Source organism: Flavobacterium sp. IB48 (assembly GCF_016405855.1).
GTDB classification, from domain to species: Bacteria; Bacteroidota; Bacteroidia; order Flavobacteriales; family Flavobacteriaceae; genus Flavobacterium; species Flavobacterium ginsengisoli.
In genome coordinates this window covers 1471386-1528587 of record NZ_JAEFCA010000001.1, presented here as the reverse complement: position 1 = coordinate 1528587, position 57202 = coordinate 1471386, and the positions used below count along the sequence as shown (strand labels likewise).

Here is a 57202-nt window from a genome sequence, read left to right as displayed (position 1 = left end):
TTGCGCTAGGATTTATTTTAATGTCTGGTGGAGGAAGTAAAGATCCAAATGTTTTTAACGAAGACATTTTCAACTTTAGACGTATTCGTTTAGCGCCAACAACTGTTTTAATCGGTTTTGGAATCACGATTTATTCTATATTCAAAAAATCAAAATAATAAAAGGTTTATAGATTTTAGACACTGAGCAAAGCGAAGTAATCAATCTGAAATCTAAAATCTGAAATCTAAAATTCTAAATGAACACATTACAAGCTATTGTTCTTGCCATTATTGAAGGAATTACAGAATTTTTGCCTGTTTCTTCAACGGGTCATATGATTATTGCCTCTTCGTTTTTCGGAATCGCACACGACGATTTCACTAAACTTTTTACCATTGTAATTCAGCTTGGTGCAATACTTTCGGTTGTTATTTTATACTTTAAACGTTTCTTTCAAACTTTTGACTTCTATTTCAAACTTTTAGTTGCTTTTATTCCTGCCGTTGTTTTAGGATTATTATTAAGCGATTTTATTGATGGCTTATTAGAAAACCCTGTAACTGTTGCGGTTTCTCTTTTAATTGGTGGAATTATTTTATTGAAAGTAGACGAATGGTTTAATAATCCAAATACAGCTGAAACTTCACAAGAAATCAGTTATTTACAAGCTTTCAAAATTGGATTATTTCAGTGTATTGCTATGATTCCTGGAGTTTCTCGAAGTGGAGCTAGTATTGTTGGGGGAATGTCTCAAAAATTATCAAGAACTACAGCTGCAGAATTTTCATTTTTCTTAGCCGTTCCAACTATGTTGGGTGCAACTGCAAAAAAATGCTACGATTATTACAAAGCTGGTTTTGAATTATCTCACGATCAAGTAAACATGTTGGTTATTGGAAACATTGTCGCTTTTGTTGTGGCACTTTTAGCAATAAAAACTTTCATCGGATTTTTGACTAAAAACGGATTTAAAGTTTTTGGTTATTACCGAATTATTGCCGGAATCATTTTATTATTGATTCACTTTTTCATTCATCCGCTTACTATTATATAATGACACCCGAAGAATATTTAGAAGGTCAGGTTTTATTGATTGACAAACCTTTAAAATGGAGTTCATTTCAAGCTGTCAATAAATTAAAATACCTTTTAATTAATAAAGTTGGACTTCCTAAAAAGTTCAAAATTGGCCACGCAGGAACTTTAGATCCATTAGCAACAGGACTTTTGTTGATCTGTACAGGAAAATTCACTAAAAGAATTTCAGAACTTCAAGGTCAGGCAAAAGAATATACGGGAACTTTTTATATTGGAGCCACTACTCCATCGTATGATTTAGAAACTGAAATCGATCAAACTTTCCCAACCGATCATATTGATGAATCTTTAATTCATGAAACGGTAAAACAATTTTTAGGCGAAATCGACCAGAAACCGCCTATTTTTTCTGCTATTAAAAAAGACGGTGTTCGTTTATACGAACATGCTCGCGCTGGAGAATCTATTGAAATTGAAAGTAGAAAAACTACGATTCACGAATTTGAAATTACAAGAATTGCATTGCCAGAAATAGATTTTAGAGTGGTTTGCTCTAAAGGAACTTACATTCGTTCACTTGCTTACGATTTTGGGAAAGCAATGAATTCTGGTTCGCATTTAACTGTTTTACGCCGAACAAAAATTGGTGATTACGATGTGAAAAATGCTATTGATATTACCTTATTTGAAGAGAGATTTAAATAGCTAAAAATAAAAAGCACATTACATTTTGTTTGAAAAAGTAATGTGCCAAGCTCTTAAGAAAAGTAATTTTATCTCATACTCATCTCGATTTAATAGTGAGGCACATTTTTCCCTCCGAACAAAAATTTAGAAAAGAAATCATAAAACCTTTCGAATAACTTTTTCATAATAGTGTACTTTTAATTGTTGAACATTAAATAAACACCAGTAAAAAGAGTAAATCTGAAAGTTATAATAGAAGTGGGTTAGCTTCACTAAGTTACGAAATTCTATTTAAGATAAAAAGACTTTAAGATAATTTTACCAACCAAAACATCTGCTTATCAACACATTATCTTGCTAAAGTCTATTATATTTAATGTTTTCCATAATTTCGACCAATTCTTCCTGAACCGAAATTCCTTTATCTGTCAAATACCATAACTGTAAGTCGGTTTTTATTTTTTCGTCGATAGCGCCAACCTCTCTTTTGTGTTTCGCCATTAATTCGGCAGCTCCTTTTGGTCTTGGCCCCCAATCGGCGCGTACAATTCCAGCTTCTTTACAAATAACAATTACTTTCGGAATCGCTCTTCCGCCATTGGTCAAATAATGATTCATTAAATCATCATTTTCATCGCGAAACGCAATTCTCAAATCGATTTTTTTATGAGAAGCAAGAGCCATTTTATTCAAGATGGGAAGAATTTGCGCTGCATCTCCGCACCAGCCTTCAGAAAGCACAAGCCAGATATAGTGATTGTCTAAGTTTTGAAGTTTCTCTGCGACAGCATCTGAAATAGAGATCGTTTTTTCTAGCCTATTCATTCTAGCTTCATTCAATTTGGAATAATTGGTAAGACTTTCAGATTGTTCATTGCCCGTTGATTTTCCCTCCTTCAACAAATCAGTTACTATTTTTCTGTATTCAGCATAAGAATGACTATTGAATAATGCTTTGGCTACGATGCTTTTCATTTTTTTATTTTTTTTAGGATACAATAAAAATACAAAATTTAGGAAGACGGAGAAAATGACATTTGTCACATTTAAATTAAATAACTGCAAAGTCGCTTTAAACCTAAAATTGCACCAAGAATTAATTTTTTGCAAACATTATTTTTAAAAATCAGAATATGTCTATATTTGCACAAATTAACGCAACACACACATGAAATATAAAAGAATTCTTCTTAAACTTAGCGGCGAGGCCTTAATGGGTGATTTACAATACGGTATTGACCCGAAAAGATTAGGCGAATATGCAGATGAAATCAAGCAGATTCACGACAAAGGAGTAGAAATTGCTATTGTTATTGGAGGAGGAAATATTTTTAGAGGCGTTGCCGGAGCAAGCTCAGGAATGGACAGAGTGCAAGGAGATTACATGGGAATGCTTGCAACTGTTATTAACGGAATGGCTTTGCAAGGCGCTCTTGAAGATAAAGGAATGAAAACACGTTTGCAGACAGCTTTGAAAATGGAATCTATTGCAGAACCATACATTAAAAGAAGAGCTGACCGCCACCTTGAAAAAGGCAGAATTGTAATTTTTGGTGCCGGAACTGGAAATCCTTACTTTACAACTGATACTGCTGCTGTTTTGAGAGGTATCGAAATTAACGCTGATGTTATCCTTAAAGGAACTCGTGTTGATGGTGTTTACGATTCTGATCCAGAAAAAAATGCCTCGGCTGTAAAATTTGATTTTATCTCATTTGATGATGTAATCAAAAAAGGACTAAATGTAATGGATACAACTGCCTTTACTTTAAGCCAAGAAAACAAACTGCCAATCGTTGTTTTTGATATGAACAAAATAGGAAACTTATTGAAAATTTGCGCTGGCGAAAACATTGGAACTGTAGTAAACATATAGTCATCAGTAACAGCTTTACAGTCACACAAGACTTTAACTGAAAACTGAGAATGAAAACTGAAAACTAAAGAAAAAATGACTGAAGAAATAGACTTTATTTTAGAAAGTACTGAGGAATCTATGAATGGTACTATTGCACACTTAGAGAAAGAATTTCTTAATATTCGTGCAGGGAAAGCTTCTCCAGCTATGCTTGGAGGTGTTTTTGTAGATTATTACGGATCTGCAACACCGCTTTCTCAAGTATCTAAAATTAGTGTTCCAGATGCTAGAACAATTACATTGCAGCCATTTGAAAAAAATATGCTGCAGGCAATTGAAAAAGCAATCTTGATTGCTAACATTGGTTTTAACCCAATGAATAATGGTGACATGATAATTATTAGTGTACCGCCATTAACAGAAGAGCGTCGTCGTGATTTGGCAAAACAAGCAAAATCTGAAGCTGAAGATGCTAAAATCGGTATTCGTAATTCTCGTAAAGATGCTAATACTGACATCAAAAAATTAGAAAAAGAAGGAACTTCAGAAGACATCTGTAAATCTGCAGAAGAAGAAGTTCAGAACTTAACAAACTCTTACATTAAAAAAATTGATGAGTTATTGGCTGCAAAAGAAGCTGAAATCATGAAAGTGTAATCTGAGATTGAGATAAAAATAAAAAATCCGTTTGGTTTATTGTACCAGACGGATTTTTTTATTGCTATTTTTGCATACGAAAATTAATTTCTTTTCGTTTTTGAAACTATATCATTCTGTATGAAGCTATTTTGTTTTTTGACTTTGTTTTTTACGCTTACCCTTCAAGCGCAAATTCAAATAAACGGAATCGTAACCGATTCAAACAACAAACCTCTTCCGTTTGCCACCATTACCACTTCAGAAAACAATAACACAATTACAGATGTTGATGGTAAGTTTATTTTTAAAATTAGCAGTTCTGCCACGTCACTTACTGTTTCTTATATAGGTTTTCAGACTAAAACTATTGCTTTAATCAATACTAAAACTTTTTATTCGGTAGCACTTTTACAGCAGACAGATGACTTAAAAGAAGTTGTGGTTTCTAATGAAAACCCTGCATTAACTATAATAAAAAAAGTTATTGCTAATAAGTCGATCAATGATCCGCAGAAAAAGCTTGATAATTTTGAATACAAAACCTACAACAAACTTATTGTAACCGCAAATCCCGATTCGATTGACGGACGTATCGATACTTCGGCGGCGTATAAAGATTTAAATAAAAAAATCATCAACATCGATTCGTCTGATTATAAGTTTAAAGAAATTGTCAGTAAGCAGCATTTATTTCAAACAGAGAAAGTTTCTCAATATCAATTTGGAAACAACAAGTTAAAAGAAACCGTTTTAGGAACCAAAATTGCTGGTTTCAAACAGCCTATTTATGAAGTTTTAGCTTTCAACCTTCAATCTATTTCGATTTACGATTCTAAATACGAATTGTTCGAAACTAAGTATGAAAATCCTATTTCGAAAAATGCACCTTCAAATTACAATTACAAACTGTTAGATACTGTTAGTATTAAAGGCCGTGACACGTATATGATTTATTTTAAAAATAAGTCAAGACACAGAGCTTCTGGATTAGAAGGAGTCTTATATATCGATAAAGAAAATTTTGCTGTCGCGAAAGCTGTAATGCGAATTAAAGGTGTTTTGGATATCAGTGGGATACATGAATTTGAATATATTCCGAAAGAAAAAATATGGTTTCAGAGCAATACCACTTTCAAAATCGTAAAAGGAAAAAATGATGACGACATCAGAATTCTTGGAGGAACCATTCAATTTGATGGAGACGTTGAAGAGAATTTTGAATCGCGAAAAAAAGTAGCTTCAGATTTTACTTATCTGCTTTCTGAAAGTAATAGTTTTGATATTCGTGTTAACACCAACAACCCAATAAAAAACCCATCTCTTTATATCGAAATTAAAGACGATGCGGCAAAAAAACCAGAAAGTTTCTGGGAAGCCTATAGAAAAGAAAATCTTGATTTAAAGAGCCAAAAAACATATCTGCTATTAGATAGTCTTTCTATTCGAAATCGAATCGAAAAACGTTTGGGAATTGGCCGAAAAATCATCAACGGCTTCTACCCGATTGGTCCTGTCGATTTGGATTTGAAAAAAATCATAAGCTATAACAATTACGAAGGTTTTCGTCTTGGCATAGGCGGTATTACAAATGACCGTTTATCTAAAAATTTCCGTCTTGAAGGCTATACCGCTTACGGAACAAAAGATGGTGTTTTTAAATACAGCGTTGGAGGCGGTGTTTTATTAGACAAACATACCAATACTTGGTTTAATGGCTATTATGCCGACGATGTTCGAGAAATTGCAAGTACTGTCTTTTCGGTTGATAGACGTGTTTTTAAAATTTACGATCCTCGCCCTATCAACATTAGCACATTTTATGAATATACGGGATGGAGAGGAAATGTTCAAACCAAATTTATTCCGAAAACGGAGGCTATTCTGGAGCTTTCGCGAAATTATATCGAGCCAAAATTTGATTATCTTTTTAATCTTAACGGAAAATTATATTCCAATTATGTTATGACCACGGCAATGCTTTCTATTCTGTGGGCGCCTTTTAGCAATTACATGCAAACTCCGACAGGAAGAACTGAAAGCGATAAAAAATTTCCGAGGTTTACTTTCCAATACACACAATCTTTGCCAAATGTTTTTGATAATGATTTTACTTTTAGCAAAATAGATTTTAAAGCAGAATACGAAAAACAGTACTTAAATCGTCAAAAAACAAGTTTGCTTTTACAGGCGGGTTATGCAATGGGAGATGTTCCAATTACGCATTTGTACAATACAGCTCCGAATAACTTAACTAAAGAAACCGTTATTCAGCGTATTACTTTTGCAGGAAGAAACTCTTTTGAAACCATGTATTTTAATGAGTTCTTCTCGAGCCAATATCTAATGTTTCAAATTAAACATGGTTTTGACCGAATTACACTTTTCAAAAAAGTGCGACCATCTCTTGTTATAGTTTCTAGAATGGCTTGGGGAAGTATGGAAAAGCCAGAGCAACATGTTGGTCCAACTTACAAAACGCTCGATAAAGGTTATTTTGAATCGGGAATCGAATTAAACAGAATTTTTAAGGGCTTTGGTTTAGGCGGATTTTATAGATATGGGCCAAATCAGTTAATGAAATTTGAAGATAATATCGCGGTTAAGATTTCTTATGTTCTTGATTTAGGACTTTAATTTCGAAAATTCGAAATTTCAACTTACAATCTTTGGACATATAACTTTGTCAAAGTTTAAAATTTTGACAAAGTTATGCGCCCTATAAAAAATCCCAAACTCCAATAGGTAAAATTGGAATTTGGGATTTTTATTTATTAAAATTTTAAAACTTTATGGTTTAAGAATTAAAACCGATGGTGAGTTATTCAACCAGATACTTTGAGATTCTATTAATTTTTTCCAACTATCTAAACTGATAATCATTAGATCTTGGCTTTCTAAAAATTCTTTCTTTAGTGTTCTGTCATTCATAATCATGATATGATTGGGTGCAATCTGCTCGATAGAACGAATTGTTTCCTGAATTTCTCTAGTATTTTTCACTTCTCCTCCAGCATCTAAAACCGTAATTTGAGAACCGTTGTTATTAATTAGCTTTTTAGCATATTCAATTAAAAAAGCATCTTCTTTACTAAAAATCGGCATCAAAACCTGATTAACTTCCTCTAGATCTTTATCAATAAAAATTCCAACCGGCATTTTTGATTTTAAGATAATATGGCGCGTTCTTTCATCAAACGGATTATTTTCAAACAAACCTTCTTTTCCTGTAAACTTATCAATCAAACGATCTGGATTTACAATTCTGGTTGTAAACCCAAGTATTTTACCAAGCAAAGTTCCATCAAAAATAGATTGCCCCAAACCAACCAGCAATAAGTCATATTCACCCTGATTTGCTGTATCAATAATATCCGAATCAATATCACTAGAAACTTTATGCAAACTCACCATATCCTGATTCAATGCGTGCGACTCTTCAATTACCGGAAGCAGCATTTTTTTCTCATGCTCTTTCACATCAAAAGAATGTATTTCGGTACTTAAAGACAAATGCATTGCCGTTACAATCGAATTATCAGCTTGTTTTTTCACCAAACTATTCGCAATTTTAAGCAGTTTCTTTCCCTTTTCTGGAGTTGCAAACGAAAGCAGAATCTTGTATTTGCTTTTGCTTCCTATTTCCTGCTGAACGGCTGTTATTTTATCTTTAAAAATAAATTCGATAAAATCTAACGCTGGTCCTGTCATAAAAGTAGTCACCAACGCCATAATTACCATCATAGTAAAAATTTCTGCTGACAATACTCCCAGATCATAACCGATATTTAAAACTACCAATTCCATTAAACCTCTTGTGTTCATCAAGGCACCAATAGCCAAACTGTCTTTCCAGTTTTGTCCCATAAATTTGGCAGCCAAAGCACTTCCGAAGAATTTACCAACTACAGCAACCAAAATAATTAAACCTGTAATCTTCCATAATTCAGGATCATTTAGCAATCCTATTTGTGTACGCAAACCTGTAAACACAAAGAACAGTGGCAATAGAACAATAATGGAAACGTCTTCAACTTTTTCGATAAATAAGTTTCTGAATTTGTTGTTTTCTGGCATAATTGCTCCAGCAAGAAAAGCTCCAAACAGAGCATGAATTCCAATTAACTCAGATGCGTAAGCAGAAATTAAAAGTGTAATAAAGAAAATGGCAACAACGGGTTTATTTAAACTTTCTCGAGTTGCATTTAAATCTCCTACCCTTTTTAAGAACGGACGAACGATTTTTAGCATTATAATTACATACAAAATCGCCATTCCGATTACGTATAATGAACTCGAAAGCGAACCTGCTTTTACAATGGCAATAACAACAGCCAAAATACACCAAGCCGTAATGTCATCTGCAGCGGCACAGGTAATGGCAATAGTTCCTAATTTTGTTTTCTGCATTCCGCGTTCTTGAACAATTCTAGCCAAAACCGGAAATGCCGTAATACTCATGGCAATTCCCATAAATAATCCGAAAGAAGAAAACTCAACTCCCAATGGAGCATACGTTTCATAAATAAAAAAGGCAAGCGATAGACCTAAAGCAAATGGAATTACAATACTTGCATGACTGATTACAACGGCATCATGCGCTTTGTTTTTCAAGACTTTCAAATCCAATTCCATTCCGATAACGAACATAAACAGAATTAAACCAATCTGACTTAAAAACTGTAAATTTCCTAAAGATTCTTTTGGAAATAAGGCTGCTGAAAACTCTGGAAAATACATTCCGACCAAAGAGGGTCCTAAAACAATTCCGGCAATCATTTCGCCAATTACCGATGGCTGTCCGATTTTTCTAAAAAACCATCCAAACAAACGCGCCACTAAAATGATCGTCACGATCTGTGCCAATAAAATGGCTAAAGGATGCTGCAGGTTTTCGATCATCGAATGAAGAAAGTCTTTCCAATGATTGCTTTCAACACTTTTCTTTACAATATTACGTCCTACTTCTAATGAGGCACCTTTTGAAATTACCCAATATATTAGTGCGGTAAAGCCGCCAATAACTGTTACATAAAATACAGAGTTCTTTATATTATTCATAAACTCGTTCTTTAGATTTAATTAACGCAAATATCCGTACTGTGAATTTAGTGAAAAAGCAATTCACTTGTTAATTTCGATCGCATGTAACAAGTCGGGAAAAAATTGTAATAAGTTTTATAGTTTTACTTTCTTTAAAAAGTCAGCTCGATAAGTTTCGCTTAAGATTAGCGTAATGTTCTTATTATTTTCTTCTAAATGGTGCAGTACAATTTCGTTATGATTAAAGAACTTTATTGCTTTTACCGCTACGATTTCTTTTTTATTGATTCGGCAGAAATCAGCATCAGGCAATTCGTTTAAAAGCGTATCGAATTTTACATTTTTCAAATTCAAAAAACTTCCATCAGCAAGCAAAACCGTTTTGTCTCGACTATCGCTCGCGGCAGTTTTCACATATTGGATTTTATTAAAATACAGCAACGTTTTTCCTTTATCAGTATTCAGCTGAATGAATTTTTTATCTGAATTTGATTTTTCAAAACGCTCCAACGCTTTTGCAATTGCCTTTTGCAAACGCTCCAATTTCACAGGTTTTGTAATATAATCTACAGCATCGATATTAAATGCTTCGGCTGCATATTCTTTATACGCCGTACAGAAAATCACCAATTTGTCCTGCAATTTTTCGGCCAAATGCAATCCGTCAATTCCGGGCATTTCAATATCCGAAATCAGCAAATCAAAATCAAGGTTCGAAAAATCAGACAGCAATTTCTCGGGATCATTACATGTTTTTACGATTTCCAATTCAGGAATCTGTTCGCAAAGCATTTTTAGGTAAGTTAACCCTGGAAGTTCATCGTCCAGAAGCAAGCATTTCAGTTTTGTATTCAAGCAAATCAATTTTTAGATGGGCAATATAAACATCGTTTTCTATAAACCTATCGAGTTTGAAATTATTCTTATAAATAATGCGAAGACGGTGTTCAAGTGTTGCGTGACCAATACCGCTGCGTTCTTTTTTCAGCACTTTTTTATCTGAGATTTTGTTTGAAACCGTCATAAAAAAAGCATTGTTTTTAAACTCAAAAACTACCGAAATAAAAGCATCTGCACTTTGTAAATCTGCATGTTTGAAAGCATTTTCAATTAAATCAATAGAAATTAAAGGCGCCAGTAAAGGCTGATCGTACAATTTGTCTTCTTGATTAATATTAGTTTTGACTTTCAGCTCAAAAAGAGGACTGATTTTGATTTTATTGATTTCGATCAAATTCAATGCAAAATCAATTTCTTCTTTTGCAGTTACAAACTTTTTTTTGCTTTCGTAAAGAATATAATCCAAAACATTGGCCAATTTATCCAAAGCAAAATAAGTCTGGTAAGCATGAGACTGAATAGAGTTTAGAATGTTCTTAAATAAATGCGGATTTAGTTTCGATTCTAAATTTTCTAATTGCAAATCGTTTACTTTAGATTCTAAAGCATAAAAGCTTTTTTCGGCATCGTCTTTTGCTTTTTTGGTTTGCATTAATTGATAAATCATAAAACAAATGATAACAATTAAAAGCAAAAGAATTGCTAGAAAAATAAACGTTATGGTATTATTATTTTGCATGTTTTTAAGATTGTAAACTTTCTTTTAATGACATTTTATAATTAAGCAAAATTCCGGTTGTTAGCACCAAAATACTGGATGCCCACAAATAATATCCTAATCCAAATGAAACAATCTTGGCCATTGCACCACTTTCAGCTCCTAAAATTTCACTCCAAAAAGCAAAAGAAATAGCTAATCCAGACGCAATTAAACTCAAAAGAACTGCTTTTTCATTATTTTTCAGGAAATATATAATAGCCAAAAGACATAATGGATTGGCCAACCAAATAATTTCTTCAAACAATCCGCCACCCAAAAAAGCTATTGCACCAATCAAGAAATATCCTAAAGCCGAATCGTTTCTTACTTCTCCACTATAATTTACAACAATTGCATCTTGTGTTAATGAAACAAAAAGTAAAAGTAAACTTATGGCAATGGTTAGAAATTTAATCTGTTTTGAATCCATTTGTACTGAGTTTTAAGGAAAATAGAAAATCTAATCTGCTGTAATCTGTCAAATCTGCATGAGAATTTGCAAAAAATAAAGATTCAAATTTATTCCGCTATTATTCGAAATTAATTGCAAATATGAGAAAAGCTAACGACTAATCGACAAAAAGCAAGCAAATTGTCCCATTTTAAAGATGATATATTTTGTGTTAACATAAAGTAAAATAGAACGGAATATTTATGATTTCGAGCACTTTTCACTACATTTGCATCCATTTTTTAAAGATGTTATGAAAAACACTATTCAAGTTGGATTTTGGGAAAAATTAGCCCGAATCATACTTAAAAACAGAATTACGATTCTAGTTATACTTTCTGCTTTGACTCTTTTCTTTGGTTATCAGTGGAAGAATCTTGCTATGACTTATACAGAAGCTAACTTGCTTCCAAAAGATCATATTGCAAATAAAGATTATCAAAAATTCCTTGATAAGTTTGGTGAGGAGGGAAATCTTATCGTTATTGGTTTTAAAGATCCTAAATTCTTTACTCCAAAAAACTACGCCGCATGGAATGAATTGATGACAGGTTTGAAAAAATCTAAAGAAGTTGATTTAGTAGTTTCTTTAAACGATTTGAAAAAGCTTGAAAAAGATACTGTTAACGAAAAATTTGTTTTAGCGCCTTTTATTGATCAAAGCAAAGTTCTTGATCCTACTTATTTAAAAGGCATTCAGCATGAATTATTCAATAATTTACCTTTCTATGAAGGTCTTTTGTTCAATAAAGAAAGCGGAAGTATTCGCTCTGCGGTTTACATCAATAAAAATTTGGTCAATACTGCTAACAGAAAAACGTTTATCCTAGAAAATCTAGTTCCAAAAATCAATAAATTCGAAAAAACAACCGGAATTGATTTGAAAGTTTCGGGAATGCCGTACATCAGAACGATCAATGCGGACAATATGAAAGGCGAAATCGGACTTTTCATTGGAGCGTCTTTATTGACCGTTTCTCTGATTTTCTTTTTCTTCTTCCGTTCGTTTAGAGCTACGTTTATTTCAATCTGTATTTTGATTGTTGGTGTAACTTGGTCTTTTGGAACGCTTGGATTATTCGGATATAAAATCACGATTTTAACAGCTATAATTCCGCCGCTAATTATTGTAATCGGAATTACAAACTGTATATTCTTGATTAATAAATACCAGCAAGAAATTAAACTGCATAACAATCAAGCAAAAGCATTGCAACGCGTTATTTCAAAAATTGGACATTCGACTTTTATGACCAATTTAACGGCTGCAATTGGTTTTGCAACTTTGATGATTACAGGAAACGAACTTCTTTTTGAATTCGGATTGGTAACTTCTATCAATGTGCTTTCTGTTTATACTTTGACACTTTTCATAGTGCCAATTATTTACAGTTTTATGCCTTTGCCAAAAGAGAAACATTTATATCACTTAGACAAAACTTACATTTCGACACTTTTAAATACAGTTACAACTATTGTTAAAGGCAAAAAGACAATTGTATACTGTATTTATGCGGTTCTATTTGTTGTGAGTTTGAATGGAGTCAGACAAATGAAAGTTTCGGGAAGTTTGATTGGCGAAATGCCGAAAAGTGCTTCTTTCTTTAAAGATATTTTATTTTACGAAAAGGAATTTAACGGAGTAATGCCTCTTGAAATTATGGTGGATACCAAAAAGAAAAAAGGTGTTATGAAAGCTTCAACTATTCGCAAAATGGATGAATTGCAGAATACGATTTCTGAAATTCCAGAATTAGCAAAACCAGTTTCTATAGTAAACTTGGTAAAATATTCTAAACAGGCTTTCTATAACGGAAACCCAGAATATTACCAATTACCGACTTCGCAAGAACAGACTTTTATTTTAAGTTATGCTAAAAATGCGACGAAAAACAGCAAAGAAAATTTAATGAAAGCTTACGTTGATTCGACTGGACAATATGCTAGAATCACGACTTTCATGAAAGATATCGGAACAGATGAAATGGCAAAAGTAGAAGGAAAATTGCGTAAAAAAATTGACGAAATTTTCCCAAAAGACCGCTACGAAGTTACGATTACAGGAAAAGCATTGGTTTTCCAGAAAGGAACAACTTATTTGGCGCATAACTTAATTGAGTCATTATTGTTTGCGATTTTAACTATTGCAATTTTAATGCTGTATTTATTCCGTTCGTTCAAAATGGTAGCAGCTTCTTTGATTACGAATATTTTACCGCTTTGCATCACTTCTGGATTAATGGGTTATTTTGGCATTCCGCTAAAACCTTCAACGATTTTGGTATTCAGTATCGCTTTCGGAATCTCGGTTGATAATGCCATTCAGTTTATGGCGAAATACAAAGATGAATTGACTCAAAATAAAGGAAAAGTAAAGAAATCTGTTTTCAGCGCTTTAAGAGAAACTGGAGTAAGTACATTCTACACTTCTATCGTTTTGATCTTAGGTTTTGCCACTTTTACTTTATCAAGCTTCAGCGGAACAATTGCTTTAGGAGGATTAATTTCTTGTACTTTGGTTTTTGCGATGTTTGCTAACTTGGTTGTTTTACCATCGTTGGTTTTGACTTTCGAAAAGAAGAAAACGAAGAAAGAAGAATTGGAGAATTTAGAGAAATAATTTTTCTTTCCAAGAAAACTTAATATGGAAATAGTACGATTATTTGTACCTCTGATTATAATAGGCTTTGGAATAATTCTAAAATCTACAAATAGAGAAGATTTTAAACCTCAAAAAAAATATTGGTTGTTTTTTATAATTGCAGGTGTTTTTCTATTTGCATTTAGATTATATGACTTTTTGAAATAAAATTTTCAACAAAGTTTGTCATTTCGACGAAGGAGAAATCTCCGCAAGTAGCTCCGCTCAGTAATTCATAACTTTGTCGAGTTTCTTACGAAGATTTCTCCTTCATCGAAATGACAAAACAAGAGAAATTTCTTCTTTTGAAACCAAATACCCTAGCCTCGATCGAAGTGGCATCCTTTCTATTTTTGCTGCCAAAAATAGAAAGATATAGCGAAGAGCGGGAAACAGCTTCAAAAATTAATTATTATCGATTATATTTGCAGTTGTTCAAAACGAATATTATTTAATATCAATTATATATAAAAATGAAACACACAAAAGTTAGAGACTTATTAAACAGTACGACGACGTTACAGGAAGTGAATGCAAAAGGATGGGTGAGAACTTTTAGAAATAATCAGTTTATCGCTTTAAATGACGGTTCTACCATTAATAATATTCAATGTGTTGTTGATTTTGAAAATACACCAGAAGAAACTTTAAAAAGAATCACAACTGGAGCAGCAGTTTCTGTAATTGGAACTTTGGTTGAAAGTAAAGGTGCAGGTCAGAAATACGAAATTCAGGTGAACAAACTTGAAATCCTTGGAGATTCTGATGCAGAGAAATTCCCAATGCAGCCTAAAAAACACTCTTTAGAATTTTTACGTGAAAACGCTCACTTGCGTGTACGTACAAATGCTTTTGGTGCGATTATGCGTGTGCGTTCGGTTTTATCTTATGCGGTTCACAGCTATTTCCAACAAAAAGGTTTCGTATATGTAAACACGCCAATTATTACTGGAGCTGACGCTGAAGGTGCTGGAGAAATGTTCCAAGTTACTTCTTTACCATTGGATAATCTTCCAAAAAATGAAGAAGGAAACATTGATTTCAAAAAAGATTTCTTTGGAAAACATACCAACTTGACTGTTTCTGGACAATTAGAAGGTGAAACTTTCGCTATGGCTTTGGGTCAGATTTATACATTTGGACCAACGTTTAGAGCTGAAAACTCAAACACTTCTCGTCACTTAGCAGAATTCTGGATGATTGAGCCAGAGGTTGCTTTTAACGATTTGGATGACAACATGGATTTGGCTGAAGATTTTATTCAGTACGTAATCAAATATGCTTTAGACAACTGTAAAGACGATTTAGCATTCTTAGAAGGAAGACTTTTAGAAGAAGAAAAATCAAAACCACAGGCTGAAAGAAGCGAAATGGCTTTGTTAGAGAAATTAAACTTCGTATTGGAAAACAACTTCAAACGTGTTTCTTATACAGAAGCAATTGACATTTTAAGAGATTCAACTCCAAATAAAAAGAAGAAATTCCAATATTTAATCAACGAATGGGGAGCTGATTTACAGTCAGAACACGAACGTTTCTTGGTTGAAAAACACTTTAAATGTCCGGTAATTTTATACGATTACCCAGCAAACATTAAAGCGTTTTACATGCGTTTGAACGACAACACAGAACCAGGAAGAGAAACAGTTCGTGCAATGGATATCCTTTTCCCTGGAATTGGAGAAATCGTTGGTGGTTCTGAAAGAGAAGAACGTTACGATGTTTTGGTTGAGAAAATGGAAAAACTAGGAATTGACAAAGAAGAATTATACTGGTATTTAGACACCAGAAGATTTGGATCAGCAACTCACGCAGGTTTCGGTTTAGGATTTGAGCGTTTGGTATTGTTTGTAACTGGAATGACAAATATTAGAGACGTAATTCCTTTCCCAAGAACTCCTGGAAGTGCAGAATTTTAATCTGAGGTTCTAAGCTACTGAGGTACTAAGATTCTAAGGTTTTAAAATATAATAAAATTTGTTTCAGGTTTCAAGTTTCAAGTTGCAGCACGTTCTTCAACCTGAAACTTGAAACTTGAAACTTTTAACAAAATCAAATGCTAAAGCAATTTTTAAATTTAAAATTATCCCAAAAATTATCTCCACAGCAAATACAGCTGATGAAGTTAATTCAATTGCCTACGCAAGCTTTTGAACAGCGTTTATTAGAAGAAATGAACGAAAATCCAGCGCTTGAAGCTGGAAAAGAAGACGATTACGAAGCTGATGAATACGCTAATGAAGACTACGACGATTATGATGATGCAGAATCTGACAGAATCGAAGCAGACGACATTAATATTGACGAATACTTAAGCGACGACGATACACCTGATTATAAAACTCAGGTAAATAATTATAGTGACGATGAAGAGCGCGAAACACCTTTTGTGGCTCCAATAAGTTTTCATCAGGATTTAATCGATCAGCTGAATACTTTTATTTTGAATGATGAAGAGCGCGAAATCGCTGAATTCCTTGTTGGAAGTATCGATGATATGGGTTACATCCGCAGAAGCATTCCGGATATTGTAGACGACATGGCTTTTACTCAGGGAATTTACACTGATGAAGCAATGGTTGAAAAAATGTTGACCGTAATTCATGAGCTTGAACCTTCTGGAGTTGGTGCACGTGATTTACAGGAGTGTTTGCTTCTTCAATTAAAACATAAAACCCCAACAGAATATGTTGATTTAGCAATCGACATTATCGAAAATCAGTTTGATGCTTTCACGAAGAAACATTACGACAAGCTTTTGCAGAAGTACAGTGTTTCTAACGAACAGCTTAAAAAAGCAATTCACGAAATTGAAAGATTAAACCCAAAACCGGGTGGTTCTTTTGCCGGAAACAATAAAGTAACAGAAAACATTGTTCCAGACTTTGCCATTAGAATTATAGATGGCGAGTTAGAACTGACTTTAAACGGCCGTAATGCTCCATCTCTGCACGTTTCTAAAGATTATCAAGAAATGATGCAGACATACAAAGAATCTCGTGATAAATCGACTGCTCAGAAAGATGCCGTTCAGTTTATCAAACAAAAACTGGATTCTGCTAAATGGTTTATCGATGCGATCAGACAGCGTCAAGAAACTCTTTTTGTAACAATGAATGCCATTATGCATTATCAAGAAGAATATTTCTTAGACGGTGACGAAACCAAACTAAAACCAATGATCTTAAAAGATATTGCTGATATGGTTGGTTTAGACATTTCGACGATTTCACGTGTTGCCAACAGTAAATATGTCGAGACACCGTATGGAACAAAACTAATTAAAGAATTCTTCTCTGAAGCGATGAAAAATGATCAAGGAGAAGATGTCTCAACTCTTGAAATCAAAAAAATTCTTCAAAACACAATTGAAGAAGAAGATAAAAGAAAACCGCTTCCAGATGATCAATTGGCAGAAATCTTAAAAGAAAAAGGTTACCCAATTGCTAGAAGAACAATTGCTAAATACCGTGAACAACTTGATATTCCGGTAGCGAGAATGAGAAAGAAGATTTAATTTTTTACAATAAAAAAAACCCGACAGATTTTAAAGACCTGTCGGGTTTATTTTTTGCTTTTAAATTATTTGTATTGATCTGGCTGTATTCTAACCTCAAACAAAAATGCTTTCTTTTTGTCGCTATAGTGATAAATCAAATCATAATCGTTTTCTCTAAAAACTTTAAGTCCTGGATTTGCCTTTGCCGTACTAATCAAGCTTTTTTCCATTTCTTCCTGAATTACATTTATATCGGCAGTTTCTTTTACAACATTCAACAATGTCAAATTATACTGAACCACTCGGCCTTCAGGCAAACTTACACTGTCTAGTCGCATTCCTTCCTGAATATTTAACGGACAGCTTTTATTATATTTTGCCACTAATTCTACCACTTCAGTATTTACTTCATCTGCATTTTCGGCAAGATAAAACTGAAAATAAGCTACAAAAGCTAATGCAATCCCAATCAATATCAATAATAAAATATTCTGTTTTCTCATACTTTTCATTTTTATTAAAAGGCTTTTATAAATGTAATTTAAATTTATTTTTCCTGATTTTTTTTCATAGCATTAAAATACGCTGCACGGCTAAGTGGCTCATACTCTTCGGTTTCTCCAAGCATAACTAATTTATCATTAGCAGTCTTTCTAAAACTATAATTGGCTAGATTTCCTGTGCGTGTACAAACAGCATGAACTTTCGTTACATACTCGGCAGTTGCCATAAGTCCAGGCATTGGACCAAACGGATTTCCTTTAAAATCCATGTCTAAGCCAGCCACAATTACGCGAATTCCTTGATTTGCCAAATCGTTGCAAACCGTTATAATTTCGTCATCAAAAAACTGAGCCTCGTCAATACCAATTACATCACAGCCTTGAGCTAAAATCAAGATATTAGCCGCTGCAGGAACTGGCGTAGAACGAATTTCGTTGGCATCGTGCGACACAACCATTTCGTCATGATAACGGGTATCAATAGCGGGTTTAAAAATTTCGACTCTTTGTTTGGCAAATTGGGCGCGCTTTAATCTTCGGATCAGCTCTTCGGTTTTACCCGAAAACATTGATCCACAAATAACTTCAATCCAACCAAATTGTTCTTTGTGATTTACTGTATTTTCGAGAAACATTTTGTATTTTTCTACCTTTAAAAATGAATAGTTTTTATTACTTTGTACTGGCAATAAATTGATGTAAAAATGTGTTGTTTTACATTTTTTCAAAAGTAGAAAATTTTTATCAAACCTTAAATTCGCGAAAGCGTATTAACAGAAATAAAAAATTATCTTTTGAATTTCCTTGAGAATAGAAACATTCAGACATCAAATACACTAAAATACCTTATTCACTATAATTTTCAACAGTTATGAAAAAAAAATTGGAAGCTGATTTAATTAGCATTGCACATCGAATTTTAAAACTAAAAAACAAATCCGATATCAATCAATTGTACCTTGAAACTCAGAAATTATACGAGAAATTAGCAGTATTAAAATTTGTTGAAGAGAATTTCGACTCTGCAAAACCAACAATCGGGCAAAGCGATATCACTTCTGAATTGGAAACTATTTTCGAAAAAGAAGATGCAATTCCAACTATAATTGAACTTGAAGCTCCTACTGAAGAAAAAGTAATTGCGCTTGAAGAATCTTATGAACCAGAAATTTCAGAAGAAAAAGCTGTTGAACCAATTATTGAAGTTGAAGAACCAGTAATAAAAGAAACTCTCGAACCAATTGCCGAAATTGAAGAACCAGTTGTTGAAGAAATCATTGAGCCAGTCGTTGCTGAGATTGAAGAACCAGCTGCAGAAGAAATTGTTGAACCAATTGCTGAAAAGGTAGAAGAAACTGAAAAACCTGTTGATGATCTTTCGTTTACAACTATCAATGAATTGAAGCCAATTCCAGATTTCAAACCTGCTTTCGAATTGGAAACAGAACCAATCAGAGAAGAAGTTAAAGAAGAACCGAAAATAGAGCCAAAAGCAGAAATTCCTGCACAACCAACTATTCAATTTGAAGATTTTGGTGTTAATTATGCCGATGCACAGTTTGTAAAAGTAGACAGTTTTGAAGCTGTTCCGCCAACGCAAACTCCTTCTATCAGTGATTTTAAAGAACCTAAAAAAGTAGAAACTGCTATTCTTGAAACTCCTGCACAACCAAAGTCGGTTAGTTTGAACGAAAAACTAGCAAGAGGTTTTCATATTGACTTGAATGACAGAATTGCTTTTACCAAAAATCTTTTCGGAAATAGCACAGAAGATTACAGCCGTGTTTTAAATCAATTAATGACTTTTGATTCTTATACAGAAGCTAAAGAATTTATCGAAAACATGGTAAAACCAGATTATAACGACTGGGAAGGAAAAGAGGATTATGCCGAGCGCTTTATGGGAATTATCGAGAAAAAATTCTCGTAAAGACATTTTCACATCTCACATTTTACATTTCACGAATAAACAACTATGTCAAAATTATATATCGTTCCAACGCCAATTGGCAATCTTGAAGACATGACTTTTAGAGCCATTCGGGTTTTGAAAGAAGTCGATTTGATTTTGGCGGAAGACACACGCACAAGCGGAAAATTGTTGAAGCATTTTGAAATTGGCACACACATGCATAGCCATCACATGCACAACGAACACAAAACAACTGAAAATTTGATTGCTCGTTTGAAAGCCGGCGAAACTATCGCTTTAATTTCAGATGCAGGAACTCCAGCTATTTCAGATCCTGGTTTTTTATTAACTCGTGCTTGTGTCGAAAATAAAATCGAAGTCGAATGTCTTCCTGGAGCAACGGCATTTGTTCCCGCTCTAGTAAACAGCGGACTTCCAAATGACAAATTTGTTTTTGAAGGTTTCCTGCCTGATAAAAAAGGACGTCAGACCAGATTTTTGGCTTTAGCCGAAGAAACCCGAACGATGATTTTATACGTTTCTCCGCATAAACTCGTTAAGACTTTAGCTGAATTTGTCCAATATTTTGGAGAAGACAGACAAGTTTGCGTATCGAGAGAATTATCAAAATTACACGAAGAAAATGTACGCGGAACAGCAAAAGAAGTTTTAGCGCATTTTGAAAAAACAGCACCGCGCGGCGAAATCGTAGTTGTCGTGGCTGGAAAAACAATAACAAAAGAACCTAAGAAAAGTAAGTTTTCTAAGGATGATGAAGAATAAATAATTATTTCAGCCACAGATTAAAATGATTATTACAGATTAAAAAAGTTTCGCCACGACCCGAGCGATAGCGAACAGGCGAAGCAATTTCACCAATTATCACCAATTATCACGAATTTAATTAGTGGAAATTCGTGTAATTCGTGGCAAAAAAAATCATTTTAATCATTTTAATCTGTGGCAAAAAAACAACAAATAACAACATGAGCATTCAAGCCTTTTTAGAAAAAGTAAAACAAACTCCAACTCAAATTACATTTCCTGAAACTATTGTAGTAATTGAAGAAAATTACAATTTTACTCCAACTGCTTTTCAAAACGGAACACAACATAACGCTGCAGGCGAAAACTCAGGTTCTTGCAAATTATTTTCTTTTGCAAAACTGCAAAATTTAAGCAAAGAAGAAACTTTAGCGTGTTTTGGCGCTTTTTATTTTGAAGAAGTTCTAGGAGATCCAAACGGAACAAATCACCAAAACATTAGAAATTTCATCAATTTAGGTTGGGACGGAATTCAATTTGAAGGAAATGCTTTAGAAGCAAAATAAAACAAAATATATTTCTGCCACAGATTAAATAGATTAACACAGATTAATATGAAAGTTGCCACGAATTACTCGAATTAGCACGAATTAAATTAGTGGAAATTCGAGTAATTCGTGGCAAAAAAATAATCTTTTAAATCCTTTTCATCTGTGGCAAAAAAAAATACCAATCAGATTAAACGATTTCAGAAATCTGAAGTCTAAAATCTAAAATCTAAAATCAACCCATGCGTTGGACCTTAAAACCAAAACCTTCTGAAGATAAGATTAAACATTTAGCACAAGCCTTAAATGTAGAAGATTTTGTTGCAACGCTTTTGATTCAGCGTGGTATTGAAACTTTTGAAGAAGCTAAACATTTTTTCCGCCCATCTTTAGAACATTTGCATGATCCGTATTTAATGAAAGATATGGACAAAGCTGTTGCCAGAATCGAACAAGCCATTCAAAACGAAGAAAACATTCTAGTTTTTGGTGATTATGATGTTGACGGAACAACAGCAGTTTCTTTGGTTTCATCCTATTTAAAATCACATTATCCAAATATTGCCACTTACATTCCCGATCGCTATGCCGAAGGTTATGGCATTTCTTATAAAGGAATTGATTATGCAGACGACAACGGAATTTCTTTAATTATCGCTCTCGACTGCGGAATCAAATCCATTGATCATATCGCCTACGCGAAAGCAAAAAAGATCGATTTTATTGTCTGCGATCACCACCGTCCAGGAGAAACTCTTCCTGATGCTGTTGCTGTTTTAGATCCAAAAAGAGAAGATTGCTCCTATCCTTACGATGAATTATGCGGTTGCGGAGTTGGTTTTAAACTGATTCAGGCTTTGGGACAAAATCGAAACGAAACGATTGAAGATTTAGTTCCGTATCTGGATTTGGTTGCTACTGCAATTGCTGCCGATATTGTTCCGATTACGGGAGAAAATCGTGTTTTAGCACACTTTGGATTGAAAGTTATTAATACAGAACCGAGACCTGGAATTAAAGCTTTAACACATCAAGTAAAAAAGAAAGTTCTCGATATTACAGATGTTGTTTTTATTATTTCGCCAAGAATTAATGCCGCAGGAAGAATTAAACATGGCAATCATGCTGTTGAACTTTTAACCGAATTTGATTTTGAACAAGCACAACAATTTGCTTCTGAAATTGAACAATATAATGCAGATCGAAAAGATTTAGATAAAAAAATCACTAAAGAAGCTTTCCTGCAGATTATAGAAAATAAAGAAGAAGAACGTTTTTCTACCGTTGTTTTTCAGGAAGATTGGCACAAAGGTGTTATCGGAATTGTTGCTTCAAGATTAATCGAAACATATTATCGCCCAACTTTGGTTTTTACTAAAAGCGGCGACAAATATGCTGCCTCTGCCCGATCTGTAAAAGGATTTGATGTTTATAATGCATTAGACGCCTGCGCCGAACATTTGGAACAATTTGGAGGCCACATGTACGCTGCAGGAATGACTTTAAAAGCAGAAAACTATCAAACCTTTAAAGAAGCTTTCGAGAAACAGGTTTCAGAAACGATCCAACCAGAAATGCTTACTCCAGAAATTGAAATCGATGCCGAAATCAATTTCTCTGATATAACCCCCAAATTAATTCGAATCTTAAAACAATTTGAACCTTTCGGACCTCAGAATATGACACCTGTTTTTATGACTGAAAATGCGATTGATACAGGTTATGCTAAAACTTTGGGTGCAGAAGAAGAACATTTAAGGCTTTTTGCCAAACAAAACAATTCAGACGGAATCGCTGCAATTGGTTTCGGATTAGGAAAAAAATTAAATATTGTAAAAAATCAAAATCCGTTTCAGCTGGCTTATTCAATTGCTGAAAACGAATGGAACGGAACTGTTTCAACACAACTTATGCTGAAAGACATTAGAACAAATGGAAGAAATTAAATCAAAGAAGCCAGATCCATATCAGGCGTTACGTTATAGAGAATTCAATATATTTTTATTATTGCGTTTTGCAATGGTTTTTGCTTGGTCAATGCAATTTATTGTAATCGAATGGGAAGTTTATAGCTTAACCAAAAACCCGCTTTCTTTAGGAATTATTGGTTTAATGGAAATTATTCCTGCTGTTTCAATGTCTTTGTTCGCAGGACATATTGTAGACCAAAGAGAAAAGAAAAGCTTATTGGTAAAATGTATTTTAGGATTTTCAGTAATTAGTTTTGGGCTTTTCTTATTGACTTGGCCAAAAGTAGTTGGAGGCTGGTCTACACATATTATTTTATATTCGATTTACGCTTTAGTATTTTTCGGAGGAATCGTTCGTTCTTTTATGGGGCCAACTATTTTCTCTCTTCTTTCATTAATCATTCCTAAAAAAGTATATCCAAATGCTGCAACTTGGAGTAGTTCAGTTTGGCAAATTGGAGCGGTTATGGGACCAGCATTGGCGGGTTTCTCAATTAACTGGATTGGAGTTCATTGGTCAATGTGTTTGGTTTTCGGATTTTCAATTCTTTCGTTAATTGCCCTATCACAAATCAGCCAAAAACCGATCGTAAATCCGAAAATGGGAGAATCTATAAAAGATAGTCTTATGGAAGGTTTGACATTCGTTTTTAAAAACAAAATTGTACTTGGTGCACTATCACTTGATATGGTTGCTGTACTTTTTGGAGGAGCCGTTGCATTATTGCCCGTTTTTGCACAAGACATTTTGAAAGTGGGATCTGAAGGATTCGGAATTTTAAGAGCCGCTCCTGCTGTAGGTGCTTTCATTACAATGCTAGTTTCTGCTTATGTGCCTTTATACGAAAATGCTGGAAAAAAACTTTTAATCGCCATTTTTGTTTTCGGACTATCAATTATTTTATTTGGATTATCAACTTATTTCTGGCTTTCTGTTTTCGCCTTATTTTTAAGCGGATTGGCCGATGGAATTTCTGTTGTAATCCGTCAGACTATTTTACAGCTTAAAACTCCAGATCACATGCGCGGACGTGTTGGTGCCGTAAATTCAATTTTTGTCGGATCTTCAAACGAATTAGGCGCTTTCGAAAGTGGTGCAACTGCCAAATTGATGGGAGCTGTAACTTCAGTTGTTTTTGGAGGAAGTATTACGCTTTTAACTGTAGTTTTCACTGCATTGAAATCGCCAACTTTTAGAAATTTAGATTTGAAAAAAGATATGGACGATCATCATAAATTAGAATAGATGAAGTCATTTTTTCTTTCTTTATTTCTAATATTTTCCTTTTTCGCAAAAGGGCAAAATCTCTATATAAAAACCTACGGAAACGAAAAGAACAAACCCTTAATTTTCATTCATGGCGGACCAAGTGGCAACGCAACTTTATTTGAAGGAACAACAGCTCAAAAAATAGCCGATCAAGGTTTTTATGTTATCGCTTACGACCGAAGAGGCGAAGGAAGATCTGCAGATCCAAATGCTAAATTTACTTACGAAGAAGCTTTTCAGGATTTAAATTCGATTTATGCAAAATATCACTTAAAGAAAGCTGTTATTTTAGGTCATAGTTTTGGCGGTTTAGTTGCGACACTTTATACCCATAAATATCCGCAAAATGTAAGTGCTTTGGTTTTGGCTGGCGCTTTATTTTCTCAACAGGAAACTTACGATCACATTTTAAATACGCTGAAGAAAAAGTACAGCAAGGATTCTGAACAATTAAAAAAAATCAGCATTGTTGAGAATCTAAATAAAAACTCAGCTGAATACAGAAAAGGATGTTATGAGCTTGCTGGTGAAAACGGCTTTTTTAAAATGCCAAATCCAACTACAGCATCTAAAAAATTATATGCCGATTATGAAGCTGGCGAATTTTATAAAACTAATATTCGAAATAAAAATGCTCCACTTCTATTCTATCAAAACGAAAAGCAAAACAACATTGATAGTAGGCCTTTTTTAAAGAAAATCAAAACTGCTGGAGTTCCTATTTATGGAATTTACGGAAAAGATGATGGGATTTTTTCATCGGATCAAATCAATTCTCTTAAATTAATAACTGGAGAAAAACATTTCGCTTTTCTTGACAATTGCTCTCATTATTTATTTGTTGACCAACAGGCAGCATTTATTTCTAAGCTAAAAAATTGGCTGAAATAATCTTATTATGAGATAGAATTCCATAAAAAAACAAAATCACAAAAACTTCATAAATAGCTAAAAATCAAATAGTCATATTGGTTTTTAGCTTTTTTTTATGCTTTTCTTAGTCAAGTATTAATACAAACAGTTCGTACCTTTGTGGCCTAAAAAATTTGTCATGAAAGACATCGAGCAGATATACAGAAACGATTTTGGAATTTCATTTTATTGGAAAGAAGGCAACGAAATTATATCAGATAAAGTTCAGCTGCTTTTTAAACAAATGGGATTTTATTTTTCAGTTCAAGAATTAAATGAATTTCACGATTTAATCGAAGACTGCGTCACAGACCATAATAACTACGATACACGTGGCGTAAAACGCGCCTTCGATAAATTTTTATTGAAGACACCCTATGTTGCTATAGATTTAGAAATATCACCAATGGAATTAAACTCAATAAAAGACTTGGTTGATGGTTCATTATTTCGACTTAATCTTAATGAATATATTTATGGTTCGGGTATGAACTAAAGTGCGCTCAAAAAATAATTTTTCAAATTTTTATGATTTTTTTATTTAGAATTAATATAAATAATATTTATATTTGTTGAAATAAAAGGATTTACGATGAGAGAAATTGAGCAGATATATCATAACAACTTTGGAATAGCTTTTTACTGGAAAGATCACAATACTACGATTTCCGACAAAGTGCAATTGGTTTTTAAAGAAACTGGCTTTTATTTTACGGTTCAGGAACTAAATCATTTCTGCGATTTAATTGAAGACAGCATGATAGAAAATGCTTGTTGTGAAGCTTGCGAAATGAAATATTCTTGCCACAAATTTTTATTGAAAACGCCTTGCAATTCTATAGATTTGGCTGTAAACATGACCGAATTAAAATCGATTAAAGATTTGGTTGAAGGTTCTTTATTTAAAATTGAACTGGATGAATATGTTTATGGAGTTGGCATGAATTAAGAAGCATTCTAAATATTTTAACAGCATTTTTTCATTATTGAAATATATTTTGATTCAATTCAAAAAAAAGTATATTTACAGCAATGAAAAAAGCTGCATTTCTACTTACCATAACCGTTCTGGCACTTCTTTTTGCCAGCTGCAATAATAAATCAGAGGAATATATTGATCCTCGCGGAACTGATTATGCAGGTTCAGAAAGTTGCATACAATGCCATAAAGTACAATCTGATATGGCATTCAAAAGTTCGCATTTTAAAGCAACCGCTCCAGCAATTTTAGGAAATGTATCCGGAGATTTCGATTCTAAAAATCATACTTTCATTTATGACAAAGACACCAAATTGGTGATGGAAAAACGTGGAGATAGTTTGTATCAAGTCGTTTACAAAAATGGCAAAGAAACAGCCAAATACAAATTTGAAATTGTTTTTGGAACCAAACACGCTCAAACTTCAGTTTACTGGAAAGACAATAATACATATGAATTGCCAGTTTCTTTTTATCACTCCATAAACAATTGGGCAACAAGTCCAGGTTTTCCTGCAGACAAGCCTTATTTTGATCGAATGGTGGTTAAAGATTGCTATTCGTGCCACGCCTCAAATGCCAGCAGCCGAAGTGTAAATCAAAATTCTGAAGAAAGAAATATGATGTCTATGGACGTTGAAGATATCATCAGAAAAGAAACAATTGTTTACGGAATTGATTGCGAGCGTTGTCACGGTCCTGCCAAAAAGCATGTGGAATTTCATCTAAAAAATCCAAACGTAAAAGTTGCCAATAACATTACAAGTTTTAAAACTCTAAACAGACAGCAAAAATTGGATGCTTGCGCTTTATGTCACGCAGGAAATGACGGAATGAAATTAAAATCGCGTTTTGAATTTAAACCTGGAGATAATTTATCAGAATTCTTTCGTGAGACTAAAAGTATTAATGATACAACAAATTTTGATGTTCATGGCAATCAATATCGATTGATGGCGCAAAGCAAATGCTTTATCAAAAGTGATAAAATGGATTGTATTACCTGTCATAATCCGCATGAAAATGCTTCAAAAAACTTGGCTTCGTATTCTAAAATCTGCATGAGTTGTCATCAAGGCTTAAAGCACAAAGAAACTACTTTAAAAACAATGCCTGAGAAGTTATTAGCCAGCAATTGTGTAGAATGCCACATGCCGAAAAAAGCGTCTGGAGCAATTAAGTTTCAGCTTTCAAATAGCAAACAGCTTTCAGAATATATTTTGCGAACGCATAAAATTGGCATTTATCCAACGAGCGCAAAATAAAAATTTTGTTTTATTTTTTTTAGCAAAAGACTTTGTATAAAGTTCAATAATAATATTTGCCCTTTTCAACTTTCGGCTTTGGACTTGCTTATTTTTCGAATTTTTTAAGCTCGAATTTTTTGCCATCAAAAACACCGTAAGTAAAATATCCGATCCAATCACCAAGATTTACATATTCGGAATTTTCTCCAACTGGAATAATCATTGGTAAATGGCGGTGTCCGAAGATAAAATAGTTATAATGTTTAGTTTCTAGTTTTCGTTTGGCATATAAAACAAGCCATTCGTTTTCTTCACCTAAAAACTTCACATCTTCGTCACCAGAAATCAATTTATTTTTTACTGATAAATATTGAGCCAAACTTACGCCAACATCTGGATGAAGCCAGCGGAAAAGCCATTTTGAAAACGGATTTGTAAATACCTTTTTCATTCTTTTATAGCCTTTATCGCCAGGACCTTTTCCGTCTCCGTGACCAATCAGGAATGTCTTTCCGTTAAAAGTAAATTCTTTGTTATCATGATAAACTGGAATATTCAATTCGGTTTCAAAATAATCATTCATCCACAAATCATGATTTCCGACAAAAAAATAAATCGGAATTCCGCTGTCGCGAATTTCAGCCAGTTTGCCTAAAATTCGAACAAAACCTTTCGGAACAACTGTTTTATATTCAAACCAAAAATCGAACAAATCTCCCAATAAAAAAATTGCTTCTGCATCTTCTTTAACCTCATCAAGCCAGGCCACGAATTTCTTTTCACGCGGTAAACTCAATTCTGGTGTTGGCGCACCAAAATGCTGATCTGAAGCAAAATATATTTTTTTCATTTAGAGTTTTAGATTTTTAGACTTTTGTCTCTCTGAGCGAAGTCGAAGAGTTTTGCAATTTGGAATTTAAAATTTAGATATTGTCGCTTGCGTACCATTCTGCAAAAGAAGATTCTGTTTCTTGAAGTTTTAAAGAGAAAAGAGAAATTCCGTCAGGCAGACGATTTTTAATTCTTTCAGCAAAATCAACCACCATATTTTCGCTTGTTGGCTGATAATCTACCAAAATCACATGATGCCCACGGTTTTTCAATTCATTTGCCAATTCGATATGCGGTGTGGTCTGATTAAAAACAGTTGCATGATCAAATTGATCGACGATTTCTTCTTTTACAATTTTCTTTAGATCAGAAAAGTCAATCACCATTCCGAACTTTACATTCGATCGGTCTGTAATTGGCGAACCAATAACCGTTACCGATAATTTATAACTGTGTCCGTGAACGTTCTTGCATTTTCCGTCGTAACCGTACAAAGCGTGACCGGTTTCGAAACTAAATTGTTTTGTAATTCTGATATTACTCATCGATTTTTAATTTTAAGCTTGCAAATTTACGAATTAATTGCCGTTTTTAGCTCTTTTTTTAGCACGAGTATACATCCACAAAGCAATTCCGCCCAAAACTAGAAACGGAATGAAAGATCCAATGACAACGCCAATTTGATAACCGCTATCTGGAGCATCTTTAATTTTCTCTGCAATGTCAACTTTTTGCATTAACGAAATAATAGTCATGTTCAATAATTTATATAGTGAAAATTTGATTTTAAAATATTTTTCAAAGCTATGCCCCTATTTTTCTAAAATCAATGACTTATATCATACCTATTTTTTAAACTGTAGCAAAGCATTTTTAGTGAAATCAGACAAAACCAATTTACCTGTAATCGCAGCACGTTCAAATAAAAGTGATTCCCATTGTTCAGTTCCTTCCCAAATAATCTTTTTCATTTCATAAAGCGCTTCAGGATTATAAGAACTCAATTTTTGAGCAAAACTTTCAACCTTAGTATCCAGATTTTCGGCTTCACATAAAACAGAAAAAAGTCCCTTTTCAAAAGCCCAATCAGCCGATTTCCATTCGTGAGCCGCTAATGTCATTTCAGTCATTGCTGTTTTTCCTATTTTTCGAGAAACGGCTGGTTCTATTACAAAAGGACCAATTCCGATCGCTAATTCAGATAATTTAATATCACTTTGTGAAGTCGCAAATACATAATCGCAAGCCGAAATAATTCCGACACCGCCTCCAACAGCCTTTCCTTGTACGCGCCCTATTATAATTTTGTTGCAATTTCGCATCGCATTCAGCAAATGTGCAAAACCCGAAAAAAATTCTACACCTTGTTCTTCATTTTCAACTTTTAAAAGTTCATCAAAAGAAGCTCCTGAACAAAACGTTTTTGCTCCTTCGCTTTTTAAAATAATAACCGAAACTTCTTCATTTCTGCTTAAAGAATTAATTTCAGCTGTAAGCCTATTTAATAATTCACGCGGAAAAGAATTACTGGCTGGATGACCAAACTGAACTGTTGCAATCGTATTTTGAAAAGAAGTTTCTAAGCTTCCGTTTGTATTTTCTAAACTCATAAAAAACCAGATTTAAGGTAAAGTTACGCTTTTGAAAATAATTCCTCTGAAACTTCTGGAAATTTGTTTTTTGAGAATTAATTGACTTTATTTGTTAACACTTTGGGGGATTAGCTCATTTGGCTAGAGCATCCCGATGAAAAATCGGGAGGGTGATAGTTCGAATTCTATTTCTCAACAAACGGGAGATTAGCTCATTTGGCTAGAGCGTCCCGATGAAAAATCGGGAAGGTGACAGTTCGAATTCTATTTCTCAACAAACGGGGGATTAGCTCATTTGGCTAGAGCGCTACGCTGGCAGCGTAGAGGTGATCGGTTCGAATCCGATATTCTCCACTAATAATTTAAAAATACCCAAGCAGATACTGATTCTGCTTGGGTATTTTTTTTAATATACATTTTATGTTTTACATCTACATTATATATTCAAAAACCTTAGACAAATACTATGTTGGTTCCTGCCAAAATATTGAACAGCGTTTACAAGATCATTTAAATAGCAGAAGCAAATTCACAAAAGTTGCGAAAGATTGGGAATTAAAATATTCTGAGACATTCTTTACAAGAAGTGAAGCATATAAAAGAGAATTGCAAATAAAAAAAATGAAAAGTAGAAAATATATTGAAAACCTAATAGGAACAAAAGGCTAGAGTATCCCGATGCATCGGGAAGGTGACCGGTTCGAATCCGGTATTCTCCACAAAAAAACCGTATTACTCAATTGTAATACGGTTTTTTTTTATGACTTTGAATCAAAATTTTTCTACATTATTTGGTAACAGGAACAAATGGAAGGTTAGTCAGCTCTTTGATAACAAAAGTAGATTGTGTACTTGATTTGTCTAACATACCGTCAGAAGTTATAGTATAAAGGTTATTTAACGAAACACCATTTTCATATGGCACTTGAAATTCGGTAATTTTTACCAAATCACCGTTAACATCATACACCTCTATTTTATAAGTTCTTCCATTTCCTGTATTTGTTGTCCAAAAATAAGCATCGTTAACTTTGTCACCTGAACACAAATAATCACTTACAATCTGTTCGCTTGTAAAAACAATTGGGTTAGGAGTTTTGTTCCATTCATAATCTCCCATTGTATATGAAATTTGACCACAAAACAATTTAGCTGTATAGCCTTGATTTTTTAAGTCCTCTGCAAAACTAAATAATGAAATCAATCTTCCATTTAAAGGTTCTAATTCAAATTGAATAGCATCATTTTCTCCAGCAACAACATTTCTACTAATTGTCGCCTTAGATTTATAAACAACTGAAGGTGTTTTATTTAAAAGTCTTTGAGATATTGTATTTAAAGATTCATTTTCACTTTCAATAACTGGTCCCGTCTGATACCAAGCTTCTGAGGCTACATTTGTTGTAGTTAATACCGAAAACTCTGAAGTCCCAGTTTTCAAATTTCTTAGAATAAAATCGCTTTCAGCTCCTACTGTACCATTTTCAACCAAATTAAATACATTATCATAAGAAACACCTGCATTGACAGAAGTAACTACAACACTTTTTATTTCAACAGGCAATGTATTTCTCAAAACATCTTTTCCAGATAATTTTAAATTAGAATTTACAAAGCCAATTTTCATACTTCCTTCTTTAGATTCTCCAGTTCCAACTGGATCTGAATCGTCACTTGTACAACCTATAAGACTTAAAAATAGGACTAACCCTAAAATTGTTTTTTTCATGATATTTTTTTTAATTACCTGGTAAATATATAATTAAAAACAATATTGCGATTACGTCTTTCCGTAAGCCATGACATAAAATAAAAACAATAGGTTAATTATTTCTCATTAGCAGAATCATCTGCATCTACTCTATCTTTTTCTGCTTTTTTAAAATCGTTGTTTAGCAATTTTTCGAGTTTCTTTTTCTCTTTCTGATTTTTTCTGATTGTCAGCACAACAAGAATAATTACCAAAATTGCTACAACTCCTATTATATTCCAATTGATATCCATAATTCAAATTTTTAATTAAAAGTAAATAATTAAAAACATCTTTCATGTTATCAAACAGTTAAGCGTTTTATTTTTTAATAGAACTTATTCTGTCACAACTAAAACTTTTGAAAGATATTTCTTTAAAATTGTTTCTTATTTTTGCACATCTCCAATTATTCAAAAGAGAATATTGACAACAATCGTAAGTCCTTAAAAATGAACCAGACATTAAAATACAAAATATTCGCATTCATAAAGAAACCTCTTATAATTGCAGTTTTACTCTTTGTTTTTACTTTCGTAGAAATCTATTGGTCAATGGGAAGTTTTTCTGACAAACCATCGAGCGCTTGTTTAGATTGTTCTTTTTTTGACGATGTTTATTTAATGACTTTGTTTTCTACTGTTTTCTTATCAATAATTTTTCTGGCTCTTTCTTTTATTAAAAATAACAATCTAAAAAATTTGCTTCAAGTACTGATTGTAATTTCAGTATGGTTTTTCTGGAATTATACTCTTTTTGTAGATCGAGAATCTGCTTGGAGTACGTATCTTTTTAAAGAAGAAATAATGTATACCATTACATTTTCTTTCTTCCCTATTTTAATCCTATCTCTCGCTACAGTATTTACTTTAAACTATATCTTTAAAAAAATATGAGTTCAGGCAAAAAAACATTTTTACGAATCTACTTTATTATCTGCGCTATTTTTGTGCTCGATTGTCTTTTGTATTACTTTAAAGAAATTAGTCTTCGCGGTTATTATAGCGATGTATTTTTATCATGGCTTTGGCTACTAAGCAGTTTTGTAAGTATAATTGTTTTTTGGAAAAAACTCTTGGCAAAACTTTTCTTAGCAGCAATACTGGTAACATTCGCACTGAGCATTATAGCCATGATGCTTCCTTTTTATACTTTATTGCTTTCAAGCACATCTTTAGGTTTATATCAAAATAAAAATCTCAACGAAAATTACAGAGCACAAATTGTGGGCTACGGCGTAATGGTTCAACCCTGGTTGGAAGTAATTGAAAAGAAAGGTTTGTTTGAAAAAAGAATTATCAAATGCACCGATTCTGAGATCATGAATGATAATTTGGATATCAAAATCAGAACCGCAAAAGATATTCTTTTTAAAAAGGAAACCGATAGCACGCTGACTTTGACGCTCTATTATGGTGGACCAAACAAAACCATTACTTTCCATAAAAAGACTGGAAATATTACGGCAATACAAAACAATTAATTGTATAACTAAAACTATCTATATGCGTTACTTAAAATTTTTACTTCTTGGATTGTTTCTAATGCTTTCTTTCAAAGGCATTTGTCAAGATAAAATTTCGCAACAAGTGCTCGACCGTCTAAAAGCACAGCAAACCTGTTGGAACAATGGCGATCTTGAAGGTTACCTTGATTTTTATGCTCCCGTAGATTCGGTTCGAATGATTTACAGCGGTGGTGTGGTATACGGAAAAAACAATATCGCCGATTTCTTTAAAAAATATTGGCCAAAAGAAAGAATGGGAAAATTAACTATGACCGATTTTGTTGTTGAACCTCTTTCTAAAAAAGATGCTTTTGTGAGCGCAAAATTTAATGTCGACGCTCCGAATGGCAAAAATAGTTCTGGTAACTTTTCAGGAATAATGCGAAAGATAAATGGCGTTTGGTATTTGTATGTCGATCATTCGGGATAGAATAATCAAACAAAACTATTTAGATCATCATCAAATAAACTTTAACAAAACCCTAAAATCATGTCTGAATTAAGTTCTTTATACTGTAAAGTAAAAATAACCAAACCTCAGCTGGAGAAATTTTTAAATGATGCTCCCGAAAATGCTGAACTAAATGAAAATTGGCTAAAATGGTGGGACAGCCGTAGAATGTACTCAAAACCAGACTTGACCATAGAAGATCTTGAAGCTTACCGTAAAAGCAATAATCAAGAAATTCTTGACATCTGGATGAACTATCAAGAAGCGATGGCATTTTCTGATTATAACGAAACTACAGAAGAATGGCAATGGGGAATGATATTTTTTAGTGAAAATTATGTCGAAATGTTACCAATGTTTACTTTCATAATTAGTCTCAAAAAATATGTAAGCGAAAGTCCAGAAAACATGGCAGTTGTTTTTCCTTTCTTTTGGGGAGACACTGATGTTCATGCTTATATTCATTTTGAAAAAAGTAACGCCATTTTAAGTCCGACAGTACAAACCACTAATGATATTGATCCTGAAGTACTGAACTTGACAAAAGATTATCTCAACAAAAAATGGGATAATCTGGCAAATAATATGGACTTTGACTAAGCCATAAAAATTAGATCTTTCGAAAATCAATTACAAAAATGTAAGAAGCCATTCCCAAAAGGAGTGGCATTTTTGTTGAAAAATAATTCTGCATATCAAGCTTTCTTGTCTTAAAGTGACATAAATAAATCTTTTATGAGCTATACTCAAAATTAAGCAATCATATTTTTGCAAATTATTCGTCACACTATCAAATAATTACCTACAGAACCATTCAATTTTAAATATTATGCGCCCAGGCATGGAAATCTTCATCAACAAAAAAACAGTATATATTCGAATAATTCTGTATTTGTCTTTCGTTATTCCTTTTGTTTCAAAATCAATTGAATCAATTCCTATGACTTACGAAGAAAATGATTGGGAAAAACTTTCTCATGAAGCAACATTCAATAAAAAAGAATATAAAATCAGTAAATCAGATTTTATTCTTGGAGGTACTTTTTTTGAATTTCCAAATTCTGACAATGATAATAAAATGGCTCACATAAGGTCAAATATTAGGTGGAGAAACAATGAAATTATCATTTGATGTGATTGAAAGAAAATAAACGTTCTGTGATTTCGCAACTCTTAAAAATTCCCATTATATATCATAAGCAGAACTTTTCCTTCCACTAAAACTAAAGAAACAAACCAGTACTAACTATGGCCAAAATTGTGGTCTCACCAAAAGTTAAAAACCAAAAATGATACAATTTACTCTAAAAAGAAAAGAAACAGGCGGTCAACGCACCTATGACGTAAGTAAATGCAGCTATTCTATAGCGGCAGGAAATGAGTCACCGATCCTTCATATTAATGTGAGTATGCTACATGGTATGGATATTTTTTTATTGGAAGAAATAGCCCAAACTATAAATGAACAAAAATCTCTGCCTATTGATTCTTTTAGCAGCTATCGCAAAGCTCAGGAAGCTCATTTAGAAGCAGAAGTTATTTTTTTATCTTCTGCAGGATATCCTCTTAGAAGATTAAATTTCTTAAACATACGCCTGGAAAGTTCTTTCTCTGAATCATTGTCAAGCTACACAGGATCTGAACAAATAAATACTGCCTTGGAATTCACATCGGATAAATTTGAAATAGAGAGAATAAAGTTCTACAAACAAAACCCATAAAAAGTCATTCTAAATATCAATTGTAAATACTTCCTGAAATTTCACATGTAAAACATTTATAGCGATTCAAGACTGCAAACCGCTATTAAAAATTACATTTTTGTCTGGCTCAAGCAAAGAAAGATAAAGTTGAGTATTTAGAAAAATTATTGAAGGTGAAATAGTTTTCGATTACGATATAAATTAAAAAAGCCATTTCTGGAAACAGAAGTGGCTTTTATATTTTATTTGCTTAAAATAACTTTGCTAGCTCTCTTTCAACAATTTGCCTTTTAGTTTTGTTTTTCATACAACTTATGACAAATATATCTTTGAGAATAGACTGTTACACTTTCAGGCCTTGATTAATTGAATTCATTCATGTTCATAACGCGTTACTTCAATTCTCAATAGTTTGTTGTATTATTTTAATGGTTATGTTTTTTTGAGAGCTATCTTTAGCTCTAGGCTGAAAGCTTGATATAGCACACTATTTAATTAAAAACCCCATCCTTATCGACCCATAAAAATATCCTGAATTAGTATCAATTCCAGGATCATTCAGTTCTCTTCCTCGATAAAGGAAAGAATACGACATATTGAAGTTATTGTGTCGGTATTTCAAACCAGCTTCTGCATTAAATCGAAGTGGTTCTAAATCGAAAGTAATCGGACTTGTATTATTAAACATGCTTCCTTCGATAGTAGCATCGTAAAACTGATAATTGACACTTGGCGCAGCGTAGAAATAAAACTCTCTAATATTTGGCTGTGCATTTGCACTTACCGAAGCATTATACATGTTAGAGTCGTACATTGGAAGCAGTTTTTTAAAACCAAATCTCGCCATAAATCCTGTTGAAACCCCAGAGAAAATAGTTCCCAGATTGCCTTCTGACTGCCAATGAAAATCAACAAAATCATTATGCTTTGAAGGAAACAGTTTTTTAGAATAAATAGCATGAACTTGCAATGCCAAAGCATTATGAATTTGGTTTTCCCAACCGTACACCTTTTTGTAGCCAATCATGTTATGAAAACCTTTTTGTAATTCTTCACCAAACGCATTTGGTCCGAGATAACCAACTCTAAAATCTGTCTTTAAAACCGATTCGCTCTGGTAGAAAAAGCTTTTTCCTGCTTCGGCAAAAAGATAACCTGCAAAAGGGCGATCATTTATTGTAACCGCTTCTTTGTTTATAAAACGTGGATTATAAAGATATTGCCCTATTCTAAATTCTGTAATTTCTTTGTTGATTTTCTCGTTATTATTTTTAGATAAGAATCGAAAAAAAAATTCCAACCCATTAGTATAATACATATCATATTTAGACGATGTGTACAAATCGTTATCAGATATAAAACCTATTTCTTTAGTTTTTCCTTGTCCAAAAGTTAACGTTGTCAAAATCAGAAAAGCAAAAAGCGCTTTTTTACTTCTTTTCCTCTTTACCATTGTAATTGATTTTTCCAACATAACGCATTTCACGAACAATTCGTTCTTTTCTTCTATTAATATAACTTGATGAGCCTGTAGCTTTAAATTTTCTTGGGTTTGGCAAAATCGCTGCAATTCCTGCCGCCTGCATTGGTGTTAAACTCGAAGCATCGCGTCTGTACCAATGTTCTGTTGCTGCATAGGCACCGTAAACTCCATCACCCATTTCGATACTATTTAAGTAAACTTCCATAATACGCTCTTTACCCCAAATTATTTCTATTAAAACCGTAAAATAAGCTTCAAGTCCTTTACGGAAATAACTTTTTCCCTGCCATAAAAAAACGTTTTTAGCTGTTTGTTGCGAGATGGTACTTCCGCCTCGAATTCGGCGTCCGCGCTCATTGCTTTTATATGCTTTTTGAAGTGCTTTAAAATCGAAACCATTGTGAGTTAAAAAAGTTCCGTCTTCGCTGGCAATAACCGCTTTTTGCAAATTCATTGAGATTTTTTCAATCGGTTCCCAATCATGATCAAAATAAACTTCTTTACCGGCCATTTTATTTTCGATGGCACGAATAAGCATTAAAGGTGTAAATGGCACTGGAACATATTTAAAAAAGATAACCGACCCGATAGAAATTCCGAAAAACCACAAAGCGGCTTTAATAAAAAACCATTTTACTTTTTCTCCAAAAGAACGATTCGATTTTTTTGAAGAAGCTGTCTTTGGTTTTGGTTTGTTTGCAGTAGTTTTTGGTGCTGGTTTTTTGGTTACTTTCATTCTATTAAATCTGCTAATTCTGTTCCTATTAAACTTCCTATCGCCACTCCCATTCCGCCTAAACGCACTCCACAGAACACATTTTCAGAAAGTTGGGTTACGACAGGATTCTTACTATTTCCTATTCCCATGATACCGCTCCATCGGTGCGCAATCTGAAAATCCTGATTTGGTAAAATTACATTTTTCAGTAAATCTTCCAATCTATTTTGAATAATTTTCGTCTGTCCAAATTCGGTTGTTGTTTCTCCTTCAAAATCAAGATTTCTTCCTCCGCCTAACAAAATACGGTCATTTATATTTCTGAAATAATAATAACCACGATCTAAATGAAACGTTCCTTTAATGTCTAAATTGTGAATCGGCTCGGTAATAAGCACTTGCGCTCTTGCTGGTTTTACAGCGCCATTGGTCAATTCACTCGCAAAACCGTTTGTTGCGAAAAGTAGTTTTTTAGTTTTAAAGCTAAAATCGTTTACCGCAACTTCAACATGATTTCCTGCATCAGCATACGATTTTACGGTTTGCTGATTTAAGATTAAAATATCTGCCGAAACAGCTTGCTTCAATAATTCCTGCATCATGTTTCCAGTATCTATTTGTCCTTCAAACGGATTAAAAATTAAATACTCGTGAATATTTTGAAATCCAAATCGGTCTACTTCTTTCGAAAAAACATCTGCTTTGAAAAGTGGCTTTAAGATTTCATTTATAAACGGAATTTTAGAAATGCATTCGTTAAATCCAAATTCATCTTCTTTTAGAAATAATTCATATCCGCCATGAGGTTTAAAATCAATTGCCTGATCGCCTAATCTTTTACGAAGCAATTGAAGACCTTTCCAGCGTTTTTCAATCAAATGCACAACATCATCTTCTGAATGCTTTTTTAAGTCATCCATAATTTCAGACAAACTTCCAAAACAAGCAAAACCTGCATTTTTGGTACTGGCACCTTGCGGTAACATTCCACGTTCGAGAACCAAAACTTTAGCAGCAGGAAATCTTTCGCGTAAGCGTAATGCTGTATGCAAACCCACGATTCCGCTTCCAACAATAGTATAATCAATATTCGCAAACCAGTTTTTTAATTCCCAATAGCTTAGTTCCATTTTCAGAGTTTTTATAAAAATAATAATTTTTTTGAACCATATAAGTAATTAAAGTTCATTTAAAATCTTTGTCAGGTTGAGCGAAGTCAAAGCCTCTCAACTATGTGATCTTCGACTTAGTTCAGGGTGACAGTAATAAACTTTAACAAAATTTGGGATTTGGGATTTAACAATTTGGGATTTAAAAGTTGTATTTTTAGCGCACAAAAAAATAGAATAAATAGATTATGAAAAAAGTATTATTAACAACCTTAATAATGATGAGTTTAAACGCTATCGGACAGAACGTTATGTCTCCAGAATTGTTATGGAAATTAGGTCGAGTGACTCCACTTGGAATTTCTAAAGATGCAAAAAATATAGTTTTTAAGGTTTCTACTCCTTCGGTTGAAGAAAACAAATCAAGTTCTAAAATTTACACTATTCCTGTAGATGGTGGAACTGCCGTTGAAATTAAAGACACAAAAGACATTCTGGCTGATAAAAACGTTTCGCCTGACGGAAAATTTGTGGTTTATAATGATGAAGTAAAATTAGAAAAAGTTTTAGGTAAAGATTTCTATCCAAGTCTTGGCAAATCTGATGCTCAAATTTATGATGGTTTAGATTATCGCCATTGGGATACTTGGAATGAAGGAAAATTTAACCACGTTTTTTATAAAGAAAACAAAGACGGTGCAAAAGGAATCGATATCATGAAAGGTGAAACTTTCGATTCTCCACAAAAACCTTTTGGTGGTGACGAAGATTATATCTGGTCGCCAGACAGCAAAAGCATTCTTTACGTTTGCAAGAAAAAAGCAGGAACTGCTTATGCTATTTCTACCAATACAGATATTTATGAGTATAATTTAGAAACTCAAAAAACAACAAATAGAACTGAAGGTAATTTAGGTTACGACACAGCACCGCAATTTTCTCCAACAGGAAATTTAACTTGGCTGCAAATGAAACGTGACGGTTATGAAGCTGATAAAAACGACCTTATTGTTGAGTTTAAAGGAATCAAAACTAACTTAACTGCAAACTGGGACGGAACTGTAGATAATTTTATCTGGAGCAAAGACGGCAGAACAGTATTTTTTGTTGCACCAGTTGATGGAACAAAACAAATTTTCTCGGTTAATTTTCCTGGTTTAACTAAAATCGCGATCAACGTTCGTCAATTGACAAACGGTGATTTTGATGTAAATGATTTAGTAGGTTTTGCTGGCGATGATATTATCGTGACAAGAAACGACATGAATCATGCTCCAGAAATTTATTCTTTTAATTTAAAGAAAAACAGCTGGAAACAAATCACAAATGTAAATACAGATACCTACAAAACTTTGGCATTAAGCAAAACAGAAAAACGTTACGTTACTACAACCGACGGTAAAAAAATGCTGGTTTGGGTGATTCTTCCTCCAAATTTTGATGCTTCTAAAAAATATCCAACTTTATTATTCTGCCAAGGCGGACCTCAAAGTGCGTTGACACAATCATATTCTTTCCGTTGGAATTTCTCTTTAATGGCTGCTAAAGGTTATGTAGTTGTGGCTCCAAACCGTCGCGGAATGCCAGGACACGGTGTTGAGTGGAACGAACAAATTAGTAAAGATTGGGGTGGACAAGTTATGGACGATTACCTTTCTGCAATTGATGATGTTGCAAAAGAAAGTTATGTTGACAAAAGCCGTTTAGGTTGCGTTGGTGCTAGTTACGGAGGATATTCTGTATTTTATTTAGCTGGAATTCACAAAAACCGTTTCAAAACTTTTATTGCTCACGATGGAGTTTTCAATACCGTTTCTATGTTAGGAACTACTGAAGAGGTTTTCTTTAACAACTGGGATTTTGGCGGACCATATTGGGAAAAAGATAATGCTGTAGCACAAAAAGCATATACAACTTTTAATCCTGCAACTTTGGTTCAAAACTGGAATAAGCCAATTTTGATTTTCCAAGGGGGAAAAGATTACCGTGTGCCAATCGGACAAGGGCAAGAAGCTTTTCAAGCGGCTCAATTAAGAGGAATCAAAAGTAGATTTGTGTATTTCCCAGACGAAAACCACTGGGTTTTAAAACCACAAAATGCTCAGGTTTGGCAAGGTGAATTCTTCAAATGGTTAGATGAAACTTTGTAATTCATAAAACAACATTTTTAACAGCCGCAGATTTACATAATCTGCGGCTGTTTTTATTTACGCACCTTACAATTATGTAACATATTGGTTAGATTTACTCTTCGTAAAACAGATTTTTTTAGATAAATTGCAATGTTTTAATAATCCCGAATTCCCTCAAATCTTTCAGCAAAATATGGAGACCAAAAAAAGTTACACCGCAATCAAAGTTTTGTTTAGCTATGTTGCATTATTGGCTTTGGTTGTTACAGTTGGATGGTTTCTTTATTCTGAAAATGTCGTTTACAACAAACTCGAAGATAAGATTGCTTTAGAAAAAACCAAAATTCTTAGAGTCAGCAGACTTTATTCTAATGTTTACAAAACAGAAAGTTTAGCGAGACAGACAATTCAAAATAATTCTGAAAAAGATTTTAAAAATTATCTGATTGAAACCGACTCACTTCGCAAACGTATCGACACATTAAAACAAATTGTTACTACAGAATACCAAAAAACACTTTTGGATAGTGTTACTTATTTCTTGTCCGAAAAGACAGAGAACATCAAACAGTTAAGAGAAATCAAGAATAAAGCAGATGATGAAACTTCTGTAAATAGCGCTATTGATGAAATCACTAAAATGGAGTTTAACTTAAGAAAACTCGAACTTCAGGATTTCACTAAAAACCCAAATCAGCTCGGAAGTTATCAGCGAAGTGTTTTACAGCAATATGTAGATTATTTAAATTCGAATATTCCTGATGACAGCACCAATACATTAAGCAAAAAAGCTTCTGATTCTATTTTAGCTAATTCTAAAAAGCTTTTGAGTTCGGTAAAACTGAAGGCCGAAAAGAAAAAAGAATCATTGAATTTTGAAGAAAACAAACTGCTTCAGAACGAAATTGCCATTTCGGATCAGCTTAGAAAAATACTTCGAATTATCGAACGAGAAATTATCATCAATTCGATCAAAAACAATTCATTAAAAGAAAAATCATTAAAAAGAGTCAACGAGATTGTAACGGCTTCTGCAGTTATTGGTTTATTGTTGACAGTCTTTTTCTCTATTCTAATTGTTAGCGATTATTCGAAATCTCAAGTATATAAAAAACAACTCGAAATTGCGAACTTCAAAACTAAGAATCTGCTAAAGAGTCGCGAACAATTAATTTCGACCGTGAGTCACGATTTGAAAACGCCTTTGAGTACAATTGTTGGTTATTCTGAACTATTAGGCAATTCAGATGTCAATACCAAACAATCGTATTTCATTAAAAACATTAAAAATTCATCTGAATATATTACGCAGCTCGTTCAAGATTTATTGGATTTTTCGCAAATCGAAGCAGGAAAAATTTCGATAGAAAAAGTTCCATTTTCGTTACCCGAAATTATTGAAGATGTTGCGAGAAACATTCAAACTGTTTACAAGCAAAAAGATATTGATCTTATCATCAATATAGACGAGCAATTTCAGAAACGTATTGTTGGCGATCCATTTCGTTTAAAACAAATCTTAACCAACATTATCGGAAACGCATATAAATTTACCGAAGAAGGTCATATTAGAATTGCCGCTTACGCGAATGACGACCAGTTTTTCACGATTTCGATTCAAGATACTGGAATCGGAATTGAAAAAGCCAATCAGAAATTGGTTTTCGAAGAATTTGCACAGGCAAATGAAGGCATTGAAAAGAAATACGGCGGAACTGGTTTAGGCCTATCAATTTGCCAGAAGATTATTTCTATTTTAGGCGGTAATTTAAGTTTAGACAGCATTTTTGGAAAAGGAAGCACATTTATTATTCAGTTGCCTTTATTATTTGATAATAGCCAAAATAATCCTACTGTCGAACTTAAACCTAAGATGCCAAGAAACACCAAAAAACAGACTTTTATTGTCGTTGATGATGATATTAATCTTTTAAATCTAACAAGTGGTGTTTTAAGACAAGAACAGCATCATGTTTTTTCGTTTACTAATCCTGCCAAAGCTTTAGAAATAATTAAGACTACGCCTTTTGATTTTGTTATAACCGATATTCAAATGCCGGAAATAGATGGTTTTATGTTTTTAGAAAAACTTAGAGAACTTCCTGATACGGTTTTCAAAAATCAGCCTGTCATTGCACTTACAGGACGTACCGATTTGGATCTTTCAGTTTATAAAAATGCTGGTTTTACTACGGTTATAAAAAAGCCTTATTCTCCAAAAATTTTGCTTGAAACGATTCAGCATATTTTAGATCACGAAGAAATTCCTGAAATCGAATCTACAGACCATGATAATAAAAACGCTTCTCAAATATATTCTCTAGAAACTTTGAAAGATTTTCTAGGTCAAGACGAATCGGCTTTAAAAGAAGTTTTAAAATCTTTTATAGAAACAACAATTGAAAATTTAGGCTATTTGAAAATTGCTGTTCAAGAGAAAAATCATGATGAAATAAAGTCTATTGCACATCGTATTGCTCCAATGTTTAAACAAATTCAAGCTAATAAAATTGGCGAACTTTTAAAAAATTTAGAGAAAGAAAATTTAGACACAATTGATATACAAGCGGCATATGTAGATTTAAACGAAAGAATTAAAGTTCTTTTTACGGAATTGAAGCAAGAGATTTAATACTAAAAAAAAAGCAGTCTAAAAAGACTGCTTTTTTTATTCGATATTATATTGTTTCAATTTATTATAAAGTGTTTTTCTAGTAATTTTAAGAAGTTTTGCCGCTTCAGATTTATTATTTTGTGTTTTTGACAAAGCACTAATAATAGTTTCTTTTTCGTTTTCAGATAATGAAAAAACTTCATTTGCCGCAGGTTGTTGTTTCTGAATCTGGAAAAATTCTGCCGGAAGCACATCGCTTTCTATAAAATCACCGCGAGTCAAAAGAGTTGCACGTTTTACACAGTTTTGCAATTCACGTAAATTTCCTGGCCAAGAGTAATTTTGAAAAATAGAAACCACTTCTGGAGAAAACCCAATTACATCTTTATGCAATTGTTGATTGGCTTTTTCTAAGAAATAATCTGCGAAAATCATTAAATCTTCTCCGCGGTCTTTTAAAGATGGTGACTGAATTGAAAACTCATTGATTCTATGGTATAAATCTTCTCTAAAATCGCCGTTTTTTACTGCCTCACGTAAATCTTCATTTGTAGCCGTAATAATGCGTATATCGACGTTTATTTCTTTATTGCTTCCTACAGGCTTAATTTTTCTTTCTTGAAGCGCTCTCAATAACTGTATTTGATTTTCGTATGAAAGGTTTCCAATTTCGTCCAAAAATAAAGTTCCGCCATTTGCTGCTTCAAAATATCCTTTTTTATCGCTGATTGCTCCGGTGAAAGATCCTTTTAAATGTCCAAAAAATTCACTTGCGGCTAATTCTTTCGGAATCGCTCCACAATCGACTGCAATAAAATTATTGTCTTTTCTTCTGCTTTGCTGATGAATGCTTTTTGCAATAATTTCTTTTCCTGTTCCGCTTTCGCCAATTATCAAAACAGACATATCGGTTGGACTTACCAGCTGAATATGATCTAAAAGTTTTTTAGAAGCTACAGAAATTCCTTTAACAAATTCGTTTTCTCCTGTTGACGCCTGCTTTTTTATCGTCTTTTTTTCTTTTACAGGAGTTTCTTCTTCTTCCGTTTTTGGTGTTTGTAATGCATTCGTAATTACAAGAAGAACTTCGTCTGGATTAAATGGTTTCGAAATATAATCTGCCGCGCCATTTTTAATGGCTTTTACAGCAGTATTTACATCAGAGTAGCCCGTCATTAAAATAACAGGAATATGTGGGTGCGAATTTTTAAATTCAGACATAAGTCCTATACCATCAGAATCAGGCAAGCGAAGGTCTGTCAAAATCAAATCAAACGATTCGTTTTTAACTGCTTCACGCGCTTCTGTCGCAGAAAAAGTAGTTGTTACTTCATACGCTTTTTTGATTAGAAATTTCTCTAATAATTTACAGAACGCAATATCATCTTCTATCAGTAATATCTTCGGCATTTGCTTTTAGGGACTTTTTTGCTAAAATAGTATTATTAAACTTGTTATTTCATAAAATTATGTAAAATATGTAAAAAAAAAGAGATTGCATCACGCAATCTCTTTTTCACCAAAAACATAAATCTAAATTCACCTAATTATATCTTCAACCAGTTACCATTGACATCTGAATAGACAGTAGCCTTCTGGTCTCCAACTGATATTTCAAGTTTGTACTCTTTTTTGTCGTTAACAAATGCTTTATCCAGTTTTGCTCCTGGATAAGCGGTCTGCAACGCTGTCTTTACAGCTGCAGGCACAGCATCTACTGTAACTTCTGTATATTCTGTCTGAATTGTTACAGTTGCTTTAGCGTCTTGCGAAACAGACAATACATTTGCATGCATTGACATGGTTGCTAAAACCACTATTGCAGATAAGATTAGTTTTTTCATGATGCTGATTTTAATTATTTTTTAATGATATTTCCAGAAGCATCTGTAAAAATAGTATACTTCTTTTCTCCACTTGAAATCTCAAGTTTGTACTCATTTTTCTCGTTTTTATAAGCTTTTTCAAGCTTAGTATTCGGGAAAGATTTTTCAAGTGTAGACTTTACAGCTGCTGGAACAGCATCTGCAGATACTTCAGTAAACTCACTTTGAATAAGTACTGATTGAGAAATCGAAACTGCTGGAAGAATCGCAGCATTTACTGTAAGACTTCCTAAAACAATCGCTGCTGATAAGATTAACTTTTTCATAATATTTAGTGGTTTAAATTATTTTTTAAGAATGTTACCAGAAGCATCTGTATAAACGATCGATTTTTCACCTCGAACGGTTATCTCAATTTTGTACTCCTTTTTATCATTAACCCATGCTTTTTCAAGCACTACACCAGGATAAGCTTCATCTAAGCCTTTTTTTACGGCTGCTGGAACTCCATCTACTTCTTTGTATCCATCCTGATCATTTACTGTTTGCACCAATTGATTGGTTGCAACAGGGGTCTCTGCGTTCATCGACAAACTGCCTAAAACAATTGCTGCCGATAAGATTAACTTTTTCATAGTAATAGTTTTTAAGGGTTAGACTTAATTATTTTTTAATCCAAGTTCCATCTGCATTAGCAAAAAGATTTCCTGATTTATCGCCAACAGTTACTTCAAGCTTATACTCAGATTTTGTGTTTTTAAATGCTTTAGAAAGCACAGCATCTGGATACGCTTTTTTAAGAGCATCTGTTACTGCTGCTGGAACTTCTTCCAATTTAATTTCTGTATAATCATCTTGAATAGAGATTGTTTTTACGATTGTATTTGAAATTGGCGAAGTTGAAGCAAATGATGTTAAACCTCCCAAAACGATTGCGGCTGATAAAAATAAATTTTTCATGATAGTTGTATTTTAATATAGTTAATTTGATCTTAGTATTCTTGATCTGGATTTTCACAATACCTTAGATTAGATTATTGTTTGATCCAAGTTCCGTCTGCATTAGCAAAAAGGTTTCCTACTTTGTCACCAACAGTTACGTCAAGTTTATACTGTGCTTTTTCGTTTTTGTATGCTTTAGTAATTACTGCTTCTGGATATGCTTTTTTCAAAGATTCTGTAATCGCAGCTGGTAATTCTTCTAATTTGATTTCAGTGTATTCGTCTTCGATAGAAATCGTTTTTACGATTGTATTTGTTACTTGTGTAGTTGAAGCGAATGAAGTTAAACCTCCTAAAACAATTGCGGCTGATAAAAATAAATTTTTCATAACGTATATATTTAAATTAATAGTTGTTTACGCTTGAAGTAATGAAATTATTATGCCGTAAAAGAAAAGAGCCATGCCAAAGATCATAAAATACTGTTTTTAAAGACTTTACATCAAATATACCAAAAAAAGAAATACCGTGAAAGGTGTGTAAAAGAGAAAATAAGTGTGTAATAAGTAAACACTTAAAGTGTAACCTTTAGAAAAATTTCAATAAATCAAATACCAAATCCCAAAGTTTACAGTAACGTTTTGAGCTCCTAATTTAAAGTTTAGGTTTCCAATATTGGAATTTGGGATTTGAATATTGTAATTAATAAAGGTTCATAAAAGAAAAAGGCTTCCAAATTTGGAAGCCTTTTAATTATTCTGGACTATTCATTTTAAATGTATCCATAAATGCAGTTGTATAATCTCCTGCAATATATTTTGGATCATCCATTAATTGTCTGTGGAAAGGTATTGTAGTTTTCACACCTTCGATTACGAACTCATCCAAAGCTCTGCGCATTTTGCTAATAGCTTCTTCACGAGATTGCGCTGTTGTAATTAACTTAGCAATCATCGAGTCGTAGTTTGGTGGAATGCTATATCCTGAGTAAACGTGAGTATCTAAACGAACTCCGTGTCCTCCTGGCATATGAAGCGTAGTAATTTTTCCTGGTGAAGGACGAAAATCGTTATAAGGATCTTCAGCATTAATACGCACTTCAATAGCGTGTAATTGTGGTAAGTAGTTTTTACCAGAAATTGGAATTCCGGCAGCAACCATAATTTGCTCACGAATCAAATCATAATCAATAACTTGTTCTGTGATCGGGTGCTCAACTTGAATACGAGTATTCATTTCCATGAAATAGAAGTTTCTGTGTTTGTCCACTAAAAACTCTACAGTTCCAGCTCCTTCATACTTAATGAATTCAGCAGCTTTTACAGCAGCTTCTCCCATTTTTGCACGAAGCTCATCTGTCATGAAAGGCGAAGGTGTTTCTTCAGTAAGTTTTTGGTGACGACGTTGAACAGAACAATCTCTTTCAGAAAGGTGACATGCTTTTCCGTAAGAATCTCCAACAACTTGAATCTCGATATGACGTGGTTCTTCAATAAGTTTTTCCATGTACATTCCGTCATTTCCAAATGCCGCAGCAGCTTCTTGACGTGCACTTTCCCAAGCTTTCAAAAGCTCTTCTTCTTTCCAAATTGCACGCATTCCTTTTCCACCACCACCAGCAGTAGCTTTCATCATAACTGGGTAACCAATTTCTTTAGCTATTTTTTGTGCATGTTCGTAAGATTCTAATAATCCGTCTGAACCTGGTACACAAGGAACTCCTGCAGCTTTCATTGTAGCTTTAGCAGAAGCTTTATCTCCCATACGGTCGATCATTTCTGGAGCAGCACCGATAAATTTAATTCCGTGCTCTTGACAGATTTTAGAGAATTTAGCATTCTCAGATAAAAATCCATAACCTGGATGAATTGCATCTGCGTTTGTAATTTCTGCAGCTGCAATAATATTTGACATTTTCAAATACGATAAGTTACTCGGAGGAGGACCAATACAAACCGCTTCGTCAGCAAATTTAACATGCAAACTTTCTGCATCGGCTGTAGAGTAAACTGCAACAGTTTTGATTCCCATTTCCTTACATGTACGAATTACACGTAGTGCAATTTCTCCTCTATTCGCAATTAATATTTTTTTAAACATCTTATTTAAATTAAAAATTACAAATTCCAATCTCCAAATTCCAACTCATTGGATTTTGTGACTTGTCTATTGGAATTTTTAAAAATTATGATGGATCTACTAAGAATAAAGGTTGATCAAATTCTACTGGAGACATATCGTCAACAAGAATTTTTACAATTTTACCAGAAACTTCAGATTCGATTTCGTTGAATAATTTCATTGCTTCAATTACGCAAAGAACATCACCTTTAGATACAGTGCTTCCAACTTCAGTGAAAACTGGTTTATCTGGAGATGGTTTTCTATAGAATGTACCAATGATTGGAGATTTTATAGTAATATATTTAGAATCGTTAGCAGCTGGTGCTTCTGGAGTTACACTTACAACTGTTGGAGCTGTAACTTGTGGAACTGCCGCTTGAGGTAAAGCTGCCTGAGCAGGTAATTGCTGTACGTAAGTTGCCTCAGTTACATTTGTTTCTAAAGTTGTTCTGATCGTGATTTTTACATCATCCATTTCTAACTTCACTTCTGCAACGCCCGAATTTGCAACAAATTTGATTAGGTTTTGAATTTCTTTTAAATCCATAATGATTCGTTTTTAGTTTTAATTTATTTCTTATCGTAAGCCCATTTTAAGTAGATAGATCCCCAAGTGAATCCACCACCAAAAGCAGCAAAGATAATGTTATCTCCTTTTTTAAGCTTATTTTCAAAATCAGCCAATACTAATGGTAAAGTTCCAGAAGTAGTATTTCCGTATTTTTCAATGTTTACCAAAACTTTAGAATCTTCTAATTCTAATCTTCCAGCAGTAGCATCAATGATACGTTTGTTAGCTTGGTGTGGTACTAACCAGTCAACATCTTGATTTGTCAAATTGTTTCTTTGTAAAATCAATTCGCTGGCATCTGCCATATTAGTTACAGCATATTTGAAAACAGTTTTACCGTCTTGCATAATATTGTGCTGTCTGTTTTTTACAGTATCTTCTGAAGGCGGAATCAAAGAACCTCCTGCAGGAATTTTTAGGAAGTCGCGTCCTACACCGTCACTTCGTAAATATTCATCTTGCAAACCTAAGCCTTCGTAATTTGGTTCAAAAAGAACTGCTCCAGCTCCATCACCAAAAATAATACATGTTGCTCTGTCTGTATAATCTACAATTGATGACATTTTATCGGCACCAATTAAAAGTACTTTTTTGTAACGTCCTGACTGAACATATGCTGCAGCCGTAGACATTCCGTACAAGAAACTTGAACATGCAGCCTGCAAATCATATGCAAATGCATTTGTCGCTCCAATTTCTGTTGCAACAAAAACTCCTGTAGAAGCCACCATCATATCTGGCGTTGCAGTTGCCATTATAATCATATCAATCTCAAGCGGATCAATATTTGCTTTAGCAATCAAATCCTTTGCTGCTTGTATAGCAAGGTACGATGTACCTTTATCAGCATCTTTAAGAATTCTTCTTTCTTTAATTCCTGTTCGAGCGGTAATCCACTCATCATTGGTATCAACCATTGTTTCTAGCACTTGGTTCGAAAGAACGAAGTCAGGAACATAAGCTCCAACAGCGGTAATTGCGGCTGTGATTGTATTCATTATATTCTATTATTTTCCTTTCAAATTATGATTAATTTGAAAAATTTTTAAAAGACCCGAAAATTACAAAAAAAAACGTAACGAATTTGTCTATATTTTCCTAAAAAACGAAAATTATAACCAACAAAAAAAACTCTCACTATGTGAGAGTTCTAGTATAATTTACAAAAACGTATTAAGCAACCGCTTCAGATTTATCGATAACAACTTGCCCTCTGTAGTACATTTTACCTTCATGCCAGTAAGCTCTGTGGTATAAATGCGCCTCACCTGTAATAGGACATGTAGCGATTTGAGCTACAGTAGCTTTGTAATGTGTTCTTCTCTTATCTCTTCTTGTTTTCGAGGTTTTTCTCTTAGGATGTGCCATTTTACTATATTATTTATCCGTTAATAGTTTCTTTAATTTTTCCCAACGCGGGTCAATATCTTCTTCTTTGTTACTCTCTTCCTTTTGTTCTTTTACACTCAGCTCATTCAGTTTTGTCAAAGCTTCTGTCTGAAGGCTTCCATCTTTAACCCCTGGATGAATCCTTTTTTGAGGTACAGAAAGCGCGATCATTTCATAAATATACTGCGCCACATCTATCTCATGTTCACCATGTGGTAAAATCAACAATTCTTCATTATCATCATTAAATTCATCTCCAAAGCGAACTATTAACTTCATTTTCCCTTTTATAGGTAAATCAAAATCTTCGCCTGTTAGATCACAAGGTACGTTTACCGCCCCTTTGTGTTTGAATTCTAATTCTAACATATTACTTTTCTTATCAAAAAGTAAATTGACTTTAATATCAGAATTTTGAAACTCATCGTACTCAAAATTCTTAAAGAACTCGTTATTTATCTGATACTCAAAATGGTGTTTTCCTAGTTTTAATCCTACGAAAGGAATTAAAAATTCTTTTGTTTTGCTCATTTCAACATCAATTTGAACAATTCAGTTCTAAAACTAGATATCTGAATTGGGGTGCAAAGATATAAAATTATTACAAATCTAATAATCTTATTCACCTTTTTTTGTTTATAACTGTTTTTCTTTTATTTTAAGAGGTTTTTGGCTAATCTCCTCATACTGATTACGCGAGCGAAAAATATCGATCGCAAGATATACTGCCTCCTTAAACGAATTGTAATCTGCCATGTCTTTTCCTGCGATATCATAAGCTGTACCGTGGTCTGGAGAGGTTCTAACTTTATTCAAACCTGCTGTATAATTCACTCCTTTTCCAAAAGACAATGTCTTAAACGGAATTAATCCTTGATCGTGATACATTGCTACAATAGCATCATATTTTTCGTAGTGACCACTTCCAAAAAAACCATCTGCTGGAAATGGACCGAAAACCATCGTTCCTGAATCAAATATTTTTTTCAATGTTGGCTTCAAAACCAAATCGTCTTCCTTTCCAATTACACCACCGTCACCAGCATGTGGATTTAGACCTAAAACTGCAATTTTCGGCTTAACGATACTAAAATCTTGAACTAGAGATTTTCTTATAGTTTCAATTTTTTTAGCAATTAACTCTTCAGTTAAATGAGAAGCCACTTCACTTAATGGCACGTGATCCGTAATTAAACCTACTCGCAAATTATCTTGAACCATCATCATAAGCGCATCACCTTCTAATTCCTGATTCAAATAATCTGTGTGACCCGGAAATTTAAAATCTTCAGATTGTATATTGTATTTATTAATAGGAGCTGTTACCAAAACATCGATTTCACCATCTTTTAATGCTTGTGTAGCTGCTGTAAAAGATTTAATTGCGTATTCTCCTATTTTAGGATCATTTGCTCCAAAGTTAATATCAACACCTTCTCTCCAAAGATTTAAAACATTTACTTTACCTGGAATAACTTGATCTAATTTATCAACTCCGTGAAATTGAACTGTCGATGTAAAACTTTTTCTAACAAAAGAAAGAATTTTAGCATTTGCAAAAATAACCGGCGTACACAATTCCAACATACGAGAATCCTCAAATGTTTTCAGTATAACTTCGCTTCCAATACCGTTTAAATCTCCAACTGAAATTCCAACAATTATATTTTCTGCTTTTTTATTCATGAGCTCAGTTTATTTATTACTAATTTTGATGTGCAAATTTAGTAAAATAAAACCACAATGTTCACAGGAATTATAGAAACACTTGGCAGGATTCATGAAATTCAGAAAGACCAAAACAATCTTCACGTAACCGTTGACTCATCAATAACTCACGAATTAAAAATAGACCAGAGCGTCTCGCATAACGGAATATGCCTTACAGTAGTTGCAATTAAAGACTCTCTTTATACCGTAACAGCAATAGACGAAACCATTCTAAAAACCAATATTGGCGATTGGAAAGCTGGTGATATTGTAAATTTAGAAAGAGGAATGAAGCTTGGCGACCGTCTAGACGGACATATTGTACAAGGCCATGTAGACCAAACTGGAACTTGCATTAAAATCGAAGAAGCAAACGGAAGCTGGAATTACACTTTTGAATACGATAAAAACCAAAACAATATTACGATCGAAAAAGGTTCGATTACTGTAAATGGAGTAAGTCTTACGGTTGTAAATTCTAAAGAAAATGAATTTAGCGTCTCAATTATCCCATATACTTATGAACACACTAATTTTAAAGATTTCAAAGTTGGAACAAAAATAAATCTTGAATTTGATGTCGTAGGAAAATATATTTCTAGACTTTATTTGATCAACAAATAACGTTTCACATTTCAACATAAAAAAAGCTTCAATTTAAATTGAAGCTTTTTTTATGTTGTTTTTATATATCACGGCAAAACCTAAAGCCAAACCTCCGATTGCTAAAAAAACAATATTTTGATCTATTGGTATACCAGCATGGTTATCGCAGTTTTGAGTCAGGTCATCACATTCTTCATCATCGTCACCTGCTGTTGTATTCACTTTAGCGCTATTTAGCATCGGTTTTGGAGGATGCTCAGATCCAGCCATAACTAATAAAACATTTAATAATAAGGCAATTACTAAAAATGGGGCTTTTAGATTCTTCATAAATTCAAGCTATTGCAAACTGCAATTCTAGATAATTATTGACAAATATTCTTTAATAGAAATTTCATACAAATACTTTTCTATCTCCAAAATCTTGGACAAAAGTATAAGTTTTTTGCACAAAACCAACTTTTAAAATCAAAAATACAAAACAAATTTTAACAGTTTTAACTAAAATGCCTATAATCCTTTTCAGAAAACGCCACAGAGGACAATACCTTTTTTTTATTACTAATCTCAACTCTTACAAGCTTATAAGAATTTCCTGATTTTAAAAAAATCTATTTTTTTAGCCTTTTCAAAAATTCCGTAAAACAAACCTATCAAAACTAGGTTTAGATTCAACACAGATACAATAGAGAATACTCTCAAATTAATATATTTGTAAAAAATAAATTCGACCACTCAAATTCAAAACAATTAAGAACCCTCAATCAAGCAAATGAAAAACCAATATACAGTCGGAAGTTTATACGCAGGTGTTGGCGGCATTTGTCTAGGTTTTGAAAATGCAGGTTTTAAATTAGAATGGGCGAATGAATTTGACAAAAAAGCTTGCGTTACCTACAGAAATAACTTCGAACATACTCTTATCGAAGGCGATGTAATGCAGCTTGAGGCAAAAGATCTCAATAAAATTGACATTCTTACTGCTGGATTTCCGTGTCAGCCCTTTTCTCTTGCTGGCCATAGAAAAGGTTTTAAAGATAGTAGAGGAAATCATTTCTTTAAAATATTAGATTTTATTGACGAAATGCGACCAAAAGTAGTATTTCTTGAAAATGTCAAAAACCTAAAAGGCCACGACAAAGGAAACACCATGAAAGTAATTCAGCGTGAAATAAAAAAACGCAATTATACTTTTGACAGCGCTATCTTAAACACAAAAGATTTCGGAAACATTCCACACAATCGAGAACGAATTTTCATGGTTGCTTTTGACAAAGATTTCGTCAAAAAAGGTTTTAAATTCAATTTTCCCGAAAAAGAAGAATTAACCAAAAAAGTTACCGATTTAATCACAAAAGAGAAAGTCGATAAAAAATTCTATTACACTGAAGACAAATACATGTACAACATGCTGAAAGAATCTGTTGTAAGAAAAGATAGAATTTATCAATTCAGAAGGCAATATGTACGAGAAAACAAGAAAGAAGTTTGCCCCACTTTAACTGCAAATATGGGAACTGGCGGTCACAATGTTCCCATTATCACAACTGAATTTGGTTTTAGAAAATTAACGCCAAGAGAGTGTTTTCGTTTTCAAGGCTTTCCTGATCATTATAAATTGCCTAAAATTTCAAATTCCAGCCTTTACAAACAAGCTGGAAACTCAGTAAGCATGCCTGTCATAGAAAGACTCGCCACCGAAATATTCAAATGCATTGAGAAGGCCGAAGCCAGACAATTAAAAGCCGAAAAAGTTTAAATACTTAAAAGCATAATTGTCCCTTCTATTTTTGCCAGGCAAACTTCCAGATTTTTTTCAATTTCTTTACTCCAGAACCTCAAAATAGTCCAATTTTCAGAAACTAGAAAAGCATTGACTTCTTCGTCCCGCTGTATATTTCTTTCAATTTTCGGAATCCAATATTCGCGATTCGTTTTAATTCTCAGCTGCTCCGTTTCCCAATCTTTTCCGTGAAAAAACTCGCTATCGACAAAAATGGCGATTTTATATTTGGCAAAAGTAAGATCAGGCCTTCCAAATACCTTTTTATTATTTTTTCGATATCTGTGACCTAATTTCCATAACGCTTTAGCAAGCCTTACTTCGCCTTTTGTAGCAGTACTTTTTATCGCCTGCATAGTTTTCCTCCTCTGTTCTGGAGTTAATCTATCCATCTGAAGATTAAATTTGTTTTGGATGGATAAAGTTAAGGGATTTTAGAAAAAGTGAAGTTTAATTTTTGATGCGGAAAATTTCAATTTTCACATTTGCAAAGTGTCAAAAAACAAAAAAGCCTTTACATTTCTGTAAAGGCTTTGTGTTTCTAAAAGAGTGGTCCCACCTGGGCTCGAACCAGGGACCACCTGATTATGAGTCAGGTTTTATATGTTTTCACTATTACTTATTATAAATTATTATTACTGATAATCAGTGATTTATGATTTTAAAAATAAAAAATGAATCATTATTTCTTATTTTAATTGTACTTTTGCTCGTCAAATGTTCGTCAGTTTTTAAATTATATTTTTCACTAATGGTATCACATAAATTCACAATAAAGACAACAGGAAATGCACAAGGCGAGTATTTCATTAATCTTGTTTTGATTAAAGACAGAATTAATACTAGTTTATCAATCAAGAAAAAATGTAAATATGATGATTGGTCATTCGAAACAGAACGGCTTAAAAAATCACATAAAGAATATAAACAAATTAATAATCTGATCGAAAAATATACGAGCCGTGTTAATACTATTATTCATGAATTTGAGCTAGATGAAACTCCATTCACCTTACATGATATTGTAACCCAATTCAAAAAAAAATCAGGAAAACAGCAAGCTCTTAGCTATACTGCTTTTCATGAAAGTTTAATAGAAGAAATTAAAAATGCAGGAAAATTGTCAACTTACAGCATTGAGAAAGATACCCTAAAATCTATCCAAAGATTTTTTAACAGAAGCGAAATCACATTTAAGGATTTATCTGTAGATGCAATTTATAAATATCAATCCTTTTTAAACGGGAACAATAATAGCCAAAGTACAATTGGAATAAGGATTCGTACTTTAAGAGCGGTCTTTAATAAAGCAATCAATCGTGAAATAATTCCCGGCACGATTTACCCCTTTAACAAATTTAAGGTATCAAAAATCAAGGAAAGCGGTAAAAAAGAATATTTATCCGAAGAAGAAATTGTATTGTTGAAAAATGCAGCTTTACTTAAAAAAAATGACATTTTTGCAAGAGATATGTTTTTGTTAAGCTTTTACGGAAGAGGAATTAATTTTATAGACTTAATACAATTAAAGAAAACAGATCTATATAAAGAAACAATTACATATAAAAGAAGCAAAACTGAAGTAATCGTAAACTTTAAAATAAACGATTTCTGGAAAGATAAAATTATAAATTACGCTTCAGCACCCGATTCGTTTTATTTATTTAATATTATTCATAATAATCAGAACTCTGAAATTTATATAAACAATAAAAAAGAAAAATACCTTAAGATTTTTATAAACAAACCGCTTAAAAAAATTATTACTGACTTGGGCATTAAGAAGAAAATAACCTACTACTGTGCAAGGCATTCATTTGCAACTATTCTGAAATTTAATAATATTTCACTAGACATCATTAAAGAAGCTTTGGGTCATAAAGACATTAAATCTACCATGTCTTATTTAAACACACTTCCAAGTAACACTTTAGACAAAATGATTGATGATATTATTTTTTGAGTCAGATTAGATTCAATATAAAATTATCTTTAAAAAATAATTAAGAGGTTTTGCTGACAGTACTGTAAATTGGATTATTTTATTCGCAAATTAATAAACTTTAATTTAAATGGCATCAAAAAAAATTATATTTGAGGTTATAAATACAAAACTTAACTGAATATCAAAATTCAGCCAATTTCAATTGTTATTAAAACATAACTTTTGTTTACTGATTTAAATTTTATATACCAACAAATAAAATTAACTTAGATTCTTAAGAAATCAGAAATGAAGGTTTTCTTGTTAGTGAGAATAACAAAAGTTGAAAATAAAATAAATGATTTAAATGAAAAATTGGATACCAAAAGCAGTTTCCTATCTGGAAAAATCATTAGGAAAAATACCTAGTGAACTTAATGAAATCGATTGGAAAGCCTCTTTATCACCAAAAAACGATAAGTTATGCAAGCATATTACAGCTTTTTCTAATTTACCTGGTGGTGGTTTTTTAGTTTTCGGTGTAGATGATAAAACAGCTGCAATTTTAGGAATCACAAAACCAGACGCAGATATTATTGTTGAGCGTTTGGCTTCTCTGTGCAGGGATGGTGTAGATCCTTTGGTTAGTATTGATCATAGTATTGAAACTTTTAGGGGAGAAGAACTGTTGTTCGTTCACATTAAGGAAAGTGCTGTAAAACCAGTTCATATTAAAAGCCAAACAATTGAAGAAAGTTATATTCGAAGCGGTGGAACTACCCGTAAAGCATCTCGTCAAGAAATCGGAGCTTTAATGCTCAATAGTAAAACACCAACATGGGAAGAGTTACACTCTTCTAAATTGCTGAATGAGGTTGAAATCATTACATTACTTG

The 57202-nt window shown here is 33.1% G+C and carries 61 protein-coding genes and 2 tRNA genes (2 of these 63 only partly in view); 33 read left to right on the top strand and 30 right to left on the bottom strand.

Translation table 11 applies throughout. The features are described from left to right. The 3 genes from JC605_RS06640 to truB form a co-directional block, all read left to right on the top strand. Positions 1-158 carry the 3' portion of a DUF3098 domain-containing protein gene (locus JC605_RS06640; protein WP_198855427.1) on the top strand. It extends 100 nt beyond the left edge of the window, so 158 of the gene's 258 nt are visible here — the last part of the coding sequence; its start codon lies off the left edge, out of view; the stop codon is at positions 156-158. A gap of 80 nt (positions 159-238) precedes the next feature. After that, the gene (locus tag JC605_RS06635) at positions 239-1036 is read left to right on the top strand and encodes an undecaprenyl-diphosphate phosphatase (protein WP_198855426.1); all 798 of its coding nucleotides are present in this window, start codon (positions 239-241) and stop codon (positions 1034-1036) included. After that, positions 1036-1725 (top strand): tRNA pseudouridine(55) synthase TruB, encoded by a 690-nt coding sequence (truB, locus tag JC605_RS06630; protein WP_198855425.1) that lies wholly within the window; start codon positions 1036-1038, stop codon positions 1723-1725. The genes JC605_RS06635 and truB overlap by 1 nt, the downstream gene beginning before the upstream one ends. A gap of 339 nt (positions 1726-2064) precedes the next feature. Here the strand turns inward: truB and JC605_RS06625 are convergent, their stop codons facing one another. Continuing rightward, entirely contained in the window at positions 2065-2682 is a 618-nt protein-coding gene (locus tag JC605_RS06625) for a thioredoxin family protein (RefSeq protein ID WP_198855424.1), read from the bottom strand. A gap of 193 nt (positions 2683-2875) precedes the next feature. On the opposite strand from JC605_RS06625, the gene pyrH reads away from it, so the two are divergent. The 3 genes from pyrH (at position 2876) to JC605_RS06610 (ending at position 6838) form a co-directional block, all read left to right on the top strand. Further along, positions 2876-3583 carry a UMP kinase gene (gene pyrH, locus JC605_RS06620; protein ID WP_144217214.1) on the top strand — a complete coding sequence of 236 codons (708 nt, stop codon included), beginning with the start codon at positions 2876-2878 and terminating at the stop codon, positions 3581-3583. Between the two features lie 75 nt (positions 3584-3658). After that, complete coding sequence (gene frr / locus JC605_RS06615) at positions 3659-4222, top strand: ribosome recycling factor (RefSeq protein ID WP_095928306.1); 564 nt, start codon at positions 3659-3661, stop codon at positions 4220-4222. 120 nt (positions 4223-4342) lie between these two features. Next, positions 4343-6838, top strand: coding sequence for a DUF5686 family protein (locus JC605_RS06610; protein ID WP_198855423.1), 2496 nt, complete (start codon positions 4343-4345; stop codon positions 6836-6838). Between the two features lie 153 nt (positions 6839-6991). On the opposite strand, the gene JC605_RS06605 is transcribed toward JC605_RS06610, so the two are convergent. The 4 genes from JC605_RS06605 to JC605_RS06590 all read right to left on the bottom strand — a co-directional run bounded on the left by JC605_RS06605 (position 6992) and on the right by JC605_RS06590 (position 11274). Further along, positions 6992-9262, bottom strand: coding sequence for a cation:proton antiporter (locus JC605_RS06605; protein ID WP_198855422.1), 2271 nt, complete (start codon positions 9260-9262; stop codon positions 6992-6994). A 117-nt stretch (positions 9263-9379) separates the two neighbouring features. Next, positions 9380-10099: a LytTR family DNA-binding domain-containing protein gene (locus JC605_RS06600; RefSeq protein WP_198855421.1), complete on the bottom strand. Its 720-nt coding sequence runs from the start codon at positions 10097-10099 to the stop codon at positions 9380-9382. Beyond that, positions 10062-10823 carry a sensor histidine kinase gene (locus JC605_RS06595; protein ID WP_198855420.1) on the bottom strand — a complete coding sequence of 254 codons (762 nt, stop codon included), beginning with the start codon at positions 10821-10823 and terminating at the stop codon, positions 10062-10064. Before JC605_RS06595 ends, JC605_RS06600 begins: the two co-directional genes overlap by 38 nt. A 4-nt stretch (positions 10824-10827) precedes the next feature. Then, complete coding sequence (locus JC605_RS06590) at positions 10828-11274, bottom strand: hypothetical protein (RefSeq protein ID WP_198855419.1); 447 nt, start codon at positions 11272-11274, stop codon at positions 10828-10830. Between the two features lie 274 nt (positions 11275-11548). Here JC605_RS06590 and JC605_RS06585 point away from each other — a divergent pair, with 274 nt between their 5' ends. From JC605_RS06585 to rpoN, 3 genes are all read left to right on the top strand, one after another. Continuing rightward, a complete protein-coding gene (locus tag JC605_RS06585) occupies positions 11549-13915 on the top strand; it encodes an RND family transporter (RefSeq protein ID WP_198855418.1) in 2367 nt (788 codons plus the stop codon). Positions 13916-14409: 494 nt separating this feature from the next. Continuing rightward, a complete protein-coding gene (asnS, locus tag JC605_RS06580; protein ID WP_073410629.1) occupies positions 14410-15855 on the top strand; it encodes an asparagine--tRNA ligase in 1446 nt (481 codons plus the stop codon). A 137-nt stretch (positions 15856-15992) separates the two neighbouring features. Next, positions 15993-17453 carry an RNA polymerase factor sigma-54 gene (gene rpoN / locus JC605_RS06575; RefSeq protein WP_198855417.1) on the top strand — a complete coding sequence of 487 codons (1461 nt, stop codon included), beginning with the start codon at positions 15993-15995 and terminating at the stop codon, positions 17451-17453. 65 nt (positions 17454-17518) lie between these two features. Here the strand turns inward: rpoN and JC605_RS06570 are convergent, their stop codons facing one another. Further along, a complete protein-coding gene (locus tag JC605_RS06570; protein WP_198855416.1) occupies positions 17519-17938 on the bottom strand; it encodes a hypothetical protein in 420 nt (139 codons plus the stop codon). Between the two features lie 44 nt (positions 17939-17982). Further along, on the bottom strand, positions 17983-18573 hold the full coding sequence (locus JC605_RS06565; protein ID WP_095928508.1) for a thymidine kinase: 591 nt from the start codon (positions 18571-18573) through the stop codon (positions 17983-17985). 236 nt (positions 18574-18809) lie between these two features. Between JC605_RS06565 and JC605_RS06560 the strand changes: the two genes are divergently transcribed. From JC605_RS06560 to JC605_RS06520, 9 genes are all read left to right on the top strand, one after another. Then, entirely contained in the window at positions 18810-19868 is a 1059-nt protein-coding gene (locus JC605_RS06560; protein ID WP_198855415.1) for a hypothetical protein, read from the top strand. A 45-nt stretch (positions 19869-19913) separates the two neighbouring features. Beyond that, positions 19914-20633, top strand: a complete 720-nt coding sequence (rsmI, locus tag JC605_RS06555; protein WP_111287100.1) for a 16S rRNA (cytidine(1402)-2'-O)-methyltransferase — start codon at positions 19914-19916, stop codon at positions 20631-20633. A gap of 203 nt (positions 20634-20836) precedes the next feature. Next, positions 20837-21181: a HopJ type III effector protein gene (locus JC605_RS06550; RefSeq protein ID WP_198855414.1), complete on the top strand. Its 345-nt coding sequence runs from the start codon at positions 20837-20839 to the stop codon at positions 21179-21181. A 224-nt stretch (positions 21182-21405) separates the two neighbouring features. After that, complete coding sequence (gene recJ / locus JC605_RS06545; RefSeq protein WP_198855413.1) at positions 21406-23109, top strand: single-stranded-DNA-specific exonuclease RecJ; 1704 nt, start codon at positions 21406-21408, stop codon at positions 23107-23109. Beyond that, positions 23096-24379, top strand: coding sequence for an MFS transporter (locus JC605_RS06540; protein WP_198855412.1), 1284 nt, complete (start codon positions 23096-23098; stop codon positions 24377-24379). The genes recJ and JC605_RS06540 overlap by 14 nt, the downstream gene beginning before the upstream one ends. Next, the gene (locus tag JC605_RS06535) at positions 24380-25294 is read left to right on the top strand and encodes an alpha/beta fold hydrolase (RefSeq protein ID WP_198855411.1); all 915 of its coding nucleotides are present in this window, start codon (positions 24380-24382) and stop codon (positions 25292-25294) included. 160 nt (positions 25295-25454) lie between these two features. Next, positions 25455-25811, top strand: coding sequence for a hypothetical protein (locus tag JC605_RS06530; RefSeq protein ID WP_198855410.1), 357 nt, complete (start codon positions 25455-25457; stop codon positions 25809-25811). A gap of 96 nt (positions 25812-25907) precedes the next feature. After that, entirely contained in the window at positions 25908-26264 is a 357-nt protein-coding gene (locus JC605_RS06525) for a hypothetical protein (protein WP_111425144.1), read from the top strand. Positions 26265-26347: 83 nt separating this feature from the next. Further along, complete coding sequence (locus JC605_RS06520; protein ID WP_198855409.1) at positions 26348-27559, top strand: cytochrome c3 family protein; 1212 nt, start codon at positions 26348-26350, stop codon at positions 27557-27559. A gap of 88 nt (positions 27560-27647) precedes the next feature. Here JC605_RS06520 and JC605_RS06515 read toward each other — a convergent pair whose 3' ends face one another. The 4 genes from JC605_RS06515 to JC605_RS06500 form a co-directional block, all read right to left on the bottom strand. Further along, a complete protein-coding gene (locus tag JC605_RS06515; RefSeq protein WP_198855408.1) occupies positions 27648-28391 on the bottom strand; it encodes a UDP-2,3-diacylglucosamine diphosphatase in 744 nt (247 codons plus the stop codon). 73 nt (positions 28392-28464) lie between these two features. Continuing rightward, positions 28465-28917 carry a 6-carboxytetrahydropterin synthase gene (locus JC605_RS06510; protein ID WP_198855407.1) on the bottom strand — a complete coding sequence of 151 codons (453 nt, stop codon included), beginning with the start codon at positions 28915-28917 and terminating at the stop codon, positions 28465-28467. 33 nt (positions 28918-28950) lie between these two features. Next, complete coding sequence (locus JC605_RS06505; RefSeq protein ID WP_008465178.1) at positions 28951-29127, bottom strand: hypothetical protein; 177 nt, start codon at positions 29125-29127, stop codon at positions 28951-28953. Between the two features lie 90 nt (positions 29128-29217). Beyond that, positions 29218-29982 carry an enoyl-CoA hydratase/isomerase family protein gene (locus JC605_RS06500; RefSeq protein ID WP_198855406.1) on the bottom strand — a complete coding sequence of 255 codons (765 nt, stop codon included), beginning with the start codon at positions 29980-29982 and terminating at the stop codon, positions 29218-29220. Positions 29983-30165: 183 nt separating this feature from the next. On the opposite strand from JC605_RS06500, the gene JC605_RS06495 reads away from it, so the two are divergent. The 3 genes from JC605_RS06495 to JC605_RS06485 all read left to right on the top strand — a co-directional run bounded on the left by JC605_RS06495 (position 30166) and on the right by JC605_RS06485 (position 30633). Then, positions 30166-30238 (top strand) — tRNA-Phe (locus JC605_RS06495). 6 nt (positions 30239-30244) lie between these two features. Continuing rightward, a tRNA-Ala gene (locus JC605_RS06490) sits at positions 30245-30318 on the top strand. A gap of 66 nt (positions 30319-30384) precedes the next feature. Further along, positions 30385-30633 (top strand): GIY-YIG nuclease family protein, encoded by a 249-nt coding sequence (locus tag JC605_RS06485; RefSeq protein ID WP_198855405.1) that lies wholly within the window; start codon positions 30385-30387, stop codon positions 30631-30633. 118 nt (positions 30634-30751) lie between these two features. Here JC605_RS06485 and JC605_RS06480 read toward each other — a convergent pair whose 3' ends face one another. Continuing rightward, a complete protein-coding gene (locus JC605_RS06480) occupies positions 30752-31693 on the bottom strand; it encodes a hypothetical protein (RefSeq protein ID WP_198855404.1) in 942 nt (313 codons plus the stop codon). Between the two features lie 98 nt (positions 31694-31791). Continuing rightward, positions 31792-31968 (bottom strand): hypothetical protein, encoded by a 177-nt coding sequence (locus JC605_RS06475; RefSeq protein ID WP_198855403.1) that lies wholly within the window; start codon positions 31966-31968, stop codon positions 31792-31794. A 198-nt stretch (positions 31969-32166) separates the two neighbouring features. Between JC605_RS06475 and JC605_RS06470 the strand changes: the two genes are divergently transcribed. From JC605_RS06470 to JC605_RS06445, 6 genes are all read left to right on the top strand, one after another. Further along, positions 32167-32610: a hypothetical protein gene (locus tag JC605_RS06470; RefSeq protein WP_198855402.1), complete on the top strand. Its 444-nt coding sequence runs from the start codon at positions 32167-32169 to the stop codon at positions 32608-32610. Beyond that, positions 32607-33197 carry a hypothetical protein gene (locus JC605_RS06465; protein ID WP_198855401.1) on the top strand — a complete coding sequence of 197 codons (591 nt, stop codon included), beginning with the start codon at positions 32607-32609 and terminating at the stop codon, positions 33195-33197. Before JC605_RS06470 ends, JC605_RS06465 begins: the two co-directional genes overlap by 4 nt. Before the next feature lie 22 nt (positions 33198-33219). Continuing rightward, complete coding sequence (locus JC605_RS06460; RefSeq protein ID WP_198855400.1) at positions 33220-33651, top strand: DUF4440 domain-containing protein; 432 nt, start codon at positions 33220-33222, stop codon at positions 33649-33651. 60 nt (positions 33652-33711) lie between these two features. Continuing rightward, a complete protein-coding gene (locus JC605_RS06455) occupies positions 33712-34272 on the top strand; it encodes a hypothetical protein (RefSeq protein ID WP_198855399.1) in 561 nt (186 codons plus the stop codon). Between the two features lie 340 nt (positions 34273-34612). Further along, positions 34613-34804 carry a hypothetical protein gene (locus tag JC605_RS06450; protein WP_233074034.1) on the top strand — a complete coding sequence of 64 codons (192 nt, stop codon included), beginning with the start codon at positions 34613-34615 and terminating at the stop codon, positions 34802-34804. A 157-nt stretch (positions 34805-34961) separates the two neighbouring features. Beyond that, positions 34962-35393 carry a hypothetical protein gene (locus tag JC605_RS06445; RefSeq protein WP_198855397.1) on the top strand — a complete coding sequence of 144 codons (432 nt, stop codon included), beginning with the start codon at positions 34962-34964 and terminating at the stop codon, positions 35391-35393. 469 nt (positions 35394-35862) lie between these two features. Here the strand turns inward: JC605_RS06445 and JC605_RS06440 are convergent, their stop codons facing one another. The 3 genes from JC605_RS06440 to JC605_RS06430 are packed head-to-tail and all read right to left on the bottom strand — an operon-like array spanning position 35863 to position 38706. Continuing rightward, positions 35863-36828 carry a lipid A deacylase LpxR family protein gene (locus tag JC605_RS06440; protein WP_233074033.1) on the bottom strand — a complete coding sequence of 322 codons (966 nt, stop codon included), beginning with the start codon at positions 36826-36828 and terminating at the stop codon, positions 35863-35865. After that, on the bottom strand, positions 36806-37594 hold the full coding sequence (mtgA, locus tag JC605_RS06435; RefSeq protein ID WP_198855395.1) for a monofunctional biosynthetic peptidoglycan transglycosylase: 789 nt from the start codon (positions 37592-37594) through the stop codon (positions 36806-36808). Before mtgA ends, JC605_RS06440 begins: the two co-directional genes overlap by 23 nt. Further along, positions 37591-38706 carry an FAD-binding oxidoreductase gene (locus JC605_RS06430; protein ID WP_198855394.1) on the bottom strand — a complete coding sequence of 372 codons (1116 nt, stop codon included), beginning with the start codon at positions 38704-38706 and terminating at the stop codon, positions 37591-37593. The genes mtgA and JC605_RS06430 overlap by 4 nt, the downstream gene beginning before the upstream one ends. 227 nt (positions 38707-38933) lie before the next feature. On the opposite strand from JC605_RS06430, the gene JC605_RS06425 reads away from it, so the two are divergent. Next, on the top strand, positions 38934-40835 hold the full coding sequence (locus tag JC605_RS06425) for a S9 family peptidase (RefSeq protein WP_198855393.1): 1902 nt from the start codon (positions 38934-38936) through the stop codon (positions 40833-40835). Positions 40836-41010: 175 nt separating this feature from the next. Beyond that, positions 41011-43449: an ATP-binding protein gene (locus JC605_RS06420; protein WP_198855392.1), complete on the top strand. Its 2439-nt coding sequence runs from the start codon at positions 41011-41013 to the stop codon at positions 43447-43449. Between the two features lie 36 nt (positions 43450-43485). On the opposite strand, the gene JC605_RS06415 is transcribed toward JC605_RS06420, so the two are convergent. The 12 genes from JC605_RS06415 to pdxA all read right to left on the bottom strand — a co-directional run bounded on the left by JC605_RS06415 (position 43486) and on the right by pdxA (position 51969). Next, positions 43486-44841 carry a sigma-54 dependent transcriptional regulator gene (locus JC605_RS06415; RefSeq protein ID WP_198855391.1) on the bottom strand — a complete coding sequence of 452 codons (1356 nt, stop codon included), beginning with the start codon at positions 44839-44841 and terminating at the stop codon, positions 43486-43488. Between the two features lie 137 nt (positions 44842-44978). Next, the gene (locus JC605_RS06410; protein WP_198855390.1) at positions 44979-45275 is read right to left on the bottom strand and encodes a hypothetical protein; all 297 of its coding nucleotides are present in this window, start codon (positions 45273-45275) and stop codon (positions 44979-44981) included. 14 nt (positions 45276-45289) lie between these two features. Beyond that, a complete protein-coding gene (locus JC605_RS06405; RefSeq protein ID WP_198855389.1) occupies positions 45290-45583 on the bottom strand; it encodes a PepSY-like domain-containing protein in 294 nt (97 codons plus the stop codon). 18 nt (positions 45584-45601) lie between these two features. Further along, on the bottom strand, positions 45602-45892 hold the full coding sequence (locus tag JC605_RS06400; RefSeq protein WP_198855388.1) for a hypothetical protein: 291 nt from the start codon (positions 45890-45892) through the stop codon (positions 45602-45604). A 28-nt stretch (positions 45893-45920) separates the two neighbouring features. Beyond that, entirely contained in the window at positions 45921-46217 is a 297-nt protein-coding gene (locus JC605_RS06395) for a hypothetical protein (protein ID WP_198855387.1), read from the bottom strand. A gap of 74 nt (positions 46218-46291) precedes the next feature. Continuing rightward, positions 46292-46588 (bottom strand): hypothetical protein, encoded by a 297-nt coding sequence (locus tag JC605_RS06390; RefSeq protein WP_177211835.1) that lies wholly within the window; start codon positions 46586-46588, stop codon positions 46292-46294. Positions 46589-46952: 364 nt separating this feature from the next. Then, positions 46953-48299, bottom strand: coding sequence for an acetyl-CoA carboxylase biotin carboxylase subunit (gene accC, locus JC605_RS06385; RefSeq protein ID WP_198855386.1), 1347 nt, complete (start codon positions 48297-48299; stop codon positions 46953-46955). Positions 48300-48384: 85 nt separating this feature from the next. Next, the gene (gene accB, locus JC605_RS06380; protein ID WP_095928350.1) at positions 48385-48870 is read right to left on the bottom strand and encodes an acetyl-CoA carboxylase biotin carboxyl carrier protein; all 486 of its coding nucleotides are present in this window, start codon (positions 48868-48870) and stop codon (positions 48385-48387) included. Between the two features lie 23 nt (positions 48871-48893). After that, entirely contained in the window at positions 48894-49892 is a 999-nt protein-coding gene (locus JC605_RS06375; RefSeq protein WP_095928351.1) for a beta-ketoacyl-ACP synthase III, read from the bottom strand. Between the two features lie 175 nt (positions 49893-50067). Then, positions 50068-50262 (bottom strand): 50S ribosomal protein L32, encoded by a 195-nt coding sequence (rpmF, locus tag JC605_RS06370; protein WP_008465217.1) that lies wholly within the window; start codon positions 50260-50262, stop codon positions 50068-50070. 9 nt (positions 50263-50271) lie between these two features. After that, positions 50272-50814, bottom strand: a complete 543-nt coding sequence (locus JC605_RS06365; RefSeq protein WP_198855385.1) for a DUF177 domain-containing protein — start codon at positions 50812-50814, stop codon at positions 50272-50274. Positions 50815-50919: 105 nt separating this feature from the next. Continuing rightward, positions 50920-51969, bottom strand: a complete 1050-nt coding sequence (pdxA, locus tag JC605_RS06360; protein WP_198855384.1) for a 4-hydroxythreonine-4-phosphate dehydrogenase PdxA — start codon at positions 51967-51969, stop codon at positions 50920-50922. A 57-nt stretch (positions 51970-52026) separates the two neighbouring features. Between pdxA and JC605_RS06355 the strand changes: the two genes are divergently transcribed. Further along, entirely contained in the window at positions 52027-52617 is a 591-nt protein-coding gene (locus tag JC605_RS06355; RefSeq protein ID WP_198855383.1) for a riboflavin synthase, read from the top strand. Between the two features lie 33 nt (positions 52618-52650). Here JC605_RS06355 and JC605_RS06350 read toward each other — a convergent pair whose 3' ends face one another. Further along, a complete protein-coding gene (locus JC605_RS06350) occupies positions 52651-52929 on the bottom strand; it encodes a hypothetical protein (RefSeq protein ID WP_198855382.1) in 279 nt (92 codons plus the stop codon). A 442-nt stretch (positions 52930-53371) separates the two neighbouring features. On the opposite strand from JC605_RS06350, the gene dcm reads away from it, so the two are divergent. Continuing rightward, a complete protein-coding gene (gene dcm, locus JC605_RS06345) occupies positions 53372-54358 on the top strand; it encodes a DNA (cytosine-5-)-methyltransferase (protein ID WP_198855381.1) in 987 nt (328 codons plus the stop codon). Here dcm and JC605_RS06340 read toward each other — a convergent pair. Further along, complete coding sequence (locus JC605_RS06340; protein WP_198855380.1) at positions 54355-54774, bottom strand: very short patch repair endonuclease; 420 nt, start codon at positions 54772-54774, stop codon at positions 54355-54357. The genes dcm and JC605_RS06340 overlap by 4 nt on opposite strands. Positions 54775-55037: 263 nt before the next feature. Here JC605_RS06340 and JC605_RS06335 point away from each other — a divergent pair, with 263 nt between their 5' ends. Further along, the gene (locus tag JC605_RS06335; protein WP_198855379.1) at positions 55038-56345 is read left to right on the top strand and encodes a site-specific integrase; all 1308 of its coding nucleotides are present in this window, start codon (positions 55038-55040) and stop codon (positions 56343-56345) included. 328 nt (positions 56346-56673) lie between these two features. After that, positions 56674-57202, top strand: partial view of an ATP-binding protein gene (locus JC605_RS06330; RefSeq protein ID WP_198855378.1) — the 5' end (the start) only. Its footprint extends 932 nt past the window's final position; only the first 529 of its 1461 coding nucleotides appear in the window; the start codon lies at positions 56674-56676; its stop codon lies beyond the right edge, outside the window.

What these genes read in the sequence shown, in the direction of transcription:
- JC605_RS06485 (WP_198855405.1), top strand. Translation starts at nt 30,385, where the DNA reads ATGTTTTACATCTACATTATATATTCAAAAACCTTAGACAAATACTAT.
- JC605_RS06460 (WP_198855400.1), top strand. Translation starts at nt 33,220, where the DNA reads ATGCGTTACTTAAAATTTTTACTTCTTGGATTGTTTCTAATGCTTTCT.
- JC605_RS06365 (WP_198855385.1), bottom strand. Translation starts at nt 50,814, where the DNA reads ATGAGCAAAACAAAAGAATTTTTAATTCCTTTCGTAGGATTAAAACTA.
- frr (WP_095928306.1), top strand. Translation starts at nt 3,659, where the DNA reads ATGACTGAAGAAATAGACTTTATTTTAGAAAGTACTGAGGAATCTATG.
- JC605_RS06415 (WP_198855391.1), bottom strand. Translation starts at nt 44,841, where the DNA reads ATGCCGAAGATATTACTGATAGAAGATGATATTGCGTTCTGTAAATTA.
- JC605_RS06625 (WP_198855424.1), bottom strand. Translation starts at nt 2,682, where the DNA reads ATGAAAAGCATCGTAGCCAAAGCATTATTCAATAGTCATTCTTATGCT.
- JC605_RS06410 (WP_198855390.1), bottom strand. Translation starts at nt 45,275, where the DNA reads ATGAAAAAACTAATCTTATCTGCAATAGTGGTTTTAGCAACCATGTCA.
- rsmI (WP_111287100.1), top strand. Translation starts at nt 19,914, where the DNA reads ATGTCAAAATTATATATCGTTCCAACGCCAATTGGCAATCTTGAAGAC.
- JC605_RS06400 (WP_198855388.1), bottom strand. Translation starts at nt 45,892, where the DNA reads ATGAAAAAGTTAATCTTATCGGCAGCAATTGTTTTAGGCAGTTTGTCG.
- JC605_RS06480 (WP_198855404.1), bottom strand. Translation starts at nt 31,693, where the DNA reads ATGAAAAAAACAATTTTAGGGTTAGTCCTATTTTTAAGTCTTATAGGT.
- JC605_RS06470 (WP_198855402.1), top strand. Translation starts at nt 32,167, where the DNA reads ATGAACCAGACATTAAAATACAAAATATTCGCATTCATAAAGAAACCT.
- mtgA (WP_198855395.1), bottom strand. Translation starts at nt 37,594, where the DNA reads ATGAAAGTAACCAAAAAACCAGCACCAAAAACTACTGCAAACAAACCA.
- JC605_RS06595 (WP_198855420.1), bottom strand. Translation starts at nt 10,823, where the DNA reads ATGCAAAATAATAATACCATAACGTTTATTTTTCTAGCAATTCTTTTG.
- JC605_RS06375 (WP_095928351.1), bottom strand. Translation starts at nt 49,892, where the DNA reads ATGAATACAATCACAGCCGCAATTACCGCTGTTGGAGCTTATGTTCCT.
- accC (WP_198855386.1), bottom strand. Translation starts at nt 48,299, where the DNA reads ATGTTTAAAAAAATATTAATTGCGAATAGAGGAGAAATTGCACTACGT.
- JC605_RS06560 (WP_198855415.1), top strand. Translation starts at nt 18,810, where the DNA reads ATGAAAAAAAAATTGGAAGCTGATTTAATTAGCATTGCACATCGAATT.
- JC605_RS06525 (WP_111425144.1), top strand. Translation starts at nt 25,908, where the DNA reads ATGAGAGAAATTGAGCAGATATATCATAACAACTTTGGAATAGCTTTT.
- JC605_RS06585 (WP_198855418.1), top strand. Translation starts at nt 11,549, where the DNA reads ATGAAAAACACTATTCAAGTTGGATTTTGGGAAAAATTAGCCCGAATC.
- JC605_RS06395 (WP_198855387.1), bottom strand. Translation starts at nt 46,217, where the DNA reads ATGAAAAATTTATTTTTATCAGCCGCAATCGTTTTGGGAGGTTTAACA.
- JC605_RS06340 (WP_198855380.1), bottom strand. Translation starts at nt 54,774, where the DNA reads ATGGATAGATTAACTCCAGAACAGAGGAGGAAAACTATGCAGGCGATA.
- JC605_RS06520 (WP_198855409.1), top strand. Translation starts at nt 26,348, where the DNA reads ATGAAAAAAGCTGCATTTCTACTTACCATAACCGTTCTGGCACTTCTT.
- JC605_RS06565 (WP_095928508.1), bottom strand. Translation starts at nt 18,573, where the DNA reads ATGTTTCTCGAAAATACAGTAAATCACAAAGAACAATTTGGTTGGATT.
- JC605_RS06515 (WP_198855408.1), bottom strand. Translation starts at nt 28,391, where the DNA reads ATGAAAAAAATATATTTTGCTTCAGATCAGCATTTTGGTGCGCCAACA.
- JC605_RS06610 (WP_198855423.1), top strand. Translation starts at nt 4,343, where the DNA reads ATGAAGCTATTTTGTTTTTTGACTTTGTTTTTTACGCTTACCCTTCAA.
- rpmF (WP_008465217.1), bottom strand. Translation starts at nt 50,262, where the DNA reads ATGGCACATCCTAAGAGAAAAACCTCGAAAACAAGAAGAGATAAGAGA.
- JC605_RS06440 (WP_233074033.1), bottom strand. Translation starts at nt 36,828, where the DNA reads ATGGTAAAGAGGAAAAGAAGTAAAAAAGCGCTTTTTGCTTTTCTGATT.
- JC605_RS06445 (WP_198855397.1), top strand. Translation starts at nt 34,962, where the DNA reads ATGATACAATTTACTCTAAAAAGAAAAGAAACAGGCGGTCAACGCACC.
- JC605_RS06390 (WP_177211835.1), bottom strand. Translation starts at nt 46,588, where the DNA reads ATGAAAAATTTATTTTTATCAGCCGCAATTGTTTTAGGAGGTTTAACT.
- JC605_RS06500 (WP_198855406.1), bottom strand. Translation starts at nt 29,982, where the DNA reads ATGAGTTTAGAAAATACAAACGGAAGCTTAGAAACTTCTTTTCAAAAT.
- JC605_RS06605 (WP_198855422.1), bottom strand. Translation starts at nt 9,262, where the DNA reads ATGAATAATATAAAGAACTCTGTATTTTATGTAACAGTTATTGGCGGC.
- JC605_RS06535 (WP_198855411.1), top strand. Translation starts at nt 24,380, where the DNA reads ATGAAGTCATTTTTTCTTTCTTTATTTCTAATATTTTCCTTTTTCGCA.
- JC605_RS06335 (WP_198855379.1), top strand. Translation starts at nt 55,038, where the DNA reads ATGATTTTAAAAATAAAAAATGAATCATTATTTCTTATTTTAATTGTA.
- JC605_RS06425 (WP_198855393.1), top strand. Translation starts at nt 38,934, where the DNA reads ATGAAAAAAGTATTATTAACAACCTTAATAATGATGAGTTTAAACGCT.
- recJ (WP_198855413.1), top strand. Translation starts at nt 21,406, where the DNA reads ATGCGTTGGACCTTAAAACCAAAACCTTCTGAAGATAAGATTAAACAT.
- JC605_RS06475 (WP_198855403.1), bottom strand. Translation starts at nt 31,968, where the DNA reads ATGGATATCAATTGGAATATAATAGGAGTTGTAGCAATTTTGGTAATT.
- JC605_RS06590 (WP_198855419.1), bottom strand. Translation starts at nt 11,274, where the DNA reads ATGGATTCAAAACAGATTAAATTTCTAACCATTGCCATAAGTTTACTT.
- JC605_RS06465 (WP_198855401.1), top strand. Translation starts at nt 32,607, where the DNA reads ATGAGTTCAGGCAAAAAAACATTTTTACGAATCTACTTTATTATCTGC.
- JC605_RS06355 (WP_198855383.1), top strand. Translation starts at nt 52,027, where the DNA reads ATGTTCACAGGAATTATAGAAACACTTGGCAGGATTCATGAAATTCAG.
- JC605_RS06405 (WP_198855389.1), bottom strand. Translation starts at nt 45,583, where the DNA reads ATGAAAAAGTTAATCTTATCAGCAGCGATTGTTTTAGGAAGTCTTACA.
- pyrH (WP_144217214.1), top strand. Translation starts at nt 2,876, where the DNA reads ATGAAATATAAAAGAATTCTTCTTAAACTTAGCGGCGAGGCCTTAATG.
- JC605_RS06530 (WP_198855410.1), top strand. Translation starts at nt 25,455, where the DNA reads ATGAAAGACATCGAGCAGATATACAGAAACGATTTTGGAATTTCATTT.
- JC605_RS06430 (WP_198855394.1), bottom strand. Translation starts at nt 38,706, where the DNA reads ATGGAACTAAGCTATTGGGAATTAAAAAACTGGTTTGCGAATATTGAT.
- JC605_RS06510 (WP_198855407.1), bottom strand. Translation starts at nt 28,917, where the DNA reads ATGAGTAATATCAGAATTACAAAACAATTTAGTTTCGAAACCGGTCAC.
- dcm (WP_198855381.1), top strand. Translation starts at nt 53,372, where the DNA reads ATGAAAAACCAATATACAGTCGGAAGTTTATACGCAGGTGTTGGCGGC.
- JC605_RS06450 (WP_233074034.1), top strand. Translation starts at nt 34,613, where the DNA reads ATGACTTACGAAGAAAATGATTGGGAAAAACTTTCTCATGAAGCAACA.
- JC605_RS06455 (WP_198855399.1), top strand. Translation starts at nt 33,712, where the DNA reads ATGTCTGAATTAAGTTCTTTATACTGTAAAGTAAAAATAACCAAACCT.
- JC605_RS06350 (WP_198855382.1), bottom strand. Translation starts at nt 52,929, where the DNA reads ATGAAGAATCTAAAAGCCCCATTTTTAGTAATTGCCTTATTATTAAAT.
- JC605_RS06540 (WP_198855412.1), top strand. Translation starts at nt 23,096, where the DNA reads ATGGAAGAAATTAAATCAAAGAAGCCAGATCCATATCAGGCGTTACGT.
- JC605_RS06420 (WP_198855392.1), top strand. Translation starts at nt 41,011, where the DNA reads ATGGAGACCAAAAAAAGTTACACCGCAATCAAAGTTTTGTTTAGCTAT.
- JC605_RS06505 (WP_008465178.1), bottom strand. Translation starts at nt 29,127, where the DNA reads ATGACTATTATTTCGTTAATGCAAAAAGTTGACATTGCAGAGAAAATT.
- JC605_RS06635 (WP_198855426.1), top strand. Translation starts at nt 239, where the DNA reads ATGAACACATTACAAGCTATTGTTCTTGCCATTATTGAAGGAATTACA.
- truB (WP_198855425.1), top strand. Translation starts at nt 1,036, where the DNA reads ATGACACCCGAAGAATATTTAGAAGGTCAGGTTTTATTGATTGACAAA.
- accB (WP_095928350.1), bottom strand. Translation starts at nt 48,870, where the DNA reads ATGGATTTAAAAGAAATTCAAAACCTAATCAAATTTGTTGCAAATTCG.
- JC605_RS06570 (WP_198855416.1), bottom strand. Translation starts at nt 17,938, where the DNA reads ATGAGAAAACAGAATATTTTATTATTGATATTGATTGGGATTGCATTA.
- pdxA (WP_198855384.1), bottom strand. Translation starts at nt 51,969, where the DNA reads ATGAATAAAAAAGCAGAAAATATAATTGTTGGAATTTCAGTTGGAGAT.
- rpoN (WP_198855417.1), top strand. Translation starts at nt 15,993, where the DNA reads ATGCTAAAGCAATTTTTAAATTTAAAATTATCCCAAAAATTATCTCCA.
- asnS (WP_073410629.1), top strand. Translation starts at nt 14,410, where the DNA reads ATGAAACACACAAAAGTTAGAGACTTATTAAACAGTACGACGACGTTA.
- JC605_RS06550 (WP_198855414.1), top strand. Translation starts at nt 20,837, where the DNA reads ATGAGCATTCAAGCCTTTTTAGAAAAAGTAAAACAAACTCCAACTCAA.